The organism is Cellulosimicrobium cellulans, assembly GCF_042723955.1.
Taxonomy (GTDB): Bacteria; Actinomycetota; Actinomycetes; order Actinomycetales; family Cellulomonadaceae; genus Cellulosimicrobium; species Cellulosimicrobium cellulans_H.
Window position 1 is genome coordinate 11226 of record NZ_JBHXIC010000010.1, and the last position, 55987, is coordinate 67212.

The 55987-nt window shown below is 75.0% G+C and carries 37 protein-coding genes and 1 pseudogene; 16 read left to right on the top strand and 22 right to left on the bottom strand.

From position 1 onward, the window contains the following. Positions 1-274, top strand: a pseudogene (locus tag ACFWH7_RS04710) (hypothetical protein); the annotation flags it as partial. A gap of 68 nt (positions 275-342) precedes the next feature. Continuing rightward, positions 343-1326: a ribose-phosphate diphosphokinase gene (locus tag ACFWH7_RS04715; RefSeq protein WP_378215288.1), complete on the top strand. Its 984-nt coding sequence runs from the start codon at positions 343-345 to the stop codon at positions 1324-1326. Here the strand turns inward: ACFWH7_RS04715 and ACFWH7_RS04720 are convergent. Further along, positions 1323-3983, bottom strand: coding sequence for a hypothetical protein (locus ACFWH7_RS04720; protein ID WP_378215290.1), 2661 nt, complete (start codon positions 3981-3983; stop codon positions 1323-1325). The two genes, ACFWH7_RS04715 and ACFWH7_RS04720, sit on opposite strands and share 4 nt — an antisense overlap. A gap of 131 nt (positions 3984-4114) precedes the next feature. Between ACFWH7_RS04720 and ACFWH7_RS04725 the strand changes: the two genes are divergently transcribed. From ACFWH7_RS04725 to ACFWH7_RS04755, 7 genes are all read left to right on the top strand, one after another. Next, complete coding sequence (locus ACFWH7_RS04725; protein ID WP_378215292.1) at positions 4115-4726, top strand: SIMPL domain-containing protein; 612 nt, start codon at positions 4115-4117, stop codon at positions 4724-4726. Positions 4727-4819: 93 nt separating this feature from the next. Beyond that, complete coding sequence (locus ACFWH7_RS04730) at positions 4820-5548, top strand: GOLPH3/VPS74 family protein (RefSeq protein ID WP_378215293.1); 729 nt, start codon at positions 4820-4822, stop codon at positions 5546-5548. A gap of 305 nt (positions 5549-5853) precedes the next feature. Next, positions 5854-6456, top strand: a complete 603-nt coding sequence (locus ACFWH7_RS04735; RefSeq protein WP_378215294.1) for a 50S ribosomal protein L25/general stress protein Ctc — start codon at positions 5854-5856, stop codon at positions 6454-6456. Between the two features lie 156 nt (positions 6457-6612). Continuing rightward, a complete protein-coding gene (pth, locus tag ACFWH7_RS04740; RefSeq protein WP_378215295.1) occupies positions 6613-7215 on the top strand; it encodes an aminoacyl-tRNA hydrolase in 603 nt (200 codons plus the stop codon). A gap of 115 nt (positions 7216-7330) precedes the next feature. Further along, complete coding sequence (locus ACFWH7_RS04745) at positions 7331-8497, top strand: glycosyltransferase (RefSeq protein WP_378215296.1); 1167 nt, start codon at positions 7331-7333, stop codon at positions 8495-8497. Further along, on the top strand, positions 8494-10398 hold the full coding sequence (locus ACFWH7_RS04750; RefSeq protein ID WP_378215297.1) for a polysaccharide biosynthesis tyrosine autokinase: 1905 nt from the start codon (positions 8494-8496) through the stop codon (positions 10396-10398). The genes ACFWH7_RS04745 and ACFWH7_RS04750 overlap by 4 nt, the downstream gene beginning before the upstream one ends. Continuing rightward, positions 10395-11597: a glycosyltransferase gene (locus tag ACFWH7_RS04755; protein ID WP_378215298.1), complete on the top strand. Its 1203-nt coding sequence runs from the start codon at positions 10395-10397 to the stop codon at positions 11595-11597. Before ACFWH7_RS04750 ends, ACFWH7_RS04755 begins: the two co-directional genes overlap by 4 nt. On the opposite strand, the gene ACFWH7_RS04760 is transcribed toward ACFWH7_RS04755, so the two are convergent. The 5 genes from ACFWH7_RS04760 to ACFWH7_RS04780 are packed head-to-tail and all read right to left on the bottom strand — an operon-like array spanning position 11551 to position 18329. Then, a complete protein-coding gene (locus ACFWH7_RS04760; RefSeq protein ID WP_378215299.1) occupies positions 11551-12717 on the bottom strand; it encodes a glycosyltransferase in 1167 nt (388 codons plus the stop codon). The two genes, ACFWH7_RS04755 and ACFWH7_RS04760, sit on opposite strands and share 47 nt — an antisense overlap. Continuing rightward, complete coding sequence (locus ACFWH7_RS04765; RefSeq protein WP_378215300.1) at positions 12714-13745, bottom strand: glycosyltransferase family 4 protein; 1032 nt, start codon at positions 13743-13745, stop codon at positions 12714-12716. The genes ACFWH7_RS04760 and ACFWH7_RS04765 overlap by 4 nt, the downstream gene beginning before the upstream one ends. Next, positions 13742-14914, bottom strand: a complete 1173-nt coding sequence (locus ACFWH7_RS04770) for a glycosyltransferase family 4 protein (RefSeq protein WP_378215301.1) — start codon at positions 14912-14914, stop codon at positions 13742-13744. The genes ACFWH7_RS04765 and ACFWH7_RS04770 overlap by 4 nt, the downstream gene beginning before the upstream one ends. Then, on the bottom strand, positions 14911-16323 hold the full coding sequence (locus ACFWH7_RS04775; protein WP_378215303.1) for an O-antigen ligase family protein: 1413 nt from the start codon (positions 16321-16323) through the stop codon (positions 14911-14913). The genes ACFWH7_RS04770 and ACFWH7_RS04775 overlap by 4 nt, the downstream gene beginning before the upstream one ends. Continuing rightward, positions 16320-18329, bottom strand: a complete 2010-nt coding sequence (locus ACFWH7_RS04780; protein WP_378215304.1) for a glycosyltransferase — start codon at positions 18327-18329, stop codon at positions 16320-16322. Before ACFWH7_RS04780 ends, ACFWH7_RS04775 begins: the two co-directional genes overlap by 4 nt. A gap of 119 nt (positions 18330-18448) precedes the next feature. Here ACFWH7_RS04780 and ACFWH7_RS04785 point away from each other — a divergent pair, with 119 nt between their 5' ends. Continuing rightward, positions 18449-19399, top strand: a complete 951-nt coding sequence (locus ACFWH7_RS04785) for a glycosyltransferase family 2 protein (protein WP_378215305.1) — start codon at positions 18449-18451, stop codon at positions 19397-19399. Here the strand turns inward: ACFWH7_RS04785 and ACFWH7_RS04790 are convergent. Genes ACFWH7_RS04790 through ACFWH7_RS04810 form a run of 5 tightly spaced genes read right to left on the bottom strand, consistent with a single transcriptional unit; the run spans position 19379 to position 24507 of the window. Continuing rightward, positions 19379-20476, bottom strand: coding sequence for a hypothetical protein (locus ACFWH7_RS04790; protein WP_378215306.1), 1098 nt, complete (start codon positions 20474-20476; stop codon positions 19379-19381). The genes ACFWH7_RS04785 and ACFWH7_RS04790 overlap by 21 nt on opposite strands. Continuing rightward, a complete protein-coding gene (locus tag ACFWH7_RS04795; protein ID WP_378215307.1) occupies positions 20473-21525 on the bottom strand; it encodes a glycosyltransferase family 2 protein in 1053 nt (350 codons plus the stop codon). The genes ACFWH7_RS04790 and ACFWH7_RS04795 overlap by 4 nt, the downstream gene beginning before the upstream one ends. After that, entirely contained in the window at positions 21522-22313 is a 792-nt protein-coding gene (locus tag ACFWH7_RS04800) for a polysaccharide deacetylase family protein (protein WP_378215308.1), read from the bottom strand. Before ACFWH7_RS04800 ends, ACFWH7_RS04795 begins: the two co-directional genes overlap by 4 nt. Before the next feature lie 35 nt (positions 22314-22348). Then, complete coding sequence (locus ACFWH7_RS04805; RefSeq protein ID WP_378215309.1) at positions 22349-23134, bottom strand: BUD32 family EKC/KEOPS complex subunit; 786 nt, start codon at positions 23132-23134, stop codon at positions 22349-22351. Beyond that, a complete protein-coding gene (locus ACFWH7_RS04810; RefSeq protein ID WP_378215310.1) occupies positions 23131-24507 on the bottom strand; it encodes a hypothetical protein in 1377 nt (458 codons plus the stop codon). The genes ACFWH7_RS04805 and ACFWH7_RS04810 overlap by 4 nt, the downstream gene beginning before the upstream one ends. A gap of 248 nt (positions 24508-24755) precedes the next feature. On the opposite strand from ACFWH7_RS04810, the gene ACFWH7_RS04815 reads away from it, so the two are divergent. Continuing rightward, positions 24756-29294, top strand: a complete 4539-nt coding sequence (locus ACFWH7_RS04815) for a LamG-like jellyroll fold domain-containing protein (RefSeq protein ID WP_378215311.1) — start codon at positions 24756-24758, stop codon at positions 29292-29294. On the opposite strand, the gene ACFWH7_RS04820 is transcribed toward ACFWH7_RS04815, so the two are convergent. Genes ACFWH7_RS04820 through ACFWH7_RS04855 form a run of 8 tightly spaced genes read right to left on the bottom strand, consistent with a single transcriptional unit; the run spans position 29237 to position 37879 of the window. Further along, positions 29237-30478, bottom strand: a complete 1242-nt coding sequence (locus tag ACFWH7_RS04820) for a GNAT family N-acetyltransferase (RefSeq protein ID WP_378215312.1) — start codon at positions 30476-30478, stop codon at positions 29237-29239. The two genes, ACFWH7_RS04815 and ACFWH7_RS04820, sit on opposite strands and share 58 nt — an antisense overlap. Further along, positions 30475-31674 (bottom strand): GNAT family N-acetyltransferase, encoded by a 1200-nt coding sequence (locus ACFWH7_RS04825; protein WP_378215313.1) that lies wholly within the window; start codon positions 31672-31674, stop codon positions 30475-30477. Before ACFWH7_RS04825 ends, ACFWH7_RS04820 begins: the two co-directional genes overlap by 4 nt. Next, on the bottom strand, positions 31658-32845 hold the full coding sequence (locus ACFWH7_RS04830; RefSeq protein WP_378215314.1) for a GNAT family N-acetyltransferase: 1188 nt from the start codon (positions 32843-32845) through the stop codon (positions 31658-31660). Before ACFWH7_RS04830 ends, ACFWH7_RS04825 begins: the two co-directional genes overlap by 17 nt. After that, positions 32842-34011 (bottom strand): glycosyltransferase family 4 protein, encoded by a 1170-nt coding sequence (locus ACFWH7_RS04835; protein ID WP_378215315.1) that lies wholly within the window; start codon positions 34009-34011, stop codon positions 32842-32844. Before ACFWH7_RS04835 ends, ACFWH7_RS04830 begins: the two co-directional genes overlap by 4 nt. Beyond that, positions 34008-34994 (bottom strand): glycosyltransferase family 2 protein, encoded by a 987-nt coding sequence (locus ACFWH7_RS04840; protein ID WP_378215317.1) that lies wholly within the window; start codon positions 34992-34994, stop codon positions 34008-34010. The genes ACFWH7_RS04835 and ACFWH7_RS04840 overlap by 4 nt, the downstream gene beginning before the upstream one ends. Then, on the bottom strand, positions 34991-35833 hold the full coding sequence (locus tag ACFWH7_RS04845; RefSeq protein WP_378215318.1) for a hypothetical protein: 843 nt from the start codon (positions 35831-35833) through the stop codon (positions 34991-34993). The genes ACFWH7_RS04840 and ACFWH7_RS04845 overlap by 4 nt, the downstream gene beginning before the upstream one ends. Next, positions 35833-36663, bottom strand: coding sequence for an ABC transporter permease (locus tag ACFWH7_RS04850; protein ID WP_237839861.1), 831 nt, complete (start codon positions 36661-36663; stop codon positions 35833-35835). Before ACFWH7_RS04850 ends, ACFWH7_RS04845 begins: the two co-directional genes overlap by 1 nt. Before the next feature lies 1 nt (position 36664). Beyond that, positions 36665-37879 (bottom strand): ABC transporter ATP-binding protein, encoded by a 1215-nt coding sequence (locus ACFWH7_RS04855; protein WP_378215319.1) that lies wholly within the window; start codon positions 37877-37879, stop codon positions 36665-36667. A gap of 175 nt (positions 37880-38054) precedes the next feature. On the opposite strand from ACFWH7_RS04855, the gene ACFWH7_RS04860 reads away from it, so the two are divergent. Further along, entirely contained in the window at positions 38055-41432 is a 3378-nt protein-coding gene (locus ACFWH7_RS04860) for a hypothetical protein (protein ID WP_378215320.1), read from the top strand. 26 nt (positions 41433-41458) lie between these two features. Here ACFWH7_RS04860 and ACFWH7_RS04865 read toward each other — a convergent pair whose 3' ends face one another. Then, positions 41459-42535, bottom strand: coding sequence for a glycosyltransferase family 4 protein (locus tag ACFWH7_RS04865; RefSeq protein WP_378215321.1), 1077 nt, complete (start codon positions 42533-42535; stop codon positions 41459-41461). 179 nt (positions 42536-42714) lie between these two features. On the opposite strand from ACFWH7_RS04865, the gene ACFWH7_RS04870 reads away from it, so the two are divergent. Next, positions 42715-43953, top strand: coding sequence for a glycosyltransferase family 4 protein (locus tag ACFWH7_RS04870; protein ID WP_378215322.1), 1239 nt, complete (start codon positions 42715-42717; stop codon positions 43951-43953). Here the strand turns inward: ACFWH7_RS04870 and ACFWH7_RS04875 are convergent. Beyond that, positions 43904-44620, bottom strand: a complete 717-nt coding sequence (locus ACFWH7_RS04875; RefSeq protein WP_378215323.1) for a phosphatase PAP2 family protein — start codon at positions 44618-44620, stop codon at positions 43904-43906. The two genes, ACFWH7_RS04870 and ACFWH7_RS04875, sit on opposite strands and share 50 nt — an antisense overlap. A gap of 302 nt (positions 44621-44922) precedes the next feature. Here ACFWH7_RS04875 and mfd point away from each other — a divergent pair, with 302 nt between their 5' ends. Then, positions 44923-48675: a transcription-repair coupling factor gene (mfd, locus tag ACFWH7_RS04880; protein WP_378215325.1), complete on the top strand. Its 3753-nt coding sequence runs from the start codon at positions 44923-44925 to the stop codon at positions 48673-48675. Between the two features lie 100 nt (positions 48676-48775). Here mfd and ACFWH7_RS04885 read toward each other — a convergent pair whose 3' ends face one another. Next, entirely contained in the window at positions 48776-48994 is a 219-nt protein-coding gene (locus tag ACFWH7_RS04885) for a PLD nuclease N-terminal domain-containing protein (protein ID WP_378215326.1), read from the bottom strand. 302 nt (positions 48995-49296) lie between these two features. Here ACFWH7_RS04885 and ACFWH7_RS04890 point away from each other — a divergent pair, with 302 nt between their 5' ends. Both ACFWH7_RS04890 and ACFWH7_RS04895 read left to right on the top strand, forming a co-directional pair. Then, positions 49297-51465, top strand: coding sequence for a carbohydrate-binding module family 20 domain-containing protein (locus ACFWH7_RS04890; RefSeq protein WP_378215327.1), 2169 nt, complete (start codon positions 49297-49299; stop codon positions 51463-51465). A 399-nt stretch (positions 51466-51864) separates the two neighbouring features. Continuing rightward, entirely contained in the window at positions 51865-55878 is a 4014-nt protein-coding gene (locus ACFWH7_RS04895; RefSeq protein ID WP_378215333.1) for an endo-1,4-beta-xylanase, read from the top strand. The last annotated feature ends 109 nt before the right edge of the window (positions 55879-55987 follow it).

Below are 55987 nucleotides of genomic sequence, written 5' to 3' on the forward strand. Positions count from 1 at the left end.
GGGGGCGCGCAGGCGGGGGCCGCGCGCGCTCCGCCCCTCGGGCGGGTGGGGGGGTGCGGGACCCGCCCCCGCCCGCCCCCCCCCGGCGGCCGCGGGCGCCGCGCGCGCGAGCGACCCTGAGGCCCCGCCGCTCGGCGCGCAGGCGCAGGCCCAGCTCGCGGACCAGAGCGCCGCCGCGACGGCCGAGCGCCCGACCCCGCCGCCCCCCGGCCCGGAGCTGGAGCACACGCTCGAGGCGCTGCGTGGCGGTCGTTCCGCGACCACGGCAGACTGACCGCGTCCGGCCGAGACCTCCTCAGACCTACCCCGCACCCGGAAACACCACCGAAGGAACCCACTGGTATGAGCAGCACGATCGCCGGAAACGGGGAGAAGTCCCTCGTCCTCGCCTCGGGGCGCGCGCACCCCGAGCTCGCCAACGACGTCGCGCGGGAGCTGGGCATCGACCTGCTGCCCACGACCGCGTACGACTTCGCGAACGGCGAGATCTACGTCCGGTTCGGCGAGTCGGTGCGCGGCGCCGACGTCTTCATCCTCCAGAGCCACACCGCACCGATCAACCAGTGGATCATGGAGCAGCTGCTCATGGTCGACGCCGCGAAGCGCGCCTCGGCCCGCACCATCACGGTCGTCCAGCCGTTCTACGGCTACGCCCGCCAGGACAAGAAGCACCGTGGCCGCGAGCCGATCTCGGCCCGCCTCATGTCCGACCTGTTCACCGCGGCGGGCGCCGACCGCCTCATGAGCGTCGACCTGCACGCCGCGCAGACGCAGGGCTTCTTCGACGGTCCCGTCGACCACCTGTGGGCGATGCCGATCCTCACGGACTACGTCCGCACGCGCGTCGACACCTCGAACGTCACGGTCGTCTCGCCCGACGCCGGCCGCATCCGCGTCGCCGAGCAGTGGGCGGCCAAGCTCGGCGGCGGCCCGCTCGCTTTCGTGCACAAGACGCGCGACATCACGCGCCCCAACCAGGCCGTCGCGAACCGCGTCGTCGGCGAGGTCGAGGGCCGCGACTGCGTGCTCGTCGACGACCTCATCGACACCGGTGGCACGATCGCCGAGGCGGTGCGCGTCATCCTCGCCGCCGGTGCGCGGTCGGTCATCGTGGCCGCGACGCACGGCGTGCTGTCCGACCCGGCGGCGCAGCGCCTCTCGGAGTGCGGGGCGAGCGAGGTCGTCATCACGGACACCCTGCCCATCGCCGCGGAGAAGCAGTTCCCGCAGCTCACCGTGCTCTCCATCGCGCCGCTCGTCGCGCGCGCCATCCGCGAGGTGTTCGACGACGGGTCGGTCACCTCGCTCTTCGACGGCAACAGCTAGGTCCGTCCCAGCCAGGTCGCCCACCGTTCGCGGTCGGTCGGGTCGAGGCGCGTGCGCCCGATCCGATCGCGGACGGCGGTGACGACCTTCGCGGGCAGCTCGGGGTTCGTGGGGCTGACGGTGGCCACGTCGTGGGTGAGCAGCACGTCCGCGACGTCGTGGCGGCCTCGTGCCTCGGGGAGATCCTCCACCAGGTGCGCTGCCGCGCGGAGCTCCGCGACCGCCTCGGGCGTGGTCGCGAGATCGGTGCTCAGGACGGGTGGGCGACGCGCGAGGATCCGCTCCGTCGTCGTGAGGCCCGCGGCGCGCAACGGGTCGGCGTGCCGTGCGAACGGCTGGACGTCGAGCAGGCCGGCGGGGTCGGTGCCGAACTCGTCGAGGTACTCCGGACGTCCCCGGTAGGCCGTCAGCATGGGGTCCTTGTGCAGCCAGCCGAGCATCCCCGGGAGCTCGACCGCGCGGCGCAGATGTTCAGTGGCGCGCCGCGCGTCCACGTCCTGCAACGGCCGCCGGATCGCGTAGGTGCAGGCGAGGTTGTAGTCCCCCATGGGAGTCGCGCAGAACCGCGGGGCGGTGGTGAGAGGCCGCGGCTCCTCGCCCGTCGCCTGGGTGTAAGCGACCCGCAGGTCGTCGCCCTGCACGGACTCGGGGTCCGGCGATCCCGCCCGTGGGGCCGACACCCCTTCGCTGCCGGCTCCGTCGGCGATCGCCTGGTGGTACATGGTCTCGGCGGCGTCCCGGAGCCTCTGCACGAGCGCGTCCTCGCGTCCGGCGGCGCGCTCCTCGCCCAGGGACGCGAGAAGCTCGCGGACCGCTCTCCTGGCACCGGTGTCGAGATGCCCGACCGGAGGTGTCGTGTCTCGGTGCGCAGCGAAGCACGCGTTGGTCGCGACGACCGCGCGCGAGTACAGCGCGCGCAGGCGCAGGGAGCGGTAGCCGTCGAGCCCCTCTGTGCGACCGACGAAGGCATCGAGCCACCGTCTGTAGTCGTCCAGGTCCTCGCGCGTGGTGTCGCGCCGGGCGGTGGCGTTCGCGAACGCGACCTGGGCGAGGTCGTTCGCCGGGTCGAGGCTTACCGCCCGTGCCAGGAGGGACCTCTTGTGCTCGGAGGTCGCGGCGAGGTCAGTCTGGGCGACGTAGTAGAGCGCGAGGCTGCGCCACTCCGTCGCGCCGCACAGTCCTTCGAAGCCGGGGTGGTGGCGCGAGAGTGTCATGAGCACGACGGCCGCGGCGGCGCGGTGCAGGTCGATCTTGGCGGAGACCTCGGCCGTCTCGGGGCTCTTGGTCTCGGATCCCAGGATGCGGGCACGGTCGACGACGGCAGAACCTGCCGCTCGTCCGTTGCGCGTGACGACGACGGACAGGTTGTCGGGACTGGTCACCCCGACCCGGACGCGCCAGGGCACGGACCCGAGGAGCCACTGCACCACGGTCAGGGCCGCCTTGGCGAACGCCTGCTGCGGCAGCTCGGTGAGCGTCGACCCGCCCAGGGTGTTGATGTCGGTGGCCGTCGGGGTCTCGAGGCCCCGAGGCGGTTCGGCACCGAGCTCGGCGAGAAGTGCGACGAGGTGGCCGCCACCGGACCCGTCCTCGGACGACGACCGGTCGCCGCTGTCCGACGTGACGTCGACCGTCAGTCGCAGCCTGGTCGCGAGGACCGTCCCGGTCAGCAGCACCCCGAGCCCCGCGGCAGCCGTACCGGGCAGGAGCGTGCCGACGAGCCCGAGCTCTCGGACCCCGACGACGATGTCGAGCACGCTCGCGGCGAGCCCGAGGCCACCGAGCAGGATCGTGGCCAGTGAGAGCGCGGCGAGGACGCTCGGCCACCCGGCACTCGCCGTGCCGTTGGAGGGCGCGCCTTGACGCGCGTCGCGGGCGAGCCACGCAGCGGCGATGCCGGCGCCCAGCGTGACGAGCACGAGCACTCCGGTGACGACGCCGCCGGCGCGTGCGTCGCCGGCAGACCACGGTGCGGTCGCGGCAGGAGGGCCCCAGACGAGTAGCGCGGCACCGGACACGAGGGCGACCCAGCCCGCGACGGTGGCCGCGCAGCGTTGCCGTGTCGTCAGGACGGGCCAGTGCAGCGTGGTGGGCAAGATGGCGCGAGCGAGCACGGCGAGCAACAGGACCGCGACCCCGAGAGCGAGCAGAGGAGTGCCGAGCGGCTCGACCGACTCCACGAACGTGCGCCATGCCCGGCCGATTCGCTCGGTGGCAGCTTGCGGCGCGTCCTGGAGCACCTCGGCGGCGGTGACGTTCTGCTCGTCGATCGCGAGCGCCTGCTCGGCCCGAGCCGTGGCCGCCGCCCACGACCCCGACGAGCCCGACGCGGGCGGCTCGCCACCGGGCACCAGGAGCCTCGCGTCGTCGGCCACGTCCTGGGCGGTCGAGATCGCGGCGCCGGCCGCCGCGTACGCGTCGTCGCACGCCCGATCCTCGTCGAGCTCGGTCACCCCGCTGCCGGACAGAGAGCTCGACCGGTACGCGTCGATCAGGGTCTGTGCGTCACCGGGGCGGGCGCCGTCGACCAGTGCGAGCGCCTCGCTGCACGCATGAGGCGTGCGCGGTTCCTCGTCGGGCGCGTTGTCGGCCGACGCCGGGGCGCACGGGGCGAGGGCTCCGAGCAGAACGGCCACGGTGATGAGGACACGGCGCATGCGGACCTCCGGCGCTCTGCTGTCGCGACGTGGTGCCCCCACCAGGAGAGTGGCAGCCGGGAGCCGTTCGTGCAGGGTGCGCGCGGGTGAATTCGGGGCGGCACTCGCCCACCCGTGCGAGCATGGCCGCCATGAGCGCATCGGGAGTGACCACCACCGGACAGGGGGCGGTGACCGCGGCGCCGGACGTCGCGGTCGTCGAGCTGGGCGCGGAGTCGAGCGCGCCCGGCGTCCAGGAGGCCCTCGACCGGGCGAACACGGGGCTCGCCGCGGCGCGTGACGCGCTCGTCGCGGCGGGCGTCGACCCCGCGGACGTGCGCACGTCGCAGACGTCGACCTGGACCGAGCAGCGCGACGACGGCCCGCGCACGACGGCGCGGCTCACCCTGCGTGCGACCGTGCGCGACGTCGCGGCGTGCGGGGAGATCGTCCGCGCCGCCCTCGACGCGGCCGGGCCCGTCGCGCGGCTGGACTCGACGAGCCTCGCCGTCGGCGACCCGGGACCGCTCGCCGTCGCGGCGCGCGACGCCGCCTTCGCCGACGCGCGCTCGCGCGCCGAGCAGTACGCGCGGCTGGCGGGCCGCTCGCTCGGCCCGGTCGTCGAGGTCCGCGAGGACACGGGCGGGCCTGGCCCGATGCCGCGCCTGATGGCCGCCAAGGCCGCGAGCGACGCACTCGTCGTCGAGCCCGGCACGCAGGAGGTCCGCGCGAGCGTGACCGTGCGTTGGGAGCTCGCGGACTGAGCTCCCGGAGAGCGCGCGACCGTGAGGGCCGCACGCCCGGGCCATGACAAAAGGCAGGTGTTCCCGGTCCTCGCGCGCCGTAGCGTGAGGACCATGCTCATCCTCGAGGACTACCTGCTGCTCACGCTCGACGACGTGACCGGGAAGACCGTCGTCGACGCCTCGTACCGCGAGCAGGTCGCCGCGGGGGCGCTCCTCGTCGAGCTGGCGCTCCTGGGCCGCGCCGACCTCGCCGGCGACGGCGACGGCGGGCGCGTCGGCCGGATCGTGGTGCGGGACCCGTCACCGACGGGCAACGCGCTGCTCGACGAGGCTCTCGACGTCGTGCGGTCGCGCGAGGGGTCGAAGCCCAAGGCGCTCGTGGCGCCCCTCGCGAAGCTCAAGCCGGCGTCCCGCGCGATCGGGTCGCTCGCGGAGCGCGGCGTCCTGCGCCGCGAGGAGGGGCGCGTGCTGGGGATCTTCCCCACCACGCGCTGGCCGGCCGCCGACACCCGGCACGAGGACGGCGTCCGCGCCGACCTGTGGCGCGTCCTGGTCGACGGCGGTGCGCCGGACCAGCGCACGGCCGCCCTGGTCGCGATCCTCGCCGCGACCGGGCAGGCGGGCCGCGTGCTGGCCGCGGGCGACGGCCGTGGAGCTCCGGCCGTCGTCGACGGCGGGGTCGGCCTGTCCGGGTCGCGCCGCCGCTCCGTCGACGCGCGCGCGAAGGAGATCGCGCGGCAGAGCTGGGCGAGCGAGGCCGTGCGCGCCTACGTCGAGGAGATCACCGCGGCGATCCTCGTGGGCGCCACGGTCGCCACGACGGCAGCGGCGACGAGCTGACGACGGAAGAGCGGGCGCGGGTTTCGTCCCACCGTCCCGCCCGGGTACAGTAGTCAGGTTGCCTCGGCGAGGGACGTCTGACGGCCGGCAGCGCTGGACCGGTGAGCACACCGGCGGCGCGGGACCGCGAGTGTCAGCCAGACCTGTTGGATCTCCGTTATCGACTGGGCGGTCGTCCTCCTGCGCGCCCGTCACACGTCCCGCGCCGACGCAGCCGCCCGTCCGGGTGGCCCTCTCAACCGTCCGGACAGCCGACCGCTCCCCACTGGTGGCCGGCCCGCAACGTTCTTCCAGGAGTGATCCACGTGTCTGAGATCAAGCTCGCCGCCGAGGCCCGCACCGAGTTCGGCAAGGGTGCCGCCCGCCGCGTCCGCCGCGCCGGCAAGATTCCTGCGGTCCTCTACGGCCACGGCACCGACCCGCTGCACGTGACCCTGCCGGGGCATGAGACGATGATGGCGCTCAAGCACTCGAACGCGCTGTTCTCGATCGAGCTCGACGGCAAGGCCCAGCTCGCGATCGCCAAGGACGTCCAGCGCGAGCCGGTCCGCAACGTCATCGAGCACGTCGACCTGCTCATCGTGAAGAAGGGCGAGAAGGTCGCCGTCGACGTCCCCGTCGTCGTCACCGGCGAGTCCGCCCCCGGCACCATCCACCTCGTCGACCTGCAGACGCTCGCCATCGAGGCCGAGGCGACGCACCTGCCCGAGTCGATCGAGGTCTCCATCGAGGGCCTCGAGGCCGGCTCGCAGATCCTCGCCGGTGACGTGAAGCTCCCGCAGGGCGCCACGCTCACCGCGGACGCCGAGCTCCTCGTCGTGTCGGTCACCGAGCCGCAGGCCGAGGCGACCGAGGACGAGGCCGCCGAGGCTGCCGCGGAGGCTCCCGCCGAGGCCGCCGCGGAGTGATCCTCCCGTCGTCGGCTGACGCCACGACGACCCGCGTCGGACGCCCGGTACCGTGACGGTGCCGGGCGTCCGTGCGCCCGCACCGCAGACCGCCCCGTACCCACCCGCAGCAGCGTGCCGCCCCGCGCGGGACCCGGACGAAGGACGAGAGACGACATGACCGACCAGCCGTGGCTCGTCGTCGGGCTCGGCAACCCCGGGCCGACGTACGCGGGAAACCGCCACAACCTGGGCCACATGGTCCTCGACGTCCTCGCGGGACGCGCCGCCGCCCGGTTCGCGCGCCACCCGCGCGCGCAGGCCGCCGTCGCCGAGGCCCGCATCGGGATGCTGCCCGGCGGACGACCCGGGCCGCGCGTCGTCCTGGCCAAGCCGACGACGTACATGAACGTCTCGGGCGGCCCGGTGTCGGGGCTCGCGAAGTACTACGGGATCGACCCGGACCACGTCGTCGTGGTCCACGACGAGGTCGACATCCCGTTCGGCGCCGTGAAGCTGAAGATCGGCGGCGGCGAGGGCGGCCACAACGGCCTGCGCGACATCAGCAAGGCCCTGGGCACCAAGGATTACGTCCGTGTGCGCGGGGGCGTCGGCCGCCCCCCGGGCCGCCAGGATACCGCCGACTTCGTGCTCAAGGACTTCAAGGGCCCCGAGGCCAAGGAGCTCCCGTTCCTGCTCGACGACGCCGCGGACGCGGTCGAGATGCTGCTCACCGAGGGCCTGCTCGCCGCCCAGGGGAAGTACCACACGCGGGCGTAGCGTCGTACGGAGCGGGTCAGGACGCCCGTTTTCACCCGGGTGACGTCGCTTCGTCCCCCACCTGCGGCGGTCCCTCCGACCTAGGCTGAGTGCCTGCGTTCGCGAGGGAGGGCCGATGACCCACGGTGTCGCGCTCGCGCACGACTACGCGACCCAGCGTGGCGGCGCCGAGCGAGTCGCGCTGCTGCTCGCGGACGCGTTCCCGGGCTCGCCGATGTACACGACGCTCTACGACCCGGCCGGCACGTTCCCCGAGTTCGGCTCCCTCGACCTGCGCACCTCCGCCCTCGACCGGGCCGCGCTCCTGCGCCGCCACCACCGGGTCGCGCTCCCGTTCCTCGCGCCCGCCGTCGACCGGCAGCGCGTCGAGGCGGACGTCCTGCTCGCGTCCTCCACGGGCTGGGCCCACGGCTACCGCGGGGCGGGGCGCACGGTCGTCTACTGCCACGCGCCGGCCCGCTGGCTCTACCAGCGCGACCGGTACCTCGGGCCCGCGGAGGGCTCTCCCGCGCACCGCGCGCGACGGGGGGCCGCGGCCGCCGCCCTCGGCCTCCTCTCCCCGGGACTGCGTCGCTGGGACGCCGCCGCCGCACGCCGCGCGGACGTCTACCTCGCCAACTCGACGGTGACGCAACGCGCGATCCGTGACGCCTACGGCATCGAGGCCGAGGTGCTCGCACCGCCGCCCGCGATGCTGCCGGACGGCGAGGAGCGCGCGGTCCCCGGCGTGGCGCCCGGCTTCCTCCTGTGCGTGGCACGACTCCTGCCGTACAAGAACGTCGACGTCGTCGTCGAGGCGGCCCTCGAGACCGGGCGCGAGCTCGTCGTCGTCGGCGACGGCCCGGACCGCGCGCGGCTCGAGGCGCAGGCGTCCCGCGGGGGCGGCCGCGTGCACCTGCTCGGCCGCGTCGACGACGCCACCCTGCGCTGGGTCTACCGGAACGCGGCGGCGCTCGTCGCGGCGTCGTACGAGGACTACGGCCTCTCGCCGCTCGAGGCCGGGGCGTTCGGCCGCCCGAGCGTGGTCCTGCGCGACGGCGGGTACCTCGACACCGTGGTGGACGGCGTCAACGGCGTCTTCTTCGACGCGCCGCGTCCGGGTCTCGTCGCGGAGGCGATCGAGGTCGCGGCGGGGCGCCCGTGGGATGATGGCGCCGTCACGGCGCACGTCGCGACGTTCGGCCGCGACCGGTTCGTCGAGCGGCTGCGCGGCGTGGTGGCCCAGCAGCAGGACCGCACCGTCGGCGCGGGCCGACCCGGCGGGGGGAGAGCACAGCGATGACGATCAGGGAGTTCCTCCGCACGATCTGGGCGGGCAAGTACTACGTGCTCGCCGCCGTCCTGGTCGTGGTCGCGGGTGCGCTGTTCTACCTCGCCCGTCAGGAGACGATGTACCGCGCGACCGCGACGGTACAGCTCTACGGCGTGCAGAGCGCGCAGGGCGGTGAGTCGCTCGTCGAGGTGACCGTGGCCACGGACCCCGACGACGTGACGTCGCCCGAGGTGGCGGCCGCAGCCGCGACCGCGCTCGGGGAGCCGGCGAGCTCCGCCGACGAGCTGGCGGCCCTGGTGGAGGCCGATGTGGACGGCGAGAGCAAGACGGTCGCCGTCAAGGCGACGACCCCGGACGAGGCCTGGTCCGTGGAGGTCGCCAACGCGTTCGCGGACGCGTACGCAGCCCAGCTCGTGATCATCCAGGGGGCGCAGGCCACTGAGCTCGAGGCACGCCGGCAGGCGCTGGCCGAGCAGCTCACGGGCGTGCGGCAGCGCCTCGCCGCGGACGGCGAGGACCCCCTCGCGCTCGCCGAGCAGGACATCATCGTGGGCGACTACTCCGCGCTCACCGTCCAGATCAACTCGCTGCGCGGGATCGCCGTCCCGGGCGAGGTTGTCATGCCGGCAACGGGTTCGGAGGCGCTCGGCCTGTCCCGCGCCACGGTGCTCGCGCTCGCGATCCTCGTCGGCCTGGTCGCCGGGATCGGGCTCGCGTTCGCTCGTCGCGGGCTCGACGTCCGCGTCCGGAGCGCGGCCGAGTCCACGCGGCTCACCGAGACGCCCGTCCTCGCGGAGCTCTACGGCACGCGCCCGGCGGAGAAGGAGTTCGCCCACACGCACGCGCTGCCCGTCGCGAGCAAGGTGGCGACGCCGTTCACGGAGTCCATCCGCGAGCTGCGCACCGCCGTGCAGGTCTCCACGGCCGGGATGAAGCACGCGGTCGTCGTCGTCACGGCGGCAGACCCGTCAGCCCCGCGCTCGTTCATCACAGCCAACCTCGCGGCGTCGTTCGCGCTCAGCGGGCGACGCACCGTGGCGCTGTCGGGCGACCTGCGGCGCCCACAGCTCGACCGCATGCTCCCGGCCCCCGAGGACTGGGCCGGGCAGGACCAGGAGCTGCGCCCGACAGCGGTGCCGAACCTGCGCGTCATGCCGGTGCCCGAGGAGGAGATGGATCCCGCCGACTTCCTCGCCACGGAGCGGGCGCGAGGACTCGTCCGGAGCCTGCGCGACCACGCGGAGGTCGTCGTGGTGGACGCGCCTCCCGTCCTGGCGGCGGCCGACGCGACGATCCTCGGCGGCTACGCGAACGGCGTCGTCCTCATCGCCTCGGCGGGTCGTACCGACCGTGCGGTGCTCGCCGAGGCGGTCGAGCGGCTGCGCGTCAGCAACGTCCCGCTGCTGGGCATCGCGCTGACCGGGGTCACGGGCGACCGGCGCATGCTCTACGCCTCGACGTACGGCGACGACGCCGAGCAGGAGGTGGGCGAGGGCGTCGTCCAGGCGGCCGCGGCGCCGGTTACCTCCACCACGCGAAGCACCGCCGAGGCGGGCCTCGCCGAGGGTGCCGAGGTGGCGCTCGCGCTGTCCGTGCCGGTGCGCTCCGGCACGTCGGAGACCGAGCCTGCCGGGGACGACGCACAGCAGCCCGTCGGGACGCGACGCGCGTCGGTCGCCGCCGCCGCGGTCCCGGTCGACGACACGTCGGGTCGCTCGACAACGCCGCCCGCCGCACCGGTCGGTGGTGCACCGGTGCCCGAGAGCGCGACCGACCCCGGGGAGCCGCATGCCCGCGGCAAGCGGCGCGCGGTGCTGGCCCCGGCGTGGAGCAAGGTCGAGCCGGCCACGCCGGAGGAGACCGGTGACGAGAGCGCACCCGACGAGCGCAAGCGCCCCTTCCGGTGGTGACGGTCCCGGGCGGTCCACCGCTCCGGGTCCTCGTGCTCGACCACACGGCGGAGCTGGGCGGGGCTGAGCTCGCGCTCGTGCGCACGTGCGCGGCGCTCAGGCCCGACGTGGACGTCCGGGTGCTGCTCTTCGCCGACGGCCCCCTGCGTGCGCACCTCGAGGACCTCGGGGTCCGGGTCGAGGTCGTGCCGCTCTCGCCCTCCGTGGCGACCGCGGACCGAGAGTCGGCGGGACGGCTGTCCGCCGCGACCGTCACGGGCGCCCTCCGCATGATCCCCTTCCTCTGGCGGCTCGCGCGACGCGTGCGGGTGCTGCGTCCCGACGTCGTGCACACCACGTCGCTCAAGGCGGACCTCCTGGGGATCGTGCCCGCGACGCTCTCCCGCCGGCCCCTCGTGTGGCACGTCCACGACCGCATCGCTCCCGACTACCTGCCCGGCCCGCTCGTCCGGGTCGTGCGCGGGCTGGCGCGCCGGGTCCCGGCGGCGGTGGTCGCGAACTCGCGCGCGACGGCGGCGACGCTGCCCGTGACGACGGCGGTCGCGTACCCCGGGTTCGCGCCGGCGCAGGCGGCGGGCGCCGAGGGCGCGCTCGCCGCACGACCCGACGTGCCGGACCCCGTGGTCGTCATGGTCGGCCGGATCAGTCCGACCAAGGGCCAGCTGGAGGCGGTGCGCGCCCTGCGGACGGTCGTGGACGCCGCGCCGACGGCTCGGCTGCGGGTCGTCGGCGAGCCGGCGTTCGGTGCCGAGGACTACGCCGCGCAGGTCCGGGCAGAGGTGACGCGGCTCGGCCTCGACGACCACGTCGACCTTCTCGGGTTCGTCCCCGACCCGCGCGCGGAGCTCGATCGCGCCGCCGTGTGCGTGCACGCGTCGCCCGTGCCCGAGCCGTTCGGGCAGGTCGTCGTCGAGGCGATGGTCCGCGGCGTGCCGGTCGTCGCGACGCGCGCGGGGGGCGTCGAGGAGATCCTCGACGACCCCGAGGCGGGTACGCCCTCGCTCGGGCTCCTCGTACCGCCGGGCGACGCCGACGCGCTCGCCGCCGCCGTCCTCGACGTGCTGCTCGACCCGGTCGCGGCCCGCGAGCGTGCGCTGCGCGCGCGGACGGCGGCGTTGCGCCGGTTTCCGGTCGAGCGCACGGCGCGCGTGCTCACGGACGTCTGGACGACCGTGTCCGGACGAGCGCGTCGCGCATGAGCGCGGCCTGACCGCGCCACGTCGGGACGTCGGGCGGGTCGGTGTCGAGCTGGTCGGGTCGCGGTGGCGCCGCGCCGTCGAGCGCGCCGAGCACCGCCGTCGGGAACTCCTCGCCCGCCGCGACCCGTACCCCGGGCTCGTCCCGGAACCCCGCCACCGGCGTGGACACCACCGGCCGCTCGACCGCTCGGTACTCGTAGAGCTTGATGGGGTCAAGGCTGTCCGTGAACGCGTCGACGACGTGCGGGACGAGGAGGACGTCGGCGTGGCGCAGGTAGGCGGGCACGTCGGTCCAGGGGCGGGGCCCGAGGAGCGCCACCCCCGCGCGTGCGAGGTCAGCGTGCTCGGCGGGGGAGAGGTCCACCACCGGCCCGACGAGGACCACCCGGGCGCTCCCTTGCAGCGCCCGGGCCGTGGCGAGCAGCAGCGGGACGTCGAACCGGTCGGGGTGCACGGTCCCGACGTAGAGCGCGACCCTGCCCGCCGGGAGGTCGGCCGGTCGGGGGTACGCGCGGCGGTAGCGGTCGAGGTCGACGCCGTTCGTCAGGAGGGTCACGTCGCGGGTCGCCCCCTTGCGGTCGACCAGTCCGGCGGAGCACACCGTCACCTCGGCGCACCGGTCGAGCAGCGTCGCCTCGTCGTCGACGAGGCGTGCGTGCTCGGCGGGGGAGCGGTCGGCCGCGAGCCAGTCGTCGGTGACGTCGTAGAGCGCGGGCCATCCCGTGCGGCGCACGACGGCGGCGCCGGACGGGTCGTTGACCCACAGCACGGGACGGCGCAGCCCTGCGCGTGCCGCGACCCGCTCGACCGACCGGGCGAGACGAGAGTCCACGCGCGGGTCGACCTTGCGGGGGAGCCACTTGGTCGGCTCGTGGAGGAGCACTCGACCCGGGGCGACGCCGTCCAGGTCGAGCGCGGCGCGCAGCCCCCGGCCAGGGCGGGGGACACCGCGCCGGCTGAGCCGGTGCAGCGGGTCGGCCGCCGGCTCGACGAACAGGACCCGAGCCGTCGGGTCGACGCGGCACAGCTCTGCGACGAGGTACTGGTTGCGTCGCCAGACCTCGTCCCAGCGCTCGAGCGACAGGACGACGACGTCGCCCGTGCCCGTGCCGCCCGTCACGCGAGCACCGTGCGGTAGACGGCGTCCGTCCCGGCGACCTGCGCCGCGGGCGTGAAGCGTTCGCGCTGGGCGGCGCGCCCGGCAGCCGCGCAGGCGTCCCGGCGCGCGGGGTCGGTCGCGAGGGCGACCAGGGCACGGCCGGCGGCGACCGCGTCCTGCGCGGGGTAGAGCGTGAGCGGGTCGATCCCGCCGAGGGTCTCGCGGTGCCCGCCCGCCGCCGAGGCGACGACCGGCAGCCCGCTCGCCATCGCCTCGAGCACGCTCAGGCCCAGGCCCTCCACGGGGCACGGCGCGACGAGCAGGCCGGCGCGCCCCAGGAGGACGTCGACGTCGTCGCGCGCCCCGAGGAACGACGTGACGCCGGCGATGCCGAGCGACCGGGAGAGGTCCTCGAGCGCCGTCCGCTGCGCGCCGTCGCCCGCGACCTCGAGCCGCCACCCGCGGCCCCCGAGCCCGGACGCCGCGAACGCCTCGAGCGCGAGGTCGGTGCGCTTCTCGGCCTCGAGCCGCTGGACGACCAGCACCACCGCGTCGCGCTCGGTCGCCCGGGGGCCGTCCGGGCGGTCGTCCACGCCCGGGTGCACGACCACGCTCGCGCCCTCGACGTGCTCGGCGACGTACCGGCTGATGGCGATCTGCGCTCGGACGGACGACGACGCCACGGCGGCGACGAGCCGCCCGCGTGCGCCGGTGCCGCGTCGTCGCGCGAAGTGGCGCGTCGAGACGACGGGCGCGAGCCCGCGCGTCGTCCGGGCGGCGACGGCCGCGGCGATCTCCGCGGCCGTCATGTGCACGTGCACGACGTCGGCCGCGGCCCCGTGACGGCGCAGCGCGCGCACCACGTCGCCGGTCGAGGCAGCAGGGAGGAGGGGGACGGTCGGGTCGCCCACCGTCGCGCGCATGCCCTCGGGCGCCCCGCCCACGACCGCCACGTCGTGGCCCGCCGCCGACTGTGCGCGCGCGAGCCGGGCGACGTGCCGCTCGACACCGGCGAAGCCGTCGGACCGGACGGCATGGAGGATCCTCACGGGTGCGGCTCCGATCGTGGGGTCGTGAGGGCGGTCGCGAGCTCGAGGTACCGGCGGGCGACGGCGTCCCAGTCGTGGCGCTCGGCGGCGGCGCGGCACCTCGCGCCGACCTCGTGGCGCGCGTCGTCGTCCAGGGCGGCGGCCGCCGCGAGACCGGTGCGGACGCCGTCGACCGTCCGCTCCACCAACCACCCGGTGACGCCGTCCTCGATCACGTCGGGTGCGTAGCCCACGGGCGTCGCGACGACCGGGACGCCGCACGCGAGCGCCTCGAGCACGACGAGCGCGTTCGCCTCGTAGGCGCTCGGCAGGGCGAGGGCGTCGGCCGCGTGGAGCCAGGGGAGCGGGTCGGGGACGCGGCCGGAGAGGTGCACGCGGTCGGTCGTCCCGAGGCGGGCGACCCGCGCCCGGACGTCGGCGAGCATGTCGGGCGTCCCGCCGACGACGCTCACGTGGACGGCGGGCAGGTCCGCGGCCGCGGCGAGCAGGAGGTCGAGGCCCTTGCGGTCGAACTCGTGGCCGACGAACACCACGTGCACGGCGTCCTCGGGGACGCCGGCCGCTGCGCGGGCGCGGGCGCGCTCGGCGGGCGCGGGCGGCGCGAACCGCGCGACGTCCACGCCGTTGCCGATCACGACCGTGCGGGCGCGCAGGCGCGGGTACGTGCCGCGCAGCGCGTCGCGCTCGGACCGCGTGAGGTTGACGACGACGCGGTGCGAGCTGCCGCGGTACCGGACCGCGTCGCGGGCGGCGGTGAAGAGGTGCAGCGGGTTGCGGACCATGCGCCACGCGTACCCGCCGCGCGCCCGCATGGCGACCCGGAGGATGCCGTGGTTCACGTACACGTCGCCGGCGAGGACGTCGTTGTGACAGATCGAGACGAGGGCGTCCGCCGAGCCGCGGAGCGCCTGGCGCTCGCGCGCGATCCTGCGCCGCGCGAGGACGCTCCCGACCGTGGAGAACCACACGACCCGAGCGAGGAGCACGAGCCGCCCGCGCACGCCCGGACCGGGCTCGGGCAACCAGTCCCCCCGCGCGTCCGCGAGCGTGAAGCGTCCGGTCGCCACGCCGGCGCGCTCGAACGCCTCCTCCAGGTGGTGCGCGACACCGCCCACGCCGCTTCCCGGGGCGATCTCGGGGGCGATCTGCAGGATCCGCAGGTCGGTCATCGTTCGGCCATCTCCCGCACGGATCGCAGCTCGTCGAGAGGGAGCTCCCGACCGGTCACGTCGCGGGCGCGCTGCCGCGACCCGGCGTACGACTCGGCGCCCAGGCACACGCCGACGATCACGAACGGGACGGTCACCTGGACGGACACCCAGAACAGGTCGAACTGGCCCTGGACGAAGCGCATCATGAGCATCGAGAACGCGAGGGTCCCGAAGCGCGGGTTGATCCGCCAGAGCACGCCCATCCCCCCGAGGAACAGCACGAGGAAGCCGACCAGCCCGACGATCCCGGCGGACGTCAGCACCTCGAGCTCGACGTTGGGCGGCTGGAAGACGAACTCCGTGACCCCCGCGGTCCACCAGCGCAGCCCCATCCCGACCCACGGGCTGCGCTGCCACACGTCGATCGAGTCCGCGTACCACGTGAGGCGCTGGTTGGCGGAGTTGAACTCGTTCCCCGACGCCAGCTGCTCCTGCACCGCGAGCACGACGAAGTAGATCGCCGGGACCGCCGCGAGCAGGATGAGCTTCGAGCGCTTGCGGTCGGGGTCACCACGCAGCGTGATGAGCATGATGCCGATCGCGAGTCCGATGAGGGCTTGTCGCGCCTGCGCCGCGAGCACGCCGAGCGAGCACAGCCAGAACGCGCCGAGCGAGAACCAGCGCGGCCACCCGACCCACCAGGGCCTCGCGTAGGCCGTCAAGGCGGCGAACGCGAGCACGCACCCGATGAAGTTCTTGTGCATCGCGATCGGCGAGTCGATGTACACCGGGCCGGTGTTTCCCGCGGCGAGCTGCTGGAGCGCGACGAGGCACGTCTGCGCCGCGATGGCGAGGCAGGGGACCAGGAAGAGCGTCAGCCCGAGCCGCGCGCGTCCAGACCGTCCGACGGCCCAGCCGAGGACGAGTGCCCCCCCGACCGAGACCCAGGCGTGGAACCACTCCACGACGTTCGCGGTGAACGGGTTGACGACGACCGTGAAGAGGGTGGCGACCTGGTAGACGAACGACAGCCAGAGCATCGCCCGCATGGGCTTCGAGAAGGGCCGCGGCGAGAAGAAGAGCGCGAACCAGAACGCGCCGAACAGCGCGAAGTCGCTGAGCGAGAGGTCGACGCCGCCGCCGCCGACGCGCTGGACCACGACGAGTGCCGGCATCGCGAGGATCGGCAGTGCCACCGGCTCGTAGGCGGTGAGACCGACGATCAGCACGAGCAGGGCGCCCGCGACGGCCGCCGTCTGCAGCGCGGGAACCACGAACCCGAGCATGGCGAGCAGGGCGACGACGACGGCCCCGCCCGCGACCCAGGACGCCACGGTCCGGGTCCGGGCGAGCGCGGCACCTCGGACGCGCGGTGCGCGGTAGAGGACGGGGCGCCGTCGCGGCAGGCGGACGTCGGGGAGATTCACAGGGAGGACTCCGCGCGGACCGGCCCGGTGAGGTAGAGCCGTAGCCTGCGCCGGGCGGTGTCCTGCCCGTCGCCCCGCAGCGCGACGGACCGCACCGCGGCCCCGACCACCGCGCCCGCTCGCGCGAGCGCCCAGCCGGCGCGACCGTGGTGCTTGCGCAGGTAGCGCTCCTGCGACGCGTGGAAGTGCGTCTCCCGGCGCGTCGGGTCGGTGCTCGTCGCGCCGCCGAGATGCAGGGCGCGCGCCTCGGGCACGACCCGGTGCCGCCAGCCCGCGCGGACCGCGCGGTACGCCCAGTCGGTCTCCTCGGCGTACAGGAAGAAGCGTTCGTCGAAGCCCCCCACGTCGTCCACCGCGGCGGCGTTGAGCAGCAGCACCGAGCCGATGACGAACGAGCGCTCCGCCGGGGTCCGGCGCAGCCGCGCGAGCCCGACCGCCTCGACCCACGTGGCCGCCGGGGACGGGAACGGCCAGACGACGCGCGCCCGGACGCCCTCGTCGTCGACCTGCTCCGGCCCCACGCTCGCGGTCCCCGGGGCGGCGTGGAGCGCGCGGTGCAGGGTCTCGACGTCCTCCGGTGTGACGACGGCGTCCGGGTTGAGCAGCAGGACGTCGGCCCCCGGCAACTCCCTGTGGGCCAGCGCGTGGTTGACACCCGCCGCGAACCCGCCGTTGCGGCCCGGGTCCAGGTAGCGTCCGCCCGCGAGCTCGGTGACCTCCCGGATCTCCGGCAGCGACGAGTTGTCGACGACCGTGATCGGATACTTCCCGGCGAGCGGGGCGAGCGCGTCGCGCACCATCGCGGGCGAGCCGTAGGCGACGACCACGACCTCGGGCGGCACGTCCGCGGACGGGTCACCCCGGTCGGCGACGGTCGTGCGTGCCCGGGCGGACCCGTCCCGGACCGCGGCGAGATAGAGCTCCTCGTAGCGGCGCGCGACCTCGGCCCACGAGCACGACGCCGCGCGCTCGGCCCCTGCCGCGCGCAGGCGGTCGGCCAGGCCGCCGTCGTCGCGGAGGCGCCCGAGCGCGGCACGCAGGGCGGCGGGGTCGTCCGGGGTCACGAGCAGACCCGCGCCGCCCACGACGTCGGGCAGCGCACCCGTGCGGCTCGCCACGACCGGGACGCCGCACGCCATGGCCTCGACCGCGACGCGCCCGAACTGCTCGACCCAGCCGGGTGTCTCGCGCGACGGGACGGCGAGCGCGTCGAGCGAACGGTAGAACGCGACGAGCGCGTCGCCCTCGAGCGCGCCGACGAACCGGACCCGGTCGCCGAGCGGGCGTGCCGCCTCCTCGAGCGCCACCCGGTCCGGTCCGTCGCCCGCGACCACGAGGTCGAGCCGGTCGTCTCCCGCCACCGCCGCGAGGAGCACGTCGACGCCCTTGTGCCGCGCGAGCCGTCCCGCGTACCCCACGCGCAGGCGGTCCGCGTCCAGGTCGACCCGACCGGCGTCGGGCGCGGGCGCGAAGACCTCCGGGTCGACGCCCAGCGGGATCGTGTCGACGCGACCCCGGGCGCCCTTGGCGCGCACGATCCGACCGGCTTCGTCGTTGCAGACCGAGACCGCCGCCGCGCCACGCAGCGCACGTGCCTCGAACGACCGGAACGGCCACGGGTAGCGCTTGTCGAGGTTCTGCGCGGAGTACAGGACGAACGGCGGGGCCGGGCGACGCGACACGGCGGCGCGCAGCCGGCGCAGCAGGAGGATCTCCGCGGTCGCGAGCGCGAACGGCTCCTCGTGCACGTCGAGCACGTCCCACTGCTGCCCGAGCGCGCGCCACAGGGGCACCGGGTCGTAGACGAAGAGTGCCGGGTGCGACCCGAACGTCCGCACGCCCCGCACCGGCTCGCCGGGACGCGGCACGAGCCGGACGGTCGTGCCGCCCTCGTCCCACGCGCACGCCGACAGCAGCCGGACGTCGACCCCCCGCGCGCGCAGCTCGCGCTCGCGCTCGCGCCAGGCGTCGACCACGGCGCTGTGCGAGACGCGGAGGACCCTCATGTGGGAGATTGTCCCCCAGCAGGCCGCGGATCCCGCAGGAATCCGCCGATTTCACCCCATCCGTCCGTCGGTCGGTGACGCGTGGCCGTGCTGGACGGGAGTGCGGAGGAGGGAGCGACGTGGGCGAGGTCAGTCCGGCGGGCGACGGCGGCGCCGTCCTCCCGCGCGTGAGCGTCGTCGTGGCGACCAACCGCGGCGGGCCGTTCCTCGCGGAGGCGCTCGCCTCCGTCCTTGCCCAGTCGTACCCCGCCGCCGAGCTGGTCGTCGTCGACGACGGCTCGCCCGAGCCCGAGGTCCTGCTCCGGATCGTCGAGGACACGGCGCGCGGCACCGCCGCCCCGCGTCCGCGCGTGGTGCGACAGGAGGCCTCGGGCGTGTCCGCCGCCCGCAACGCCGGGGTCGCGCAGACGTCCGGGGAGCTCGTCGCGTTCCTCGACGACGACGACCGCTGGCACCCTGACCGGCTCCGGCGGCACGCGGAGGCCATGGCCGCACGGCCGGACGTCGTGGTGAGCTACTGCGGCATGCGGACGATCGACGCCGACGGCGCCGAGCTCGTCGCCGCGGACCAGCGCGCCGCGCACGACCGGCGGGACGTGATCCGCGGGCCGGGCGTCATGCTCCCGAACCTCGTGATCCGCCGGGCGACGTTCGACGCGGTCGGCGGCTTCGACCCGAGGTACCGGCAGGGGGAGGACCTCGACCTCGTGCTCCGTGCCGCGGCTCTCGGGCCCTTCGCGTTCGTCGACGACGTGCTCGTCGACTACCGGCACCACGCGACGAACACCACGAGGTCCTACCGCGACCTCGCCACGAGCATCCGGGTGATCCTGCGGCGCCACCGCGGGGACGCGCTCGCCGCCGGGCGGCGGGACCTCGTAAGGGCCTACGACGACCGGTTGCGGGCGAACGAACGGTTCGCGTGGTGGAGCGCGGGACGCGCGGCGCGCACCGCGCTGACCGGCCGCGCCGTCGGGACCGCGCTCGCCGACGCCGCGTGGGCGGTGCGCTTCGCGCCTTCCACGCCCGTCCGGGTCCTGGCCGCGAGGCTAGGCCGCGGATCCCGCTAGGCCGAGGTCGTCCCACTGCTCCGCGAGCAGGGACTCGACGCGCGGTCGGTCGTGGACGACATCGAGCCGACGGGCCTCGTACCAGCACGTGACCGCCGCCCAGAGCGCGAGCAGCAGGACCCGGTCGCCCGGCACCGGATCGAGTGCGGCCCGTGCGCCCGTGAAGAGGTCCTGCAGGTCGGCGTCGAGGTCTCCCGCGAGGTACGCCGCGAGCACCGCGCCGTGGGCGGAGGCGATCATCCCGACCGGGAAGACGAAGAACGGCGCGAGGACCATCACGCCCAGGTCGATCGGGACGGGGGTCCCGTCGGGGGCGACGACGAGGTTGTTCACCTGCGGGTCCGCGCCGGACGGCACGGTGCGCCACCGCGGGGTGCGGGCGACGAACGCGGCGAGGTCCGCCTGCGGGGGGAACCCGGTCGGCAGCAGGACGCCGTCGAGCAGCGCGACCGCGTTCTCCACGATCCGCCGGGGATCGTCCTCGCCCTCGTGCCGGACCAGCCGCGCGTAGTCCCGGACGAGCGCGCGCGTCAGGTCGACGCGCTCGTGGTCGGTCAGCTCCAGCGGGTGCCTCCCCGTGACGAACTCCTCGACCAGGAGGTCGTCCACGAACCGGTACGACGGGCAGCGGACGTGCTCCGAGAAACGGCGGCGCAGCGCGGTGTACCTGTCGCGCGCGACGTCGGGGCCGAGGGTCCGCGCGACCGAGCGGCCGGGATCGAGCAGGAGCAGCCCGCCCTCGAAGGTCGAGGTCACCACGGTGTACGGGCCCGAGGGGCTGCCGCTCACGAACATCCAGGGCGGCGGGAGCCGCCTCGCGGCGCGCAGGAGGGCGTCACGGACCCGGCGTCCGGACGCGGGCGCACCCGCCGGGTCGAGGTGCTGGCGCGACCGACGGAAGTGCCGCGGCAGGCGCGTGCCGAGCCGGTGCCAGACTCCGTCGTCGGTGCAGACGAAGACGCCGCGGGCCAGGAGATCGGCGTGGCCGAGCGCTCCCGCTCGTGCGGCACGGCGTCGGGACCCGACCCGGTCCCAGCGTGTGACGGCGGCGCGGGCGCGCGCGACGGCGTGGCTCATCGCCGCAGATCGCCCTGCAACGAGGCGGGCCGTGAACGGCTCACCTGCGGTGTCGCGGGGTCGACCCGTGCGAGCCTCCACCCGAGCGACCAGCAGACCCGCCACGCGACGTCGGACAGGTCACCGGGATGCCGCACGGTCGCGGCCTTGCGCACGACGCGACCCGAGACGCGGCCGACGCGGCGCAGCATCGCCGCGGCGCGCCCGGCCACCCGTCGTGCGCTGTCCGGCCTCGGCCCGTCGTCGTGGCCCGTCCCCTCGGCGTCCTGCGGGCCCGGGCCTGTCTGCGCAGGCTCCGCCGCCCGCGCCGCCTCCGCCTCCGTGACGAACTCCGCGTAGCGGTGCATGAGCCGGCGCTCGCCCGCGCCGTAGGAGTACGCCTGGCGGCACACCTCCCACAGCCCGTCCCGCCGCCGCACGTGCAGCACGATCGCCGGGTCGAAGACGAGCTCGTGGCCGTGGAGCTGTACGCGCAGGCAGAAGTCGTCGTCCTCCGCCGTGCGCGCGCCCTCGTCGAACCCGCCGGACTCCTCGAAGACGGCTCTCAGGACACCCATGTTCCCGGAGCCCGCGGTGACGAACTGGGGGAGGAACGGCTTGACCGTGAGCCCGTGCGCCTGCGCGGTCCAGCTCACGGCCGAGCGCGACCCGGCGTTCAGCCGGGCGCCCTCGAACGGGCCCGCGACGAACTCGTGCTCGTCGAGCGCACGCCGCATCGCGGCGACCCACCCGTCGCCGACCTGGTCGTCCGCGTCGCAGAACGCGATACGGGGCGCACGCGCCGCGGCGACGCCGATGTTGCGCGCTGCGCTCGGCCCCCGCCGGGCCGAGGCGTCGACGAGGCGGAGCTCCGGCATGCGGGCCGCCGCCCAGGACCGCACGAGGTCGGCCGTGGCGTCCGTCGACCCGTTGTCGCACACGAGCACCTCCCACGGCCAGGGCGGCCGCTGGGCCAGCAGGGCCTCGAGCTGGGTCGGCAGCCACTCGACCGCGTCGTAGGCCGGGACGACGACGGAGAGCTCGGGGGCGGTCCCGTCCGTGCCGCTCACCGTCGCGCCATCCGCTCGCGGGCGAGGCTGCGCACACGCCGGTGGCGTGCGGTGAGCTCGCCCGAGGTCGACTCCGTGTAGCCCTGCGCCCGGGTGGCGGCGAGGATCCGGTCGAGGACGTCGGCGCGGTCGAACGCGGGAAGCCGCTCGCCGGGCCCGAGCGTCTCGGGGTCGGCGCGCGTGTCGTGCAGCAGGAGGATGGCTCCCGGGAACACGGACGCGACCGCGCGCCGCGCGACCTCCGCCTCCTCGTCGTGCACCCAGTCGAACGCGTCCCCCGACCACAGGGTCAGCTCCAGGCCGAGGCGCCGGACGCCGCGGGCCTGGGCCCACGTGTGCTCGCCGTACGGCGGCCGGTACAGGCTCAGGGCCACGCCCGCGACGTCCTCCACGGCCGCGCGGGCGTCCCGGATCTCGGCCACCGCCGCCGCGTCCTCCTTCGTGAGCAGGGACGAGTGGTCCCGGCCGTGCAAGGCGAGCTCGTGACCTTCCGCGACGATCCGTCGCACGAGGTCCGGGTGGCGGCGCGCGGGCTCCGAGAGCACGAAGAACGTCGCCCGGGCGCCGTGACGCGCGAGGGCGTCCAGCACCCCCGGGGTGCTCCGGGGGTCGGGCCCGTCGTCGTAGGTGAGCGAGAACACGCGCTCCGTGGTGTCGACGCAGAACGTGCCGAGCGACCGGGTGAGCAGTCCCGGCACCAGGCCGCGCGCGTACGCGACGGAGCGGAACGCCCCGGCGGGCGGGTCGTCGCGCTCGATGTCGCGACGGCGGACCACGAGGTCGGGCATCGGTCGCCCCTTCGTGCTGCGGGTGGGGGTGGGCATCATGTCGTGCGGCCGTCGAGCGCGTCGAGGAGCCGGCCCGCCTCGTCCCCGCCGTCGGCGAGCAACCGTGCGCGCAGCGCGTGCACGGCTTCCCCCAGGCTGACGCCCACGACGTGGTGGAACGACCAGTCGTCGTCCGGGTCGAAGGCGGGGTCGAGCGGCCGTGCGCGCGGCGCGGGGTCGTTGCCCGTGACGTCCCCGGAGTCGAGGAACGGGACGCCCGGGGTGCGGGGCGCGAACGTCTCGAAGTCCGTCGCGACGAGGCGCCCGTCCAGGAGCCAGACGTTGTGCGGCTGCAGGTCGCCGTGCAGGTACCCGGCACGGTAGATCTCGAGCAGCACCGTCAGCGCCCAGACGCTCGCGTCGACGCGCTCGTCCCGGCTCATCGACCGGGCGGCGAGGTCGAGCCGGTCCTCGTCGCGCAGGCGCGGCACGGTGAACCCACGCCGGTGCCAGCGCGCCACGGGCATGTGCCACGGGCGGTCGCCGAACAGGTCGTCGGCGAGCCGCTCGGCGGCGAAGCCCGCGCGGCCGAGCTCGGAGCGCGCGAAGTACTTGCCGACCGTGGGGCGCCCGCGCGTGGTCGTGTAGACCGTCACCGCGTAGTCGGTGTCCTTGACGAAGGTCGCCCTGACGGGCGACCCGAAGAGCCGGACGAGCTTCGCGCGGCCCACGACGCGGCTCGTCAGGGACCGGCGCACCCCCGGCTCCGGCCGCACGTCCCGCCCGACGGGTGCGCCCGAGCGCGTGGACGTCGACCCCTCGCCCACGCCGTCGTCGCTCATCGCCGGACCCGGCGCAGGAGCGCGGCAGCGGTGTCGCGCACGCGACGGTACGCCGCTCGCAGCAGGTCGGAGCGGGCGGCGAGCTCACCGACCCGGGACCGGCGCGCGGCGGCGACGAGCTCCGCGCGCGCCTCGTCGACCGGCGACGGCTCGACGTCGGTCATGCGCAGCGCGGCGACGAACGCGTCGTTGCGGTGCACGCCCCGGTCGACCGTGCGCGGGACCGTGTAGCCGTGGCCGGAGAGGAACCCGTCGAGGACGCGCGCCGCGACCTCGTCGTCGGTGATGCTGCCGGCCAGCCCGGCCGGCAGGTCCAGGTCGCGCGCGAGCGCCGAGAGCCGCGGGACGTAGGCGGGCTTGACCGCGGGCTTCTGGACCTTCGCGTGGTAGAGCAGGGAGAACAGGTGGTCGTCGCCGCGCGGGACCGCGAGGCCGTCGGGCGTCCACGTCCGGCGCCGCAGCAGGTGGTCCTGCCAGCGGACGTCGAGGTAGCCGTCGCCCACCCAGCGGACGTCGAACGCGACGGGCAGGCCCCCGACCGTCGTGCCGAAGCGCGCACCGGTGCCGTCGTGGTCGAGCGGCCGCGCGTTGAGGAGCGCCGCGAGGTCGGCCTGGTCGCGCGCGAGCACGTCGATCTCGGGGTCGTCGACGAGCGCCCCCGGCAACCCCTCGAAGTTGCGGAGCACCACGTACTCGCTCGCGCGCCGGAGCACTGCCGCGACCTCGTCGAGCCCCGACCAGCCCGCGTCGCCTACGAGGTCGGCGTCCAGGGTCTCGCGGTGGTGCTCGACGTCGGGGTCGCGCGCGAGGATCTCGTCGAGCCGTGCGGGACCGAGGACGACGGTCGTGTCACGGAAGAACTCGCGCAGGTTGTTGCTCGAGTGCACCGTGTAGCCGCCCGCGATCCGCCGGGCCGCAGCCTTGGCCTCCGCCACGTGCACGTTGGTGAGCTCGAGGTAGCCCGAGACGTTCTGCCGGTAGGCGTAGCGCGGCTCGGGGTCCTCGACCACGACGAGAAGGAACGGGTCGGCACCCACCTCGGCGGGCTTGGGCGACGTCCCCCACAGCCCCTGTCCGTACAGGCGCTCGAAGTTCGTCACGACGCGGTCGGGCGACCAGCGCACCTCGACCTGTGCGAGCAGCCGGAAGCGTCGCCGCAGGATGTCGAGGATCTCGTCCTCGTGCACGCGGGCCTTCGACCAGACCGCCACCATCTGCAGGTCGCGGTCGTACTGGTGCGCGAACGCGCGCCGGTCCGGGACCCACCGGAGCTCCAGGTCCGAGGGCGTGAACGTCGCGACGTCCACCGTCCCGGGGAGCGGCGGGGCAGGCGTGGGGGGCACGCCGACGGCCACGGACTGGTCACGCGCCATGCGTCCTCCAAGGTCGGTTCGAGACGGTGGGATGTCCGGCCGGGGCCGCGCACCGTCCGCCGACGGACCGGCTCCCAGCAAGATACGGCGGCCCACGGACCTCGAAGAACCACTCCGGCGGGTGAACTTGTGCCCAGACGCTCCCCAGAGGGCCGTCCGGATGCTTCGATTCTCCTAGACGGAGCACCACGGGGGCACCGCGCCGTCGCCCCGAAGACAGCCCGTCGAGCAGAACCTGGAACCATCGCATGGCACCGAGCGTCGCGTCGCGCACGCATCCCCGCCCCCGGCGGCTCGCAGCGGCGGTCGCGGCCACGGCCCTCGTCGCCGGACTGGTCGCTGCGTCCGGGCCGGCTCCGTGGGACGTGCCCGTCGCCGTCGCCGCCGCGCCCGAGGTCGAGGGCGACGTCGCGGACGAGGCCCGGGCGATCGGCGGCGCGACCGGCCAGGACGTCGCGGCCACGTTCCCCGCCCAGCACCGCGGGCCGGGTCCGGCGGCGACGGTCGCACGCTCGCTCTGGTGGTCCTGGACGGCGCCCGCGAGCGGACCGGTGACCTTCACCACGGCGGGCAGCGAGCTCGCGACGACGCTCGAGGTGCGCACGGGCTCCGCCGACGGACCGGTCGTCGCGGCGAACGACGACGACGGCGACGTCGCGACGTCGCGCGTCACGTTCGAGGCCGAGGAGGGCGAGCAGTACCTCGTCGAGGTCGGCGCGCAGGACCCCGACGGCGGTCTCCTCAACCTGTCGTGGCAGCCCGGACCCCAGGCGGCGGACGCCCCGCCCGCGGAGCCCGGGGCCGACGCCCCCGCGGCGGCGACGCTCACGGCCCCGCAGATCCCGATCGCCGGGAACACGGGGGAGAAGCCGCAGTCGAAGGTCTGGCGTGCGCACGGCACGTGGTGGGCGGTGCTCGCCTCGACCGCGACGACGCCCGTCGGCACCTGGGTGTGGCGCTACGACGAGGGCGCCGCGACCTGGACGGCCGTGACGCTCGTGTCGAGCCGGACGGACGTGCGCGCCGACGTCCGACCCGTCGGCGACGTCGTCCACGTGCTCCTGCACGGGCCGTCGTCGTCGCTCGTGTCCCTCCAGCACGTGGCCGCGTCGAACACGTACGCACCGTGGTCCCAGCGCACGGGCGCGACGGCCGTGTCGTTGCCGGGCAGCGAGACGGCGACGATCGACGTCGACACCACGGGGCGCATGTGGCTCGTCGCCGACACGGCGACCACTGTCGTCGCCCGGTGGAGCGACGCGCCGTACACGACCTTCTCGTCGCCGGTCACCCTCGCGAGCGGCATCGTGGAGGACGACATAGCGCTCGTGACCCGGCTCGGTGGCGGACGCGTGGGCGTGCTCTGGTCGAACCAGGCGACCGAGCGCTTCGGCTTCCGTACCCACGTCGACGGCACGAGCCCGACCACGTGGACCGCGGACGAGTCGCCGGCGGCGGCGTCCGCCCTCGACGTCGGGGACGGCATGGCCGACGACCACCTGAACGTCGCGCTCGCGTCCGACGGGACGCTGTACGCCGCGGTGAAGACGTCGTACGACTCGCCGTCGGCGACGACGATCGGGCTGCTCGTACGTCGCCCGTCCGGCGCGTGGGACCCGCTGCGCGAGGTCGACCGCCGCGGCACCCGGCCGGTCGTGGAGATCGACGAGGCGACCCGTTCGCTGCGCGTCGTGTACACGGCGAGCGAGCAGCTCGACGACATCCTCGAGAAGGTCGTGCCGCTGGACGACCTCGACTTCGCCGTGACGTCTCGCGTCGTGCTGGACGGCTCGTACAACAACGTCACGGGCCCGAAGGACCAGGTCCCGGGCGAGACGCTCGTGCTCGCGGCCTCCACCGGCAGCGCGGGGACCGCGCGACTGTCGTGGACCCGGTCCGGCGCGCCGCAGGCCTCCGACGGGGCTGTCGCGACGACCCGCGGCACGCCTGTGGCCGGGACGCTGGCCGCCACCGGGACGACCGCCGACGACCGGTTCGAGATCGTGTCGCCGCCTGCGTCCGGCACCGTCCAGGTCACGGACGCGCGGACGGGCACGTTCGTCTACACGCCGGCGGCCGGCTACGTCGGTCCGGCCTCCTTCACGTTCCGCGTGGGCTCCGCCCAGGTCTGGTCGAACGTCGCGCGGGTCGGCGTCGCGGTCACCGACGAGTCGGGGCTGCGCGGCCGCTGGGACCTCGACGAGGGAAGCGGGACCCTCACCGCCGACGCCTCCGGGTGGGGCGGGCAGGGGGCGCTCTCGGGAGGCGCCACCTGGGTGGCCGGCGTCGCGGGCAAGGCCGTGCGCCTGGACGGCACCTCGGGCCGCGTGAGCGTCCCCGACTCGGCAGCGCTCGACGTGACAGGGGCCATGACGGTGTCGGCGTGGGTGCGACCCGAGCGGGTCGCGACCCAGTACGTCGTGAAGAAGGCCGTCGGGTACGAGACCGACGGGTACGAGATCGGCCTGTCGAGCGGCGGACGGGCGTTCTTCCGGCTCAACCAGGCGTCGGGCGGGAACTCCTACCGCGCCGAGGCGACGAGCGCCTACCCGAGCAACGGGTCGACGTGGGTCCACCTCGTCGGGGTGTTCGACGGGGACCGGGTGCGGCTCTACGTGAACGGGGTCCAGCAGGGCTCGGTCGCCGGGCCGGACGCGGTGGAGCTCAACGACCAGCCTCTCGTCCTCGGCGGGGAGCCGGGCGGGGCGTACCCCCTGCGGGGCGCGATCGACGGGGTGCGGCTCTACGGCAAGGCGCTCACCGCCGCCGAGGTCGCGGCCCTGCACTCCGGCACGACACCGCCGCCCGCGACGCCCGTCGCGCTCCCGGGCGCGCTGAGCACGGTGGCAGGCACGCCCGTGAGCGGCGTCCTCGAGGCCCAGCTCCCCTCGGGCACGCCGCAGTTCCAGCTCGTCTCCGGCCCTGCGTCCGGCCAGGTCGCGCTGACGGGGGCGTCGACCGGCACGTTCACGTACACGCCGACGGCCGGCTTCGTCGGCACCGACGCGTTCATGTTCCGGGTCCGGGTGGGGAGCGGGACGTGGTCCGCCCCGGCGACGGTCTCGGTGTCGGTCCTCGCCGAGGCCGGTCTGCGCGGTGCGTGGACGCTCGACGAGGGCAGCGGCACCCTGGCGGGCGACTCGTCCGGCCGCGACCTCGACGGCACGCTCTCGGGCGGGACGACCTGGGTCGACGGGGCGATCGGCCAGGCCGTGCGCTTCGACGGCACCTCGGGCCGGGTCACGGTGCCCGACGCCGCGGCGCTCGACGTCTCCTCCGCGCTCACCGTCTCCGCCTGGGTCCGGTCCGAGCGCGCGGCGACCCAGTACGTCGTCAAGAAGGCGGAGGGGTACGACGTGGACGGCTACGAGCTCGCGATCGCGAGCACCGGTCGCCCGTTCTTCCGCGTCAACCAGGCGAGCTCCGCGAACGCCTACCGGGCAGACGCGGGCGCGGCGCTGCCGATCGACGGGACGTGGGTGCACCTCGTCGGCACGTTCGACGGCTCCCGGGTGCGCCTGTACGTCGACGGCGTCGAGGCGGCCTCGGTGCCCGGCCCGGCGAGCGTCGGGACGAACGCCCTCCCGCTCGTCGTCGGGGACCAGCCCGCCGGCGGGTACCCGCTGCGCGGGGCGGTCGACGACGTGCGCCTCTACGACCGGGCTCTCACGGCGCAGCAGGTCGCTGCGCTCTCCGCCGGGGGGGACGCTCAGCCCGCCGGACCGGTCGACCCGACGCCGGAGCCCACGCCGGTCGACCCGACGCCGGAGCCCACACCGGTCGACCCGACGCCGGAGCCCACGCCGGTCGACCCGACGCCGGAGCCCACGCCGGTCGACCCGACGCCGGAGCCCACGGACCCGGACCCCGTCGCCCCGACCACGCCGCCCGTCGTCGAGGACGCGTCGTGGAGCACGACGAGCGGCACTCCCGTGGAGGGCACCCTCGCGATCTCGGCCGAGGGCGGGGACGCGGTGGCCGTCGAGGTGGTCGACGGGCCGGACGCCGGGACCGTGGAGGTCGTCGACGCCGCGGCGGGGACGTTGCGCTACGTGCCCGCGGCGGGGGCCGTCGGTACGGACACGTTCACCGTGCGCGCGGGGTCGGGCACCGTGTGGTCCGCGCCCGCGACGGTGAGCGTGCAGGTTCTCCTCGCTCCTGGCGTCCGAGGTGTCTGGAGCTTCGGCGAGGCGTCGGGCACGACCGTCGCGGACTCGTCGGGCTGGGCGCGCCCGGGCACGCTGACCGGCGGCGCGTCGCGCGTGGCCGGTGTGCACGGCGGCGCGGTCCGTCTCGACGGCGCGTCGGGGCTCGTGACCGTCCCCGACGCGGACGCGCTCGACCCCGGGGCCGCGCTGACGGTCTCGGCGTGGGTGCGTCCCGAACGCGTGGCCACGCAGTACGTCGTGAAGAAGGCGCAGGGGTACGAGGTCGACGGCTACGAGCTCGGCCTCTCGGCCGCCGGCAAGGCCTTCTTCCGCGTGAACCAGGCGAGCGCGGGCAACGCCCATCGCGTCGACTCGACCGGCGCGTACCCCAGCGACGGCCAGCGCTGGGTGCACCTGGCGGGCACGTTCGACGGGAGCCGGGTGCGTCTGTTCGTCGACGGGGTCGAGCAGGGGTCGGTTCCGGGGCCGGCGACCGTCGGGGCGAACGCCCTGCCGCTCCTCGTCGGGAACGAGCCCGGTGGTGGCTACGCGCTGCGCGGCGCCGTCGACGAGGTGACGGTCTACGACCGGGCGCTCTCCGCCGCAGAGGTGGGGGCGCTCGCCGCGCCCACGTCCTGAGGCTGCGCCGGCCGGTGTGCTGACCCGTGGCGCTCGGCGAGCCGTGCGCGCGCGCCGCCCAGCCCGCGCCGGACCCGGCCCGCGACAGGGAGGGCGCGCAAGACCCATGCCGCGGGGCCGCGGCGCAGCGCGACCGTGTACGACACGATCGTGCGCCGACCCGGGTACAGCTCGTTCTGGTCCGGGTAGAGCGAGGGGTGCATGCACGTGTCCAGGCTCTTCGCCCGGGTCGTCGCCGCGAGGTGCGGCACCGTGAGCAGCCGGCCCAGGACGCCCGGGGCGTAGCGGGACCAGTGGTCGGCGTACTCGTCGTACCAGGCGAAGACCATGTCGCCGTGCAGGAGGAACGCCGCCATGTAGAGGGTGTTCCCCGCCACCCGGAGCGCGACGACCGAGGAGCCGCCCTGCCGCGCGAACCGCGCGGACACGTCCCGGAACCAGGACGTGCCCCCCGGCAGCCGGGAGAGCCCGACGCCGTCCCTCGCCGCGTCGGCCTTCCACGTGAGCTGCTCGAAATCGAGGAACTCGTCGGCGTCGTCGACCCGGTCCAGGCGCAGCGTCCCGAGCTCGGCCGTGCTGCCGAGCTCCTCGCCGAGGCGGCGCGTGCGACGCCGGACGGACTTCAGCCGGGACGACGGCACGTGGGCGAAGCCCTCGGGTGCGTGCCGGACGCTCTCCAGGTCCGCGGTCGCGCGGTCGTCGCGGCCCCACTCGTGCACCGTGAGTCCTTGCTCCTCGAGCGCCCGCCGCAGGCCCCCACCGGCCGCGCCGTCGGCCGCCACGTACACCATGTCGACGGCGCCGCCGAGCGCGCGCGCGTGGTCGCGCAGCGCGCGCGCGAGGTGGTGCAGGTTCGCCGCGCCGTCGTCGGCGAGCACGAGCGCGGAGCCGAGCGACGTGACGAGGTTGAGGACGGGGCCGTCGGTCGACCCGTGGCGCAGGGGCCAGCGGCGGCCGGCGTGCACGGTCTCGAACGGCAGCAGCGCGAGCCACCGGTCGTCGTCCTCGACGACGACGAGGCGCACCTCCCCGTGCCGGTCGAAGTGCTCGACCGTCGGGACGAGGAAGTCGGGCGTGTAGAAGACGTTCGCCTCGAGCGGGCGCGCGGCGAGGGCGTGCCAACGGGCGAGGTCGGTCCCGTCGACGTCCCGGACCCGGAGCACGCGCGAACGGACGGTGCTCACACCACGACGACGACGCACGGCACCTCGCTCAGGACGGGGAGAAGGACCGCGTGCAGGGCGGCTGCTGCGCGGGAGGTGAGGCGGCGCGCCCGCTCGATGACGGCGCGTCGGGCGGTGAGGGCGCGGTCCACGCCGCCGAACAGCAACCGTTCGGCGCGCGAGCCCACGGCGCACGTCATCGAGCGCAGCCCGCGGCGGTGCGGGTACAGCGAGGTGTTGACGGGGTGGTCACGGGGGTCGGTGCAGCTGTCCACCGAGAAGCCCTGTGCGGACAGCTCCGAGGCCATGAGTACCTGCCCCCACGAGCCGACGCTCGCCCGCGCCCAGCGCTCGTCGAACGCGTCCAGGAGCAGGAAGGACCGGCTCCTGCGCACGAGGGCGGTGCCGGAGTACAGGAGGTCGGCCCCGCACCGCACCTCGAAGACGCGCAGCCGGTCGCCGGCACCCTCGGCGAGCGCGCGGAACCACGCGGCCGTGCTGCGGTGGAGCATCAGCGCCTGGCCGCCGCGCGCGGGAGTCCCCTTCCAGCCCGCCGCCTGGAGCGCGAGGAACCGCTCGACGGCGTCGGCGTCCGTCGCCCAGACCGTCCGGAACCCGTCCCCGAGCTCGCGTTCGAGAGCGCGTCGGGACCGCTGGAGGCTGCGACGACGGGACCGCGACAGCACCGCGAGCGCGTCGACGGGTCGCCCGTCCGGAGTCTCGAGGGCGCCCCGCGAGAACTGGTCCCAGGTGCGGTGGGGCACGCCGAGGCCGTCGAGCGCGCCCAGGAGAGCGTGCCCGGTGCGGGACGCACCGTCGACGTGGACCAGGTCGACGAGGCCGCCGAGCTCCTGGTGCCGGGCGAGGAGCGCCCGCACGAGCTGCTCCACGCCCCGGGCGGTGTCCTCGTCGCGCACGAGCGGGTTCCCGTAGGGGGAGACGAAGCCGAGCAGCGAGCCGCCCGTGCTGGTCCGCCCGCGCAGCGCCCGACGGCGCTCCGCAGGCTCGAACGGGAGAGCCGCACGCCAACCGTCGCCGTCGGCGACCACGAGGAGCTGCAGCGCGCCGCGACGGTCGAGGTGGCGCGCCGCCGGGACGAGCACCGCCGGCTCGAAGTACGGGTTGGGGTCGGCGGCGCGCTCGCCGAGGTCGGACCACGCCCGCAGCTCCGGCGCGCCAGCCGTCGCGACCGCCAGGACCCTATGCGTCCACACCATCGTGCCCCGCCTCCCGCGGTGCGTCCGGAGGCGCTCCCGTGCCGCCGGGCTCCTCGACGCTACGCCCCGGCCGCAGGTCGCGCAGCCGATGGCGTGCCCGGGCCACCGCGAGCAGCCCGCGCGCGGCGGGGCGCGTGCCGAGGACGACCCCGGCAAGGGTCCGCCGCGAGCGGTACAGCCCGGTCGGGACGACGTTGGTCGGGTGCAGGCAGGGGTCGAAGAGCAGGGCGTCCGTGCGCTCCAGCACGTGCTCCTGCTCGAGCACGCGCCCGACCGTTCCCGGGCTGCAGCGGGTGAACCGCTCGTCGTAGGTGTCCATGAGCCCGTACAGGGACGAGCCGGCGCCGAGGGCGACGGACATGAACACGGTCTCGTCGCCGGCCTGCACGCTGAGCACGTGCAGGTGACCCCGCTCCCGCAGACGCGCGGCGACCTCGCGGAACCAGTCCTCGCGTCCCGGCGAGACGGCGAGCGCGCCGCCGTCCTCGGTCGTCCCCTTCCAGCCGGCGGCCTCCAGCCGGACGAAGTCCTCGAACGCCGTCGGGTCGTCGCCCCGGTCGGTCACGGTGAGCGGTCCCACCTCGCGCTCGAGACGCCGGCGCATCCGGTCGACGTGCTTGCGGCGCGACGTGCTGAGCGCCTCGCGGGGGCCGGGAGAGTCGGGATCGCGCCGCAGCACGGCGCGCTCCATGCGGTACCGCTCGAAGACCGGCACGTGGTTGCGCGCGCACGCGCGGGCGAGCGCGTCCCACAGCGGTCCGTCCACGGGCACCAGGGTGAGCTCCACGAGCCCCGGGAAGCCGTTCGCCCGGGAGCGCAGGTGATCGATCAGGGCGTCGAGCGTGGTGTCCGGCCGGTCGCGGTCGACGAGGGGGGCGCACAGCGGGGAGTCGCTCCCGAGGAACGGCCCCGCGGTGGTGGCGAACGTCGTCCCGGAGCGCGGCGAGAGGTCCCTGCTGAGCGGCAGCACGGCGAGGAGACGATCCTGGTCCTCGACCACGACGAGCACGACGTCGCGCGCCTCGGGCAGGTGCCGGGCGGCGGTCGCGAGGTAGGCGGGCGACAGGAACGGGTTGGGCTCGAGGGCGCGGTCGACGAGACGGGCCCACCGGTCGACGTCGTCCGGGGTCACGGCGGCGAGCGCGAGGGTGCGGGTACGCAGGCCGGTCATGCTCGCACCCCGCGCCGGGCGTCCTCGAGGACGGCGTCGAGCCGCGCGCGGGCAACGTCCCAGTCGTTGCGCCGCGCGTGCGCCCGGGCGGCGTCCTGCGCGCGGGAGAGGGCGCCGTCGTCCGCGAGGGCGGCGAGGGCGTCGGCGAGCGCGGCGACGTCCCCGGGCGGCACGAGCGTCGCGGCCGTGCCCACCGCCTCGGGGAGACCGCCGACGTCGGACGCGACCACGGCGGCTCCCGCGGCCATGCCCTCGAGCGCGGTGAGGCCGAACGGCTCGGGCCACACCGACGGCACGACGAGCACGTCGGCGGCCGCGAGCAGCGCCGGCAGCCGCGTCCGGTCGACGAACGACGCGAAGCGGACCGAGGCCCGCGACCGGGCGGCGATCGAGCGCAGCTCGCGCTCGTAGGGGCTGAGCGGCGCGTCGGCGGCGAACCCCGGTCGGCCCACCACGGTGACCTCGACGTCGTGCCGGCCGCCGCGCGCGACCGCGTCGAGGAGGACGTGCACGCCCTTGTCCGCGATGACGCGTCCCACGTACACGACGCGCAGCCTGTCGCCCCGGGGGCTGCGCGGAACCGCGAACGCCTCGACGTCGACACCGTTGCGGACGGTGACCACACGGTCGCGCAGCGCGCGGGGGAGGCGCGCGCGGACCTGCTCGGCGAGGTGGTCGCTGACGCACACGACGGCGGCCGCCGGGCCGAGTGCGCGTGCCGCCTCGCGCGGGGTGTACGTCCGCAGGACCTGGTTGTGGCAGTACAGGAGCGGCACGTGCCGCCGTGCGTCCACGAGCGGCACGAGGGCGGGCGCGTTGTGCGCGAGCACCCAGGACGGGTCCCACGCCCCCTGGGTGCGCGTCGTCGCGGTGAGCACCCGGCGCGCGCCCCGCCGGGGGAGCCCTGCGCGGGAGAGCGCCGCGTCGACGTAGCGGTCCGTGCGGCGGGCGTGCACCTGCGGGTACTCGAGCGCGCTGGCGCTCGGGTAGCGCTCGGGGTACGTCCCGGCGGCGACGACGACGCGCGGCACGGGTGACCCGGGCGCGGCGGCGCGCGAGAGCCCGTCGACGACCGTCGGGACGGCGCTCCCCGTCCGGGGGGAGAAGTGGTCGCCCGGGGTGATGACGTGGACGAGGCGCCGCGACCGCACCGTCCCCCCGCTCATGGCGTCGCGACCCCGTCCGCGCGGTCGCGACGGGTCGCGACGAACGCCGCGGGCACGCCGGCCACGAGCCCCCAGAGCTCGGCGGCCGCGCGCGAGAGCACGACCGGGGCGGTGACGCGGCGCAGGAGCGAGCGCGGCGTGCCGTCGGCCATCGTCGGGCCGAGACGGCTGCGCACGGCCCACAGGTAGCTCGACTGGGCACGCCACGTCGTGCGGGCGTACCGGCGCACCATCGGGTCGCGCCAGCCGAAGTTCCGCACGAGCATGACGACGTGGTTGCGCCGCGCGTAGTAGAGGTAGCGGCGGTCGAACCGCTTGCCGCCGATCCCGTACGGCGCGGCCATGTGCCGCACGACGGCGGTCGGCGTGTAGAGCAGCCGCCCGCCGGTCGCCCGCAGGCGCAGCGAGATGTCGGACTCCTCGCACAGGCACGTGCCCGGGTAGTTGCCCCGGATCCCGCCGATCGCCTCCAGGGCGCTGCGCCGGAACGACATGTTCGCGCCGAGCAGGTGGTCGACCTCGACGACGCGGCCCGGGTCGGCCGCGAAGTAGCCGGTGAGGCGACCGTCCGGGAGGAGTCGTCCGATGCGGTCGAGGCCCTCGGACTCCTCGCCCGGGATGCCGTTGTCGGCGCGCCCGCCCACGGCCACGACGTCCGGGTCGCCGTACGGGGCGACGAGCTCGTCGAGCCAGTCGGGCGCGACGTACGCGTCGTCGTCGACGAACGCGACGACGTCACCGCGTGTCACGGCGTACCCCGCCTGCCGCGACTCGGGCGTCGTACCGCGCCCGAGGGTGCTGTGCAGGAGGCGGACCTCGGGGAACTTCTCGCGCACGAGGCGTCTCGTGGTGTCCGCCGGCGTCGAGTCGACGACGACGACCTCGAGCGGGGGCGTGTCGAGCCGCCGCAGGTGCTCGAGGCACTCGCGCACGCTGTCGGGGCGCCCGTACGTGACGACGACGACGCTCACGGTGAGGGTCACGGCTCGCCTCCCGGCGGCTCGGGGACGGACACGAGGCGGTACCAGTCGCGACGGCGCAGCGGGGACGTGAGCGCCGTGCGCCGCGGGTGCCGCGTGCGCGCGACCCACGTCTCGTAGACACCGGGCCGCGAGTAGTGGGCGGTGTGCCCGGACCAGCCGAACTTCTGGCGCATGGTCTCGGGTCGCCGCACCCACGAGAAGTGCAGCACGGCCGAGCCCGGGTCGACCACCTCGTGCACGATGGTGTCGCGACGTCGTGCGGGGTCCGTGCTCCACGGCCCGAGGTCCACGCGGTACAGCGGGACGTCGGCCTGCCGGGCGTGCGCGAGCCGGGTCCCCGCCCGGACCGCGAGGGGACCGGGGTAGGACGCGGCGGGTCGGCCGAACCGCGTGCTCGCCTCGAGGTAGCGGCCCGGAGCGATGCGCGTGTAGAGCCAGCGCGACGGGAAGTCGAGACCCGACGCACCTGCCGCGTCGGCGCGCCGCACGGCACCGACGAACGTCGCCGGGTCGAGCACGACCTCGTCCGTGTCGAGCTGGAGCACCCACTCGGCACCCTCGGACGCCTGGTCGAGCGCCGCCTGGCGCTGCAGCGTCTCGCTGTCGAGGGGCGGCTCGCCCGGGCGGGCATAGGCGCCGGGGGCCCGGACGCACTTGCCGTCCACGTCGAGCGCGTCGATCACGGCGAGGCACTCGTCGATCGGCAGGGGGGTCCCCGTCCAGGACGTCGCGGTCTCGTCGTACGACAGGACGACGCGGTCCACGTGCGCGTAGTACGAGCGCAGGCTCGAGGCGAGGAAGCTCGGGTCGGCGACCAGCGCGTACGCGGTACGACGCATCAGATGAAGTCCGCGAACTCGCGCTCGTTCTTCTGGAAGACGAGCGTGCCGGCCAGGAAGATCAGGGGCGCGGCGACGACGAGGGCCACGACCTGCCACGTCGGGGGGAAGTCGGTGCCCACGAGCGACCAGCGGAACGTCTCGAGGAACCACGTGACGGGGTTGATGTCGAACAACCACCGGAGGTTCTCGGGGACGGACGAGAGGGCGTAGGCGACCGGGCTCGCGTAGAGCAAGATCTGCACGAGCCACGGCAGCACGTAGCCGACGTCGCGGTACTTGACCATGTAGGCGGCCGCGGCGAGGCCGATGCCTGTGCCGATCATGAGGATGAGGAGCACCCACACCGGGAGCAGGAGGACGGCCCAGCCCGGGTTGATCCCGAACACGAACAGCAGGACGACGGCGAGCACGAGCGCGACGAGGAAGTCGAGCACCACGGAGGCGAGGCTCGAGATCGGCACGAGGAGGCGCGGGAAGAACACCTTCTGGACGAGCGACTGGTTGCCGACCATCGAGCTCGAGGCCCGGCCGAGGGACCCGTTGAACAGGTTCCACGCGAGCATGCCGGCGAGCGTGAAGAGGAACGTCGGGACGTTCCCGGTCGACAGCCCGGCGATCTCGCCGAACACGACCGTGAAGATGCCCGCGCTCACGAGCGGCTGCGCGATGACCCACGTGATGCCGAAGATCGTCTGCCGGTAGCGCACGATGACGTCGCGCAGCGCGAGGCGGACCGCGACCTCGCGGGCGTTCCACAGCTCGCGCCACGCCGGCAGGTTGAGGCGGCCGGGCGGCGTGATGACGGTGCGCTGCACGGTCTGCTCCACGTCAGCCTCCCTCGTAGTCGAAGTTCACGAAGACCATGCCCTTCTCGGTGCCCGACGACTCCGTGAACTCCGGGTACGGGAGGTCGGGCAGCACCTCGAAGCGCCACGCCCCCTCCCACGCGTCGAGCACGCCCGCCTGGCACGCGTACACGTCGACCGTGTACTGGCCGGGCTTGAGCCACAGGTCCCGGACCACGAGGCGGCCCTTCTGGGGCTGCTCCGGGTCGAACCACTTCCCGACGAGCCGCGAGTCGCACTGCGCGATGACGGTCCCCTGGTCGTTGTTGATGTGCATCGAGACGAAGTACGTTCCGATGAGGTCCTTGCTCGGCGGAGCCTCGAAGTCGACCACGATGTCCTGCGAGGACTTGACGAACTCGTCCTCCATGCGGACCGAGGAGAGCCGCAGGTTGCCGTTGCCCGGGCGCTTCCTCGGGTCGGACTGCGCGGCGGCGAAGCTCTCGAAGCTGTCGCGGTAGGCCTGGAGCGTGCCGTCGACGCTGCCGGAGTAGGTGAGCGTCCCGCGGTCGAGCAGGACCGCCGAGGTGCACAGGGCCTGGACGGTCTGGAGCTGGTGGCTCACGTAGAGCACGGTGCGGCCGCCCTGGGCGGCCTCGCGCATCTTCTGGATCGAGCGGCGCTGGAACTCGGCGTCGCCGACCGCGAGGACCTCGTCGATCGCGAGGATCTCGGTGTCGAGGTGGGCGGCGACGGAGAACGCGAGCCGCACGTACATGCCGGACGAGTAGCGCTTGACCGGGGTCGCGAGGAACTTCTCGATGCCGGAGAACGCGACGATCTCGTCGTAGCGCTTGGTGATCTCCTTGCGCGTCATGCCGAGGATCGCGCCGTTGAGGAAGATGTTCTCCTTGCCCGTGAGCTCGGGGTGGAACCCGGTGCCGACCTCGAGGAGCGACCCGACGCGCCCGGTGAGCTCGATGCGCCCGCGGGTGGGGGCCGTGACGCGCGTGAGGATCTTGAGGAGCGTCGACTTGCCGGCGCCGTTGCGCCCGACGATCCCGAGCGCCTCGCCCTGCGGGACCTCGAACGACACGTCGTCCAGGGCGTCGAACAGCGTGTACTTCTGCTTGCCGGTCGACCTGACCCACTGGATCGCGGCGGCCGCCGCCGTGGAGGGGCGCTCGCCGAACGCACCGAGCCGGTACGTCTTGCCCAGCCCGGCGACGCGGATCGCGGGTTCCGTGGTCGCCTGCACAGATGAAAGATAGTCGTCCTGCTCGCGCCTGCGGCCGGGTCGAACGGGTGAATCGCGCCCGGAACCGGACGAACGCGGGTGAAAGTGCCTGCCGACCCTCGGCGCCGACCCTCCGCGGACCTACGCTCGCGAGAGCGGCACCCCGAGCAGGGCCCGACGACGACAGGGCGGCGAGATGGCTTCGGACGAGGACGGCGAGGGGCCCCGGCGCGGCGCGGACCCCACGGTCGTGGGTGGCGTCGTCGCCGCGATCCTCGGGCTGGTCGCGGCCGTCGCGATCGGCGGCACCGGGGCGGGGACGACGTCCGGCGCGCAGCCGTTCACCCCGTCCCCGGTCCCGGCGGCGGCGCCCGTGACGCAGACGGGCGCGCTGCCCCTGTGCGGGTTCCCCCGCCTCGAGCAGGTGACCGACGACGGCGTCGACACCGAGTCGCTGGACGGCATCCGTACCGTCGTCGACGACGTCGTGACGCTCGACGAAGGGGAGCTCGTCACGTTCCGCGTGCTCGACGGCGCGGCGTACGTGCTCGAGTGGGACCGCGAGGCGACGTACACCGTGACGCGTTACGACCTCGCGACCGGGGACGCGGAGGCGACGACGCCGGTCGAGCTCGACTGGGACGGCGCGAGCGAGACGTTCCGCACGGACTCCTTCGAGGTCGACCCGGACGGGAGCGTCTACCTCCTCGACACGCTCATGCACCGGCGCGACCTGCTCAAGGTCGCGCCCGACGGGACGACGGCCTGGTCGACGACGATCCCCGAGGGGGAGCACACGGCGGGCGACCTGCTCGACCTGTACGGGACGGTGCGCTGGACGGACGACGGCGGGACCGTCGTCGGCGTCCAGGAGGCGGGCGAGGTCCTGCACGAGGTGTCGGGTGGCGGAGAGCTCCTTGCCGAGACCCCGTTCGAGGGCGCGGTCCTCGCCCAGCTCCCGGACGGCACGGCGCTGGTCCAGACGGACGTGCGTGTCGGCGATCGTCGCGCGCTCGACCTGCGCGCGGTCGGCCCGGACGGCGACGTCCCGGGCTTCCACCTCGGCGCCTCGTGGGTGCGCGGGCGCGCGTTCGGCGTCCCGCGCGTGCCGTGGCTGGACGACACGACGGGCGCGACCACCGGGCCGTCGGCCGGGCCGGAGGGCGAGGGCCTCGTCGTCGCGGACGAGAACCTCGGGTTCCGGTGGTGGGGGAGCGACGGCGTGTTCCGGGGCGTGTGGCCGGACACGCACAAGGACCTCGAGCAGCCGTTCGCGCTGTGGGAGAGCACGCCGGTGCTGCGCGACGGCACCGCCGGGGACGCGCCCTACTACGTGCTCACGCACGGCGAGGACGGCGGGTTCGCCCTCACCGAGATTTCGGCCGACCGCATGGCGTACCAGCTCGGCGCGCCGGTGAAGTACAACGCGGCGAACGAGGAGCTGTTCGGCGGGCTCGGGCTCGGCGCCGGGCTGCTCGTGGACGCGCCGTACGGCGTCTTCCCCGACGGGACCGCGCCGCGCGTGGTCGCCGCGTTCGACGACGCGTGGGGCGCCGCCGCCGGGACGTACCGTCTGCGCTACCAGGTGCGCGGCGACCCGCGCGTGTGGGACCCGATGGTCGGCGAGGAGACCGTCGTCGATCTCCCCGCCGAGGGTGGTGAGGTTCCGCTCGACCTGCCGCCGACCCGGCCGGGGGTGTACGAGGTCGACGCCGCGCTCGTCGACGCCGCGACGGGCGAGGCGGTCTCGGGGACGTGCCTGCGCTACACCGTGGCCGCCGCGGGCAGCGGGCTCGACCCGGCGGCGCTCGCGGACGGCGCGGACTGGGGCGGCGCGGGACCGCTGCGCGGCGTGGAGCTCGCGGACCAGCTCGGTGTGGGGAGCCACCGCACGCAGCTCGACTTCGGGGCGATCGTGCCCGACCCGACCGCGGAGCCGGACGCCGCCGCGCTCGTCTGGGACTCGCTGCCGAACGCGGCGTTCGCGCCCGACGAGGAGGAGGGCGAGGAGCCCGCCGACGTCGACCCGTTCACCGAGCTCGCGGCCGCCGCCGAGCTCGCCGAGGAGACGGGCGTGATCCTCACGCTCCAGCTCGGCTCGGGCGGCGAGGCGGAGCAGGCCGCGGTCGAGGCCGGCACCTGGGAGGGGTGGACGCGCGAGATCGTCGCCGCCGTCCACGAGCACGCGCCGCAGATCCGCTACTGGCAGCCGTGGAACGAGCCCAACAACACGGGCTACGAGGACGCGGCCGCGTACGAGGAGGAGGTCGGCGCGCCGTTCGCGGCGGGCGCTCGCGACGCGTCGGCCGACGTCGTCGTGGTCGGCGGCAACACGCTCGGGATCGAGCCCGCGTGGTGGGCCGACCTGGTCGCGGCGGGCGGCTGCGACTCGCTCGACGTCGTCGGGATCCACCCCTACACCGGGTTCAACCGGTCGTGGGAGGAGGAGGGGTTCTCCGCGGACGGCGCCGAGCTGGACCGGCTGCGCGAGGCGATCGGTCCGTGCGGGGACGTTCCCGTGTGGGACACCGAGACCGGGTGGTGGTCCGACGGCGTCGCGAACTTCTGGGCGGGCGGGTCCGACGTCGTGCGCAAGCTCCTCTGGTACGGGCTCGAGGACGTCGACGAGTGGACGTACTTCTTCTCCGAGGGCGGGTTCGGCGAAGCGGGGAACTCGTGGTCGCTGCTCCAGTACGGGCAGTACGTGAAGCCCGCCGGCGCCGCCTTCGCGGCGAGCGCGGCGTTCCTCGACGGGTTCGGGCCGCCCGAGGCGGTCGAGACGGGGACGCCCGGGGTCCACGCCGTGCGCGCGCCCGGGACGGTCGAGGTCGGGAACGCCGAGCTGCTCGCCCTGTGGAGCGAGGACCTGTCCACCACCGTGCGGCTGACGGCGCCGGGCAGTGCGGTCACCGTGACCGCGCGCGACCCGTACGGCGCCGAGCGCGGCCTGGAGGTCCCCTCCGGGGGCGTCGAGGTCCCGGTGAACGGCGCGCCCGTCCTCCTCGTCGCGCCCGCGGGCACGGCGCTCGAGGTCGCTCCCGTCGAGCCGTTCGGTGACGACGTGCTCGAGGGCCGGCCGGTGACCGCGACGTCGACCCACGAGGACGCGAGCGGTCCCGACGTCGTGACGTCGGGGACCTTCGCCGTGCGCGAGCCGTGGCGGTCGGGGCGCCTGGCCGACGGGTCGGTCGACGAGGCCCCCGGCGTCGAGGTCGCCACCGACGGCCCGCGCACGATCGACCGCGTCGCCGTCGCGACGGCCGGCATCCGCTGCTGCACGTCGGGACTGCGCGACTACACCGTCTCCGTGCGGACGCCCGACGGCGACTGGCACGACGTCGCGCAGCAGACCGACCAGTTCCTCGACCGCGTCGCGCTCTTCACGTTCGAGCCCGTCCAGGTCACGGCCGTGCGCGTGACGCTCCCGATGACGACCGAGCGCGACGTGCCCGTGCTCGCGGCGAACTACACGGGGATCGTCGGCGGGCTGCACCCCGACTTCGTCCCGCTCGCGACGGAGAGCGAGTGGATCGCGACGATCAGCGGGGTCCAGGCGTGGGAGCCGGCGGGGTGAGCGCCGTCACCGGGTCGCGGGCGCGGTCAGCCGCGCGCGGCGACCGCGCGCCAGATCGCGGCGTGCTGCGAGGCGCTGCGCTCCCACGTGAACGTGGCGGCGCGCTCGCGCCCGCGCCCGACGAGCGCCTCGACCTCGGCGTCGCGCGTCGTCACCCACAGCAGGGCCTCCGCGAGGCTCGCGCCGTCCGGCTCGGCGAGCACGCCGCCGTCGCCCACGACCTCGGGGAGCGAGCTGGTGCGCGCCGCGACCACGGGGACGCCGGCGGCCATCGCCTCGAGGGCGGGCAGCCCGAACCCCTCGTAGCGCGACGGCACGGCCACGGCCGCCGCGCCTGCGACGAGCCCCGGCATCAGCTCGCCCGGCAGGCGACCGACGAGCCGCGTGCCGGGGAGGTCCGCGAACAGCGCGGTGCGCCGCGGGTGCGGCGGCCCGCTCATGACGAGCGTGAGGTCGGGGCGCGCGGAGCGGACGGCGGTCCACGCGACCGCGAGCTCCTCGAGGTTCTTGCGCCGCGACGCGCCGCCCGCGTGCAGCACGTACGGGCCGTCCACCCCCAGCGCCGCGAGACGCTCGCGGGGGAGCGGCGCGGCGGAGAAGTAGACCGGGTCGACGCCGTTGTAGGCCACGGAGGGCCGCTCGGCGAGCCCGAGGACGTCGGCCGCCTCGTCCGCGCTGAACTCCGACACGCACACGACGGCCGCCGCGCGGCGGACCTCCGCGGCGGCCGCGCGCACCGGCGCGGACTCGTCGTCGTAGCGCCACGACACGACGTCCTGCACGGCGACGACGTCGCGCGTCGGGTGCGGCGGCAGGTCGAGCCCCACGCGGTGCACGACGGCGCCGCGCGGGTAGACCGCGCGGCCGACGGCCCGGCGCACCGCGGCGCTCGCGGAGCCGAGGCGTCCGAGCGGGAGCCGGTGGGTCCCGGCGAGCGGGGAGCGGAGCGAGCGGAAGACGGCGCGGTCGACGGACCAGCTGCCGGTCGCGCCGGCGGAACCGTCCGCGAGCGCCCCCGCCGCGCGCGCCGCGACCTCCTCCTGGTACACCTGGGCCCCCATCGGGACCTCGACCGCGACGGTCGCGACGACGAGCTGCGGCATCGGGAGGGTCCCCCTCGGGGCGTGGTGCGTGGCGGGTGCGGCACGGTCGGGACGACCGGAGCGGTCGGTAGAGTGGCCCACTCTAGTGGCGCCGACGCCCCGCCGGACCTGCGGGAGCGGGTGATGAGCGGGTGATCGTGGACCGGGCGCGGGACGTCCCGCGAGAGGGTGAGGGACGTATGGCAGCGCGTCGTCGGGTGGCGCTGGTCGCGAGCTCGTTCGACCCGCACACGGGGGGCGTCGAGTCGCACGTGCGCCACGTCGCGCGCGTGCTCGCGTCCCGCGGGAGCGCGGTGGAGGTCTGGACCGTCGACCGCGGCGAGCGGCTCGGCACGCGCCGGGTCGACGGCGTCCTCGTGCGCTACCTGCCGACCCCGCAGCCGTCGAGCCGGCCCGGCGACGTCGCCCGGTTCGCCCTCGCGGCGCCGGGGGCCGCGCTCGCCTGGGGCCGGGCGTTCCGGGCGTTCCGGCCCGACGTGCTGCACGTGCAGTGCTTCGGCCCGAACGGCGCGTACGCCCTCGGCCTGCGCACGCTCACGCGCACGCCGCTCGTGGTCAGCTCCCACGGCGAGACCTTCGCGGACGACCACGCGGTGTTCGAGCACTCGCGGCTGCTGCGCGCGGCGCTCGAGCGCTCGATCGGTGTCGCGGGCGCGGTGACGGGGTGCTCGCGCGTCGTCGCGGACGACCTGGTCCGCTTCGGGGCGTCTGACGCCGTGGTCGTCCCGAACGGCGTCGACCTCGCCGGTCACGACGCGGCCGGGCACGACGTGGCCGAGCACCGTCCGGAGGACGCCGCGGAGGGGGAGCCCGCGCGGTCGGGCTCCGTGCGTGAGCCCGTGGTCGTCGCGGTGGGGCGGATCGAGCACGTCAAGGGGTTCGACCTGCTCGTGGACGCGTTCGCGTCCTCGCCGTTGCGCGACCGGGCGCGGCTCGTCGTCGTCGGCGACGGGAGCGAGGCGGGTGCGCTGCGCCGCCGGGTCGCGTCGGCGGGGCTGACGGACCGCGTCGAGCTCCCCGGACGGCTGGACCCGTCCGAGGTCGCGGCCCGCCTCGCGGCTGCGGACGTGGTCGTCGTGCCGAGCCGCGCGGACGCTGCCCCGCTCGTCGTCCTCGAGGCGTGGAGGTCGGGCCGGCCGCTCGTGGCGACCGTGCGGGGCGGACCCCCGGAGATCGTCACCGACGGCGTCGACGGCGTGCTCGTGGACCCCCAGGACACGCAGGCGCTGGCGGTCGCCGTGCTCAGCCTGCTCGACGACCCGGAGCGCGCGGAGCGGGTCGGGGCCGCCGGCCGTCGGCGGGTCGAGGACTTCACGTGGGAGCGCGTCGTCGACCGGTACGAGGACCTCTACGCGGGGCTCCCCGCAGTCAGGCCGAGGGGTCGCCGACCCGGGGAGGCTCGGGCGTCCCGTCGGTGACGGTGGGAGGCGCGGCCGGGGGCGTGCTGGCCGCGCGGGCTCCCCGCGGGACGTCGAGCAGCCACACGACGGCGACCGTGACGGCCGCCGCGACGAGCAGCGAGCCGACGACGTCGCTCGGCCGGTGCGCGTACGTCACGACGGAGGCGAGGGCGGCGACCGCCGTCACGCCGAGCCCGGCCCAGCCCGCGGCCGTACGCGACCCCGGCCACGGCCACAGCAGCCAGATCGCGACGCACAGGCCGCCGACCACCGCGACGTGACCGCTCGGGAAGGTCTGGTAGGCGTAGCCGTGCTCCCCGAGGTCGGGCCGCACGAGGACCTCGCGGAGCCCGAGCGCGATCCCGACCGTCCCGAGCACGACCAGGACCGCGGCCAGGAGGTCGCGCCACGCGCGGCGCACGAGCGCGACCACGCCCAGGACGGCGACGACGGCCGCGCACGCCACCGGGAGACCCCGGCGCAGCGCCCCCGCGAGGTCGCGGCCGGCGTCGTGCAGGGGAGCGAGGGTCCGGAACGCTCCGGCGTCCGCCTGCTGGCCCGCGACGGTGAGGTGCGAGGCGGCCCAGAGCGCGACGAAGGCCGCGACGAGCAGCACGAGCACCACCAGCAGCGCGGACGAGCGGGGCCGGGCCGGCACGGAGGCCGGCACCGCAGACGTGGACACGCCCCGAGCATGACGGAGCGGCGGGGACCGTGTCACCGGTCGCGAGCGGGTGACGCCGGGTGAAAAGGCCGTGTGCCCGTCGCGCCGCCGCCGGTCGACGTGTGGGCGCCGGGGCGTACGCTGGGAGCCGTCGTCTCGCACGGCTCCAGCCCGGACCCGCTCGCCACCTCTGGTGAGCTCGGTCCGGGCCGTTCGTGCTGCCCCGTCGTGTCCTCGACCAGCCCCGGAACCGTCCTCGACCCGGGCCCGCCTCGCGCGGCCGCCGACGCAACCGACCATCGTCCTCGGAGGGACCCCACCGCATGAACCTCACCGGCATCCTGCCCGCGCTGCTCGCCGACCCCGCCGCGACGGCGGCGGTCGAGCACGTGCGCGCCCGTGGCGAGGCGGACGTGGTCGGTCCGGCCGGCGCGCGCCCGCCGCTGCTCGCCGCGATGGCGGGGGCGCGGGCCACCGGCCCCGTCGACGGGGTGGCGTCGGGCGGCACGGCGGGGGGCGCCGCGTGGGCCACGGGCTCGCGCCCTCTCGTGGTCGTGACGGCGACCGGGCGAGACGCGGACGAGCTCGCGGCGAGCGTCCGGGCGTACCTGCCGGACGAGCTGGCCGACGTGGTCGCGGTGCTGCCGAGCTGGGAGACGCTGCCGCACGAGCGGCTGAGCCCGCGCGCGGACACGGTCGCCAAGCGCATCGCGGTGTTCCGCCGCCTCGCGCACCCGGACCCGGAGGTCGGGCCGTCGGGCCCCGTCCGCGTGCTCGTCATGCCGGTGCGCGCGCTCCTCCAGCCGGTCGTGGACGGGCTGGGCGAGCTCGAGCCGGTCGAGCTGCACGCCGGGTCGACGGCGGACCTGACCGACGTCGCGGAGCGGCTCGTCGCGGCGGCGTACACGCGCGTGGACATGGTCGAGCGCCGCGGTGAGTTCGCCGTGCGCGGCGGCATCCTCGACGTGTTCCCGCCCACCGAGGACCACCCGCTGCGCGTCGAGTTCTGGGGTGACGAGGTGTCGGAGATCCGCTGGTTCGCGGTCGCGGACCAGCGCAGCCTCGAGATCGCGGAGCACGGGCTGTGGGCGCCGCCGTGCCGCGAGATCCTGCTCACCGAGTCCGTGCGGGCGCGCGCGTCGGCGCTCGTCGAGCAGCTGCCGGGCGCGGTCGAGATGCTCGACAAGCTCGCTGCGGGCGTCGCGGTCGAGGGCATGGAGTCGCTCGCGCCGGTCCTCGTGGACCGCATGGTCCCGGTGCTCGAGCTCGTGCCCGACGACGCGCTGCTCGTCCTCGACGACGCCGAGCGCGTGCGCCGGCGCGCGCACGACCTCGTCGCCACGACCGAGGAGTTCCTCGCGGCGGCGTGGACGGGCGCGGTGGCGGGCGGGACGTCGCCCCTCGACCTGTCGGCGGCGTCGTTCGAGACGTTCGCGGAGGTGCGCGCCGTCGCCCAGCGCCGCGGCCTCGGCTGGTGGACGCTGTCGTCGTTCGCGCTCGACAACCCGGACCTCGACCTGCCGACGGACGCGGCCCCCGACGCAGGTGCGCGGGCCACAGACGCCGCGGGCGCGTCGTCGGGCACCACGGCCGCGCACGTGGGCGAGAGCGCGGACGGCGTCCCGACCTTCACGATCGGCGCGCGGGACGTCGAGTCCTACCGCGGCGACGTCTCGCGCGCGCTGGACGACGTGCGCGGGCTGCAGCACGCGGGCTGGCGCCTCGTGCTCACGACCGAGGGCCACGGCCCGGCCAAGCGCATGGTCGAGCAGCTCGGCGCGGTCGACACGCCCGCGCGTCTCGTGCCGCGGCTCGACGGCGAGCCCGAGGGCGGCATCGTCCTCGTCACCCCGGCGATGGTCGGCAAGGGCTTCGTCGCGCCCGAGCTGCGCCTCGCCGTCTTCTCCGAGGCCGACCTCACGGGCCGCGCGGGGACGAGCACGCGTGACATGCGCAAGATGCCGAGCCGGCGCCGCAACGTCGTCGACCCGCTGCAGCTCAAGGCGGGCGACTTCGTCGTGCACGAGCAGCACGGCGTGGGGCGCTTCGTCGAGCTCGTGCAGCGCACGCTCGGCACGGGCGGCAACGCCGCGACACGCGAGTACCTCGTGATCGAGTACGCGTCGAGCAAGCGGGGCCAGCCGGGGGACCGCCTGTTCGTGCCGATGGACCAGCTCGACCAGGTCACCAAGTACACGGGCGGCGAGGCGCCGAGCCTCAACAAGATGGGCGGGTCGGACTGGGCGAAGACGAAGTCCCGCGCACGCAAGCACGTCAAGGAGATCGCGGGCGAGCTGATCCGGCTCTACAGCGCCCGCATGGCGACGCAGGGCCACGCGTTCGGCGCCGACACGCCCTGGCAGCGCGAGCTCGAGGACGCGTTCGCGTACGTCGAGACGCCCGACCAGCTCGCGACCATCGACGAGGTCAAGGCCGACATGGAGAAGACGGTCCCCATGGACCGCCTCGTGTGCGGCGACGTCGGTTACGGCAAGACCGAGATCGCGATCCGCGCGGCGTTCAAGGCCGTCCAGGACGGCAAGCAGGTCGCCGTGCTCGTGCCGACGACGCTCCTCGTCCAGCAGCACTTCGAGACGTTCTCCGAGCGGTACGCGGGATTCCCCGTGACCGTCAAGGCGCTCTCGCGCTTCCAGACGGCCAAGGAGTCCCAGGAGACGATCGAAGGGCTGCGCCAGGGCACGGTCGACGTCGTCATCGGCACGCACCGGCTCATCACGGGCAACGTCCGGTTCAAGGACCTCGGGCTCGTCATCATCGACGAGGAGCAGCGGTTCGGCGTCGAGCACAAGGAGACGCTCAAGCAGCTGCGCACCAACGTCGACGTGCTCGCGATGTCCGCGACCCCGATCCCGCGCACGCTCGAGATGGCGGTCACGGGCATCCGTGAGATGTCGACGCTCGCGACGCCGCCCGAGGAGCGGCACCCCGTCCTCACCTACGTGGGCGCGTACGAGGAGAAGCAGATCGCCGCCGCCCTGCGCCGCGAGCTGCTGCGCGAGGGCCAGGTGTTCTACGTGCACAACAAGGTCGAGACGATCGACCGGACGGCGGCCAAGCTGCGCGAGCTCGTGCCCGAGGCCCGCGTGGGTGTGGCGCACGGCAAGATGAACGAGAACCAGCTCGACCAGGTGATCCGCGCGTTCTGGGAGAAGGAGCTCGACGTCCTCGTCTGCACGACGATCATCGAGACCGGCCTCGACATCTCCAACGCGAACACGCTCATCCTCGAGCGCGCGGACATGCTCGGGCTCTCCCAGCTCCACCAGCTCCGCGGCCGCGTGGGCCGCGGGCGCGAGCGCGCGTACGCGTACTTCCTGTACCCGCCCGAGCGGCCCCTCACCGAGACCGCGCACGACCGCCTCGCGACGATCGCCGCGCACACCGACCTGGGTGCTGGCATGCAGGTCGCGATGAAGGACCTCGAGATCCGCGGCGCGGGCAACCTGCTCGGCGGCGAGCAGTCCGGGCACATCGCGGGCGTCGGGTTCGACCTGTACGTGCGCATGGTGGGCGAGGCCGTCGCGAACTACCGGGGCGACGGGCCGGAGGAGCAGCCCGAGATCTCCATCGAGCTCCCGGTCGACGCGCACCTGCCCGAGTCGTACATCGCGACCGAGCGGCTGCGGCTCGAGGCGTACAAGAAGATCGCCGCCGCGACCGACGCGCCCGAGCTCGCCGAGGTGCGGGCCGAGCTCGTCGACCGCTACGGGGCGCTGCCGGACGTCGCGTCGGCGCTGTTCGACGTCGCGGACTTCCGCAACCACGCGCGCCGCGCGGGGCTCACGGACGTCACCGCGCAGGGCAAGTTCATCCGGTTCGCGCCGGTCGACCTCGCCGAGTCGGCGCAGCTCCGGCTCAAGCGCCTGTACCCGGGCACGCTGCTCAAGCCGGCGATCCGCGCGTTCCTCGTCCCGTACCCGACGACGGCGCGCATCGGCGGCCGGCCGCTGCGCGGGGCCGAGGTGCTCACCTGGGCGCGCCAGCTCATCGACGCCGTGGTCCTCGGCGAGGTCGGTGCCGCCGCCGCGGTCGGGACGTCGTCGGGCGCGCGCTGACCAGAGCCCGAACCCCCGCCGAGCAGGTGGTCGTGGCCCGTCCCGACGCCGGGATTGGCCACGACCACCTGCTCGCGGATCGCGGCCCGGCCCGTCGCCGTCAGTCCTTGCGGCCGTCGAGGAAGTAAGCGATGGGGCCGACCCAGTTGACGAGCAGCGCGAGGCCCCACGCGAGCTTGGTGCCGTTCACCTGCTCCGCCGGTCGGTGCAGCAGGTCGCGGTAGGCAGCGGCCGTGAGCGTGACCTGGGCCGCGCCCACGACCCCGACGGCGATCTTCTGACCCTTGGTCAGGTCCTTCCAGCGCCGCTTGGTCCCCATGTCGTCGTCTCCTCCCGTGGTGCGTACCCCTCGACGCTAGGCCGTCCGGGCCCACGATGCACGGCCCGCGGGCCGCCCGTGGTCGCGGCGCGCGAGCGGCGGCCCCGCGGCGGACGAGCGCCTCACGGGGTCGTGACAGGGCGCACCGTGCTCTGTAAGGTTGCTGAAACATCCGGAAACTCTCTGCAAAGCCGCCGAGTCCCGGACGCGCGCCCGACACCCTGGGCGTAGTCAGCACCGCGTGGCCCTCCCGCGCTCGATGCCGAGCGTGCCGGAGGCCGAAGCACCTCGAAGGAGCAGCAATGACGCGCACCACCGACCCCGCCGGTCCGCCGGCACCCACCCCGACGTCCGGTCACGGCCGTCTGCGGCGTCTCGTCGCGGCCGCGGTGACGGCCGCCCTCGCGCTCGGGGCGGCGCTCGCCGCCACGGTGCCGGTCGCGGGGTCCGCCGCGGCGGCACCGCCCGTGCCGACGCCCGTCGTCGACTCCCCGAACGGTCGGGGCGACGTGATCCTCAACCTCTTCCAGTGGACGTGGGACTCCGTGGCCGCCGAGTGCACGAGCACCATCGGCCCGGCCGGGTTCGGCTACGTCCAGGTCTCGCCGCCGCAGGAGCACATCCAGGGCACGGCCTGGTGGACCTCCTACCAGCCGGTCAGCTACAAGCTCGAGTCCAAGCTCGGCACCCGCGCGGAGTTCCAGCACATGGTGAGCACGTGCAAGACGGCGGGCGTGGGCGTCGTCGTCGACGCGGTCGTCAACCACACCGCGGGCGCCGACACCGGCTCCGGCACGGGCACGGGCGGGACGAGCTACTCCGTGGACAGCTTCCCCGGCGTCCCGTACGGGCCGAACGACTTCAACGACTGCCGGTCGAACATCAGCAACTACGGCGACCGGTACAACGTCCAGAACTGTCGCCTCGTCTCGCTCCAGGACCTGCGGACGGGTTCCGACTACGTGCGCGGCAAGATCGCCGGCTACCTCAACGACCTCATCTCGCTCGGGGTCTCCGGGTTCCGCATCGACGCCGCGAAGCACATCCCCGCCGCTGACCTCGCGGCGATCAAGGCGCGGCTCACGAACCCGAACGTCTTCTGGGTGCACGAGGTCATCGGCGCGAGCGGCGAGCCCATCCAGCCCTCGGAGTACCTCGGCTCCGGTGACTCGCACGAGTTCTTCTACGCGCGCGAGCTCAAGTCCCGGTTCGACGGCCAGATCAAGGACCTGCGGACCATCGGCGACAACAAGCTCCCCTCGGACCGCGCGGGCGTCTTCGTCGACAACCACGACACCGAGCGCAACGGCGAGACCATGAACTACAAGTGGGGAGCCAAGTACCGGCTCGCCAACGCGTTCATGCTCTCGTGGCCGTATGGCGCGCCGAGCGTCTACTCGGGCTACACGTGGAGCGACAAGGACGCCGGTGCCCCCGGTGCCTCCGCGACGTCCGTTCCGGACGCGAGCTGCTCGAGCAGCGCGTGGGTCTGCACGCAGCGCTGGACCGAGATCGTGGGCATGGTCGGCTTCCACAACACGGTCGCCGGGACCGCGGTGACGAGCTGGTGGGACGACGGGAACAACCACGTCGCGTACGGTCGCGGCGGCAAGGGGTACGTGACGATCAACAACTCCGCCGACGCCGTGACGCGCACCTACCAGACGTCGCTCCCCGCCGGCACGTACTGCGACGTCGTCGCGTCGAAGGACTGCGCGAAGACGGTCACCGTCTCCGGCTCCGGCACCTTCACCGCGAAGGTCCCGGCGTACGGGGCGCTCGCGCTGCACGTCGGCGCTGTGGACGACGGCGGCACCGGCGGTCCCGGTCCCGTCGACCCGAGCGGCACGACGACCGTCTACTACGCGACCGACAAGGGCTGGAACGCGTACAACGTCCACTACCGCGTCGGCACGGGTGCCTGGACCGCCGTGCCCGGCGTCGCGATGACCGCGGCCTGCACCGGCTGGGTCGCGAAGGAGATCGCCCTGCCGACAGGCGCGACCGGCGCCGCCGCGACCGTCACGGCGGCGTTCACGAACGGCGCGGGCTCCTGGGACAACAACGGCGGCAAGGACTACGCCCTGAGCGGCGCCGCCGTCGCGGTCTCGGGAGGGACGGTCACGGCGGGCGACCCGTGCGAGGACGACGGCGAGGGGCCTGGTCCCGTCGAGGGTCAGGGCGACGCGTCGTTCGCCGTGACGGCGACGACGACCTGGGGGCAGAGCGTGGTCGTCGTCGGCAGCATCCCCGCGCTGGGATCCTGGGCGCCCGCGAACGGCGTCGCGCTCTCGGCCGCGAGCTACCCCCTCTGGACCGCGACCCTCGACCTCCCGGCGGGCACGACGTTCGCGTACAAGTACGTGAAGCGCGACGGCGGGGGGAACGTTATCTGGGAGAGCGGCGGCAACCGCACCGCGACGGTCGGCCCGGACGGCTCGGTGACGCTGTCGGACACCTGGAGGTCGTGACCTCGCACTCCCGGCCCCGCCCCGGTCTCACCCAGACCGGGGCGGGGCCTTCTGTCGTGGTGGCGATGGTCGGCTGTCGGCTCTCGCCCACCGCCGAGGTAGAACCGTGGTTGGTGAGGGAGAACCGTGGTCGGTCGGTCGAGATGGAGCTGCGAATCGCCAGAGTTCACCTCAGGTGCCGGTCGGCATGGGCGGAGGGGTGGGGGGAAATAGTTCAACCATTGTCTGAACCTGGTGGGTGCCCCTAGGGTGTGGCCCGGGCGCGCCGGTGCGCCCCGGGGGCGATGTGCCCCAGCCGATCGCAAGGGAGCGACGACGATGAGACGCACGTGGAGGACCGCCGTGGCGGGGGTGCTCGCCGCCCTCGTGGCGGGAGGGGGAGCGAGCGCGGCAGTGGGGATGGATGCGAGGGGTGCGCAGACGCCTGGCCGAGTCGATATCGATATCGATATCGTTCTGGAGAACGATTTCGAATTGGCAGGGACGGCGCCGTGGACAGCGCGCGGGCCCATCACCGTCGCCGTGACCGACGCCGAGGCGCACGGCGGGTCGTCGAGCCTCGCGGTGACGGGTCGGACGGCGGACTGGCACGGCGTCGCGACCGACGCGCTCGCGCTGCTCGAGCCCGGCGTCGCGTACGACGTTCAGGCGTGGGTCAAGCTCCCTGCGGGCACGACGGGGTCGTCCGGGGTCCACTTCACGGTGCAGGAGACGGGCGCGTCGGGGACGGCGTACACGTGGGTCGGCGGGGCCGTCGCCACGACGGCCGACGGCTGGGTGGAGATCGGCGGGACGTACACCCTGCCCGCCGGGCTCACCGCCGCCTCGCTCTACGTCGAGGCCGCGCCGGTCGCCGGGGCGCACCCGTCCTTCCTGCTCGACGACGTCCGCGTGACGACCGTCGTGACCGACCCCGGCGCCGTCGTGCCCGGGGGAGCGGTCAACCCCGTCCCGACCCCCGTACGCCTCGCCGAGGGGACCGGCGACGTCGCGGCCCTGACGTTCGACGACGGCCCGAACCCCGGCACGACGCCCGCGCTCCTGGACTTCCTCGCCGAGCACGACCTGCACGCGGTGTTCTGCGTCATCGGCCAGAACGTCCAGGCACCGGGCGGCGCCGAGCTCCTGCGACGCATCGTCGACGAGGGGCACGTGCTGTGCAACCACTCGACCGGCTACGCCGACATGGGCGCGTGGTCGGCCGACCAGGTGCGCGCCGACCTCGTCGAGAACCTCGGCATCCTGCGTGACGCGCTCGGCGACCCGGAGCACCCCGTCCCGTTCTTCCGTGCGCCGAACGGCTCGTGGGGCGCGACCCCCGAGGTCGCGGTCGCGCTCGGCATGCAGCCGCTCGCGGTCGTCAACACGATCTCCGACTGGGAGACCCAGGACGTCGCGACCCTCACCGCGAACCTGCGCGCCGCGATGAAGCCCGGCGAGGTCGTGCTCGCGCACGACGGCGGCGGCGACCGCGCGGGCACGCTCGCCGCGGTCGAGACGGTCGTCGCCGAGCGGCTCGCGGCCGGCTGGGAGTTCACGTTCCCCGTCGGCACGCCGCTGCGCGGCGGCGAGGTCCTCCTGGAGACCGGCTTCGAGGACGGCCTCGGCGGCTGGGTGCCGCGCGCGGGAGACGCGACGACGCCGTCGCTGGACCTCACGGAGGTGGCGCACGGCGGCACGCAGGCCGCTGTCATCTCCGGCCGTGACGGTCAGGGCGACGGCATCGGGCACGACGTGACCGGTCTGCTCGCGGCAGGCACGACGTACGAGCTCAGCGCGTGGGTGCGCTTCGCCGAGGGGCAGCCCGCGGACGACGTGTGGCTCAGCATCGCGCGGACGGTCGACGGGGCGACGTCGTACTCGACGCTCGCCCAGCTCTCGGGGATCACGAGCACCGGCTGGACGCAGATCACCGCGACGTTCCAGGGCGCCGCCGCGGACGAGGCGCTGCTCTACCTGGAGACGGACTACAACGGCGACAACACGAGCGACCTGCTCGTCGACGACGTCGTGCTGCGCGTCCCGCCGCCGCCCGCCGTCGAGGACCTCACGGGCATCAAGGAGACGGTCGAGGTCCCGGTCGGGGTCGCGATCGACAGCCGGGAGACCTCGGGCGCGGCGTCAGAGCTGCTGCTGCGGCACTTCGACCAGGTCACGGCCGAGAACCACATGAAGCCCGAGGCCTGGTACGACGAGGACCGCACCTTCCGGACGCACCCCGAGGCGACCGCGCTCATGGACCACGCGGCCGCGAACGACCTGCGCGTCTACGGCCACGTGCTCGTGTGGCACTCGCAGACGCCGGCCTGGTTCTTCGAGGGGGCCGACGGCGCGCCCTTGACCACGTCCGAGGCGGACCGGCAGGTCCTGCGCGACCGCCTGCGGACGCACGTCTTCTCCGTCGCGCAGGCGCTCGCGGACGCCTACGGCCCGTTCGGCGGCGACAACCCGCTCACGGCGTTCGACGTGGTGAACGAGGTCGTGTCGGACGGCGCGGAGAACCCCGACGGCCTGCGCCGCTCGGAGTGGTTCCGGATCCTCGGCGAGGAGTACCTCGACCTCGCGTTCGCGTACGCCGACGAGGCGTTCAACGACGTCTACGCGGACCCCGCGGCGAAGCAGCGCGGCGAGCGGCCGGTCGCGCTGTTCATCAACGACTACAACACCGAGCAGGGCGGCAAGCAGGACCGGTACCACGCGCTCGTCGAGCGGCTCCTCGCGCGCGGGGTGCCCGTCGACGGCGTGGGGCACCAGTTCCACGTGAGCCTCGCGATGCCGGTCTCCGCGCTCGAGGGCGCGATCGAGCGGTTCGCCGACCTGCCCGTGACGCAGGCCGTCACCGAGCTCGACGTGACGACCGGCACCCCGGTCACCCAGGCGTCGCTCGTCGAGCAGGGGTACTACTACCGCGACGCGTTCCGCGTGTTCCGCGCGCACGCCGACGACCTGTACTCCGTCACCGTGTGGGGCCTCACCGACGGCCGGAGCTGGCGCGTCGACAGCGGCGCTCCGCTCGTCTTCGACGACGCCCTCAAGGCCAAGCCCGCGTACCACGGCGTGGTCGACGGCGAGCTCCCGGCCCGCCTGCGCACGGCCGACGTGTTCGCCGGCGACGTCCCGCTCGACGGCGACGCCGCGGCGGCCCCGGACTGGCAGCGGCTCCCGCTGCACACGTTCGCCGCGCCGGGTGGGGCCGCCGGGGGAGAGGTCGGGTTCCAGCTCCGCTGGTCTCCCGACCACCTCACGGCGTTCGCGAGCGTCGACGACGCGACCGACGACACCGCCGACGCCGTGACGTTCGCGCTCGACGGCACGGAGCACGTCGTCGGCCGCGACGGCGCGACGAGCGCGGGGGTCTCCGCGGAGGTGACGGAGCGCGCGGGCGGGTACGACGTCGTCGCGCACCTCCCGCACGACGCCGCCGCCGCGGGCGACACGCTCGCGCTCGACGTGCGCGTCACGGACGCGGGGACCGACGGCGGCGCCACGTCCGCGTGGAACACGCCCGGCGCGACGGGCACGCTGCGCCTGCTCGAGGAGCTGTCGTACCTCGAGGTCGCGCACGCGTCCGCCGCGCCCGCGGTCGACGGCGAGGTCGACGCCGTGTGGGCGGAGGCGGGTGCGCCCGTGACGACCGCGAAGGAGGTCCAGGGCAGCGGCGGCGCGGTCGCGACCGTCCGCACCCTGTGGCGCGACCGGACGCTCTACGTGCTCGCCCAGGTCGTCGACCCGGTGGTGGACGTGAGCGGCTCCGACCCGTGGGTGCAGGACTCCGTCGAGGTCTACGTCGACGCGGGCAACGCCAAGAACGGCGCCTACCGGGACCTGGACACCCAGATCCGCGTGAGCGCCGAGAACGCCGTGTCGTTCGGTACGGGCGACGAGGCGGCGCAGCGGGCGCGCGTCACGAGCGCGACGACGCGCACGGCCGACGGGTACGTCGTCGAGCTCGCGGTCGACCTCGCCGACCAGGGCGGCGAGGGCACGTTCCACGGGCTCGACCTCCAGGTCAACGACGCGTCGGACGGCACGCGCACGGCGATCCGCAACTGGGCGGACCCGTCCGGGGCGGGCTACCAGTCGACGGCCCGCTGGGGCGTCGCACGGCTCGTCGGCGCGGGGGCCGCGCCCGAGGTCGCGCTCGACGTCGAGGCGTCGGCGCGCTGCCTCGCGGGCAAGGCCTACGTCGCGGTCCGGGCGACGAACCGCGAGGACGTGCCCGTCGACGTGACGCTCACGACCCCGTACGGGTCGCGGACGTTCACCGCCGTGGCACCGGGCGCGAACGCGTACCAGTCGTTCGCCGTGCGGGCGTCGTCGGTCCCGGCCGGCACGGCCACGGTCACGGCCGTGCTCGACGGCGGCGGGGTCGGCTCGCCGCGTGAGATCGCCGTGGAGGCGCGCACCTGCTGACCCGCCGAGCAGGTGGTCGTGGGGGGGGGGGGGGGGGGGGGGCGGGGGGCGCGCCCGCGGGGGGGGGGGGCCCGCGGCGGGGGGGAGGGGCGCGCGGGGGGGCTCCGCC

Excerpts from the sequence above, each read along its gene's own strand:
- ACFWH7_RS04715 (WP_378215288.1), top strand. The coding sequence starts at position 343 with ATGAGCAGCACGATCGCCGGAAACGGGGAGAAGTCCCTCGTCCTCGCC.
- ACFWH7_RS04720 (WP_378215290.1), bottom strand. The coding sequence starts at position 3,983 with ATGCGCCGTGTCCTCATCACCGTGGCCGTTCTGCTCGGAGCCCTCGCC.
- ACFWH7_RS04725 (WP_378215292.1), top strand. The coding sequence starts at position 4,115 with ATGAGCGCATCGGGAGTGACCACCACCGGACAGGGGGCGGTGACCGCG.
- ACFWH7_RS04730 (WP_378215293.1), top strand. The coding sequence starts at position 4,820 with ATGCTCATCCTCGAGGACTACCTGCTGCTCACGCTCGACGACGTGACC.
- pth (WP_378215295.1), top strand. The coding sequence starts at position 6,613 with ATGACCGACCAGCCGTGGCTCGTCGTCGGGCTCGGCAACCCCGGGCCG.
- ACFWH7_RS04745 (WP_378215296.1), top strand. The coding sequence starts at position 7,331 with ATGACCCACGGTGTCGCGCTCGCGCACGACTACGCGACCCAGCGTGGC.
- ACFWH7_RS04750 (WP_378215297.1), top strand. The coding sequence starts at position 8,494 with ATGACGATCAGGGAGTTCCTCCGCACGATCTGGGCGGGCAAGTACTAC.
- ACFWH7_RS04770 (WP_378215301.1), bottom strand. The coding sequence starts at position 14,914 with ATGACCGACCTGCGGATCCTGCAGATCGCCCCCGAGATCGCCCCGGGA.
- ACFWH7_RS04780 (WP_378215304.1), bottom strand. The coding sequence starts at position 18,329 with ATGAGGGTCCTCCGCGTCTCGCACAGCGCCGTGGTCGACGCCTGGCGC.
- ACFWH7_RS04790 (WP_378215306.1), bottom strand. The coding sequence starts at position 20,476 with ATGAGCCACGCCGTCGCGCGCGCCCGCGCCGCCGTCACACGCTGGGAC.
- ACFWH7_RS04800 (WP_378215308.1), bottom strand. The coding sequence starts at position 22,313 with ATGCCCGACCTCGTGGTCCGCCGTCGCGACATCGAGCGCGACGACCCG.
- ACFWH7_RS04805 (WP_378215309.1), bottom strand. The coding sequence starts at position 23,134 with ATGAGCGACGACGGCGTGGGCGAGGGGTCGACGTCCACGCGCTCGGGC.
- ACFWH7_RS04810 (WP_378215310.1), bottom strand. The coding sequence starts at position 24,507 with ATGGCGCGTGACCAGTCCGTGGCCGTCGGCGTGCCCCCCACGCCTGCC.
- ACFWH7_RS04815 (WP_378215311.1), top strand. The coding sequence starts at position 24,756 with ATGGCACCGAGCGTCGCGTCGCGCACGCATCCCCGCCCCCGGCGGCTC.
- ACFWH7_RS04825 (WP_378215313.1), bottom strand. The coding sequence starts at position 31,674 with ATGGTGTGGACGCATAGGGTCCTGGCGGTCGCGACGGCTGGCGCGCCG.
- ACFWH7_RS04830 (WP_378215314.1), bottom strand. The coding sequence starts at position 32,845 with ATGACCGGCCTGCGTACCCGCACCCTCGCGCTCGCCGCCGTGACCCCG.
- ACFWH7_RS04835 (WP_378215315.1), bottom strand. The coding sequence starts at position 34,011 with ATGAGCGGGGGGACGGTGCGGTCGCGGCGCCTCGTCCACGTCATCACC.
- ACFWH7_RS04845 (WP_378215318.1), bottom strand. The coding sequence starts at position 35,833 with ATGCGTCGTACCGCGTACGCGCTGGTCGCCGACCCGAGCTTCCTCGCC.
- ACFWH7_RS04860 (WP_378215320.1), top strand. The coding sequence starts at position 38,055 with ATGGCTTCGGACGAGGACGGCGAGGGGCCCCGGCGCGGCGCGGACCCC.
- ACFWH7_RS04865 (WP_378215321.1), bottom strand. The coding sequence starts at position 42,535 with ATGCCGCAGCTCGTCGTCGCGACCGTCGCGGTCGAGGTCCCGATGGGG.
- ACFWH7_RS04870 (WP_378215322.1), top strand. The coding sequence starts at position 42,715 with ATGGCAGCGCGTCGTCGGGTGGCGCTGGTCGCGAGCTCGTTCGACCCG.
- mfd (WP_378215325.1), top strand. The coding sequence starts at position 44,923 with ATGAACCTCACCGGCATCCTGCCCGCGCTGCTCGCCGACCCCGCCGCG.
- ACFWH7_RS04885 (WP_378215326.1), bottom strand. The coding sequence starts at position 48,994 with ATGGGGACCAAGCGGCGCTGGAAGGACCTGACCAAGGGTCAGAAGATC.
- ACFWH7_RS04890 (WP_378215327.1), top strand. The coding sequence starts at position 49,297 with ATGACGCGCACCACCGACCCCGCCGGTCCGCCGGCACCCACCCCGACG.
- ACFWH7_RS04895 (WP_378215333.1), top strand. The coding sequence starts at position 51,865 with ATGGATGCGAGGGGTGCGCAGACGCCTGGCCGAGTCGATATCGATATC.